Consider the following 54,315-nt stretch of genomic DNA (forward strand, 5'->3'; position numbering starts at 1 on the left):
GAGGTACGGGCGATGACACTGCCGGCGGTCGCGGCCAGGGTCCCCCGCCTGCGGCCCAGCTTGGCCGGCATGCCGGTGAAGGAGATTCCCGCCGCCTCGGCTGGGGTCTTGCTCGGTGCGCACCGGCGTCGGCACGGCTCAGGTCCTCGGCTCTACTGCTCCTGGGAGGACGTCGTCCTCGCGGTGATGGCACCCCGCGCCGGAAAGACAACCGCTCTGGCCGTGCAGTCGATCCTCAATGCGCCAGGGGCCGCGCTCGCCACCAGCAACAAGCCCGACCTGTGGGCCACCACGGCCACCGCTCGGGCTGAGCGCGGCGCGGTGTGGGTGTTCGACCCGCAGTCCATCGCTCACGTACCGCAGAGCTGGTGGTGGAATCCCCTCGCCGCCGTGGAGGACGTCGAGGACGCCTATCGGCTGGCCAACCACTTCGTCCAGCAGGTCCGCAACTCCCACGGCAGCGACGACTTCTGGATCCAGGGAGCGCTGGACCTGCTCACCTCGCTGATCCTCGCCGCCGCGATCGAGGGCCGCACCCTCACCTCGGTTCAGGCATGGCTGTCGGACTCCACGTCCCGCGAGCCGGCCACGATCCTCAAGAGCCAGGGCTTCGGCGCCTCCGCCCGCGCCATGTCCGGCCGGCAAGCCGGCGCTCCCGAGACCCGAGAAGGGCTCTACGAGACCGCCCGCACCGCTGCGGCCTGCCTGGCCAACCCCACCATCATGGCCTGGGTCACCCCACCCAACCGGCCCCTGCCAGCGCTGGACGTCGAGGCGCTCGTCGAGAGCACCGACACGCTCTACCTGTTGTCCAAGGATGGCGCGGGTGCGGCTGCACCCCTCGTCGCTGGGCTGACAGACCAGGTGCTGCGCGCCGCGGTCACCGTCGCCGAAGCGCACGGCGGACGGCTCGACCGACCGCTCGTCGCCTGCCTCGACGAGGCCGCGAACATCTGCAAGATCAGAGACCTACCAGAGCTGTACAGCCACTTCGGTAGCCGCGGCATCATCCCGCTCACCATCCTGCAGTCCTACCGCCAAGGCACCCGAGTCTGGGGCGAGCACGGCATGGACGCGCTCTGGTCGGCGGCCACGGTGAAGCTGGTCGGCGCCGGCATCGACGATGCACGGTTCGCCGAAGACCTGTCCCGCCTCGTCGGCGAGCACGACGTCACCGTCGCCTCCCGTAGCCGCGACGGGCAGGGGCGCACGTCGTATCAGACCTCGGTGCGGCGCCAGCGGATTCTCGATGCCGCGCGGATCCGGGCGTTGCCGAAGGGCACGGCTCTGCTGTTCACCACTGGGTTCAAGGTGGCCATGCTCGACCTGCTGCCCTGGTACGACGAACCGAGCGCCGAACGGCTGACCAGCGCCGTCGCCGCATCCACAGCTGAGATGACCCGCCATGCGGAGCGCACGCATGCCGCGCGGCGGATTCGGATGGCGCAACGCTCCTGGCGAGGTTGGGACCGCTGAAGCAAGCTTGGACATCGGAGGTAGTCCATGGGCGCACCTCGACTCACTCTTCCGTCTTCCTCGACACGCGGCCTCGGGCTCGATTCCAAGCGGCTGATCGCGGCCGTCGAAGCCGCGGTTACGTACTACCGCGACCAGCTTGCACACGCCGATGGTCCTCACGCGTACCTCGTCGGTCGCGGTCTCGGTGTTCTCGTTGAACGGGAGTGGCCGTGGCGGGTCGGGTACGCCCCACCTGGCTGGAGCTCGCTAACGCGTCACCTGCGTGGAGTGGGATTCGGCGACGACGAACTGATTGGTGCAGGCCTGTCGACCCGCACTCGAGCGGGAGTGCTCATCGACCTGTTTCGGGACCGGATCGTGTTTCCGGTGCGCGATCTGGCTGGGCACGCAGTGGCGTTTTGGGCCGCGCCAGCCCTGGCGCCGGTGATGGCGTGCCGAAGTACATCAACAGCCCTGAGACTGCGATCTATGACAAGGGGCGGCTGCTGTTCGGGGTGGCGGAGCAGCAGGAGCGTCTTGATGCGCGATGGACGCCTGTCCTGGTTGAAGGGCCCGCGGATGTTCTCGCGGTGTGGCTGTCCTACTCACGGTCGGGCCGACCAGGCGCGGTGGCCCTCGCGCCCGGCGGCACCATGCTGACCGACCACCAAGCCGGGATGTTGCAGGAGCTGCCTGGCGCCTCAGAGGGGATCATCGCTGCGTTCGATGCGGATCCGGCCGGGCGTGAGGCAGCAGATCGGGCTTGGCAGCTGCTTCGGCAGCCTCGGGCGCCTGGGCCGCTGCTAGTGGCTGAGTTCGGTGCGGGCGCTGATCCGGCGGACTTGCTACAGGCGCCGAACGGGAGGGCCCAGCTGCGGACCGCGTTGCAGCGGCGAGCGCGGCCGATGCTCGACGCGGTGGTCGAGCACCGGTTCGCTCGGCTTATCGAGCGGCATCCCCGCTTGCTGGAGGACATAGATGGTAGATGCGCTGCGGTACGCGCACTGGTACCCCTGCTTTACGAAGCGACGGGTCCGGACGAGGCGGTCCGAATCGCCCGACGCATCGTAGCCCTCACCGGAACCGGGGTCGACACCGTCGCAATCGCCGCGCTCACTCACCTTGAATGCGTGCTGCACGGTCCCAAGAACGCACGTCTTCTCACCAGCGGGCGTCAGGCTGCCGGGATGAAGCGCCGGAAGGGCCCTGCGGGCGAGTGAGGCAGTCCGATCAGGTGAGTCCCGGACACCGGCTCGTTTCCGGCGAGGTGACTGCCGAGCAAAGAGGTCAGGCTCGCGGCAACGGCGGCGATGTCGGCGGCCGAGCCGTGGAAGGTGGGGACAGAACAGCCGCGGGTTGGGATGAGTTCGTCTTGAGCGGACACGTCCTTCCAGAAGGTGTGAAAGGACTCCAATGCACCGTCTGCGGCGACGGTTCTGCCGGTCTGCTGGTCAATGCTGTTCGGCCCGGAGGGGTTGGTGGGGTGGCTGACGGTGAGTAGCCCGAGACTGCTAGTCCCTGCATCCGTTGCAACCTGGGCCAGTAGTGGATGGCCTGCGGTTGTGGCAAGTTCATCGAGCAATTGGCCGATGGCGCGGGAGATGGTGGCGTCGACGATCAGGCAGGTCTCACCGAGAAGGGTGGCTAGGTCGTCCGGAATGACACCGGTGTGCGCCTCGACCACGATGTCATCGCGGATGGCGATGAGGCGCTGACGCAGCGCTTCGGCCTTCGCCTCACCGATATTGTCCTCGGTGAAGTCCTGGCGGACGAGCAAACCTCCGGTAACGGTGCCGGGGTCGCAGAGGATGAGGCGTTTCGCGCCCGCGCGGGCGATGAACTCCGCGATCCAGGATCCGAGGCCTCCGCAGCCCCAGATTTGGATGGTCTTGCCTTGGTATGCGTTGGTGGGGCGGTAGGCGTCGCGTCGGGTTGTGACGCTGTCGCGTTCGTCGGACACGGTGCACCACTCCACGGGGGTCTGATTGTCGAGCATTCCGGCGTCAATGTTGAGGATGGGCTCGCGGCGGTCTCGGACGCGTCGGCGGAGCTCGTCGGCTGCCACGGCGGGCACTTGGCCTGCCAGAAGGTGTGGAGGTCCACCGGTTGGGTGCGGGATCGCGAGGATGAACGCTTGCGGTGCGCCGGCGGGGTTCCGACTCGCGGTAGCCGCGAGCGCCGTGAGGAAGGCCGCTGCCTGAGGCAGCGGCGGCGACGCGGCAAAGGCACCGGGCGTGATCGTGGTGTCGAGCAGCGTCAGCAGGTCATGCAGCCGGGTACCCGCTCCGAGAGGCAGCGGGTCCGCTACCTGGAAGACCATGGTCCGGCGGTGGTTTGGGTGACCGCCGCCGTAGTGGAGGTCTTCGCGCCGCGCAGACCGCACGGCGAGGAAGGCGGGCTGTACCCTCACAGGCTTGCCGGACGTGCGAACGACGATGGTGGGCGTGCCGGGCGTGTGATGAAGGATGCCGCCAACGGCATGGAACAGGGCCGCGTCGGGGTCGAACCGGGCCGCCGCGGCGTCTGCCAGCCAGTCGTACAACCGGTCAATCGCACTGGCGAAGCCACGCTGGGGGTTCCACTCTCGCGCGGCATCGAGGTAGATGCACAGCCGCCGTCCCTGGAGCACGTGCGGATAGCCGACGAAGCGGTAGTGATCGACTTCGACAAGCGGTGGCGATAGTCGGTTAGGGCCGATTCGCAGCAGAAACTTCTCCTGCTCCTGTAGCGGGAGACCACGGGGTGCGCGGGCCAGGTCGCTGGTCCGCAGGCGGATGCGCGCTTGAACGAGCCCGAGACCAATGAGCCGGGGTCGGTCGAGGAGCTGAAAGTCGTCCGGAAAGGCGGCTGCGACAGCGCGCAGTTCACGGACGGCAGTATCCTGCCAGTCCGTGAACCGGTTGCGCGCCCGCCTAGTCACCAACGGTGCAACTCGTTACCCGGCTCGACCGGAGCGGCCGGACGAGGAGATGCCGGGCGGTTCATCCCCGGTGGTGACCCCGCCCGCTGCTCCGGCGTCCCCGAACTTGGTGCTGGACGAGGAGGTCTCCGGCGCCTGGAACTTGTCGCCGAAGAGCCCTTGCCACTTCTTGACGCTCTTCTCCTCGTCGGTCTCGTGGTAGGCGTCGTCGATCTCGGCAGCATGGGCGTGAATGCGGTCGCGGAAGTAGGAGTAGGTCTCCTGACTCCAACGGTGGTCAAAAGTGACCGACGGGTTAGAGGGGTCGGCGATGGACGGCTTGATCCAATTCTGCTGGAGCCACTGGTCGAGGTCATAGACCATATGCAGCAGAGCGGTGGGCAGGTCGCTGTAGTAGCCGGGATCGCTAATCCTCTTCCACTCGGAGACCTGCTCGCCGAGGAGGGTGGTGATGAGGATCGACTTGGTCCCGGTGAACGAGTTCTTGTGGTCGCGCAGGAACTTCAGCAGGCGGATCACTCTGCGGAGATTGCCGTTGGCGATCTTGTCCTTATCCTTCATCCACTGGGTGAATCCGGAGGGATTGGTTGTCTCGAACTGCTCGTTGTCCCGGTTGATGATCACCTGGCGGCCGTCGTCGAGGATGACGTACGGGACGATGTCGACGTGCATCTGGTTGTTCGCGTACTCGACGTAGACGCAGCGGCACTTGCGGTTGTGCGGCATGTTGCCGTACTTCGAGTGGTGGTGGATGACGTGATAGACGGCGTTGATGTACTCCTGCACGTCCTCTGACCAGTCGGTCTCCTCCTTCATCTGGAGGAGGAAGTCCGCGTCGAACGGCTTGCCGTTCTGCGGGCTGATGATCGTCTCCTGCGCCCAGGAGCCCTGCGGGATCTTCTTGACGATCCGCGGGCCGAGGTCCGGATCCGCGTTGAGGGCCGCGTAGATTGCGTCGACCCGGTCGGCGAGGAGATCCAGGTTGAACTGGCTGAGGTTGACCGTGTTCTTCAGGAAGTTGCTGAAGTAATCAGTGTGCTTCATCGGGCGTCCCCCATGGCAATCGGTGGTGAGGCGGCAACCGGCATGTCCGCGCTGGCCGTGCATGCGTGTGCGAGGTCGAGTCGGTGATTGGTCACGTGTTGACCTGGATCACGGGCGTGTAGGTGTCGTTCTGCCGCTCGTACACCTCGGTGGCAGGCTGGGCGCCGCGCATAAAGGCGCGTCCCATCTCGATCGCCGGGGTCAGCGGTGCGGCAGCGAGGAGGTGCCACCTAGTTGCTCGGGGGCAGGTTTTCTCGACGTCTGCGAGCAGAATCCGCCAGCGGTCGGCGAAGTTACGCAGCGTATTGGGGTGCGAAAACAGGCTCGGTCCGAAGCGATCTGCCTCGGGCCGGATCTCGAAGTACGGCATCCCCTGAAGCGCGTCCGGAAAGTTGGCCTTCTGAACCTCGGCGGTGAGTGAGGCGGCGAGCACAACCTCCCTGGCGGTGGAGCCGATGGTGGCCCTGGTGGAGAAATCGTGGATCGGCGCGCTGGCGTCCCAACGCCAGCCCTGGTCGCCGTCGCGGTGTTTCTGGTAAAGCCGGGTGTCGGTCTTGTCGTCCAGGCGAGAGCCCAGGTAGACCAGCAGCGGAATCGGGGCGATCGCGAAGATGGACAGGTGCTCGACCTCGCCGCTCGCGACCGCCTGCTCGACGAGCCCGAGCGTGGCGTCGATCTCTTCCTGGGCCGCACGCCAGTAGGTTGGGCGGTTCGGGTCACCGGCGATCGTGCACAGGAAGTCGCCCCGCCAGCGGCTGTCGACAAGGCCGAGGTACCCATCGGCGAGTAGCGCATCGGCGGTCTGCCGCTGCGAGGCCAGGGCCGTGACTCCGCGGACCAGGCCGCCGACGCGCAGCGCGGCGGTGCGCCGCATCCCGCCGCTCGTTGCGGCTACCCGAACTCGGTCTTCGTGCTTCTTCTTCAATTCCCGAAGCCGCTCGGTCGTGAAGTACGGCGCGTGGTCCTCGTTGTCGATCAGTCGGTGGCAGGCGTGGCAGAGCAGCAGGAGGTTCTCTTCGGCTTCCCGGTCCGCGATGTCCTCGGCGAGGCCACGCGGCGAGCCCTCGGTGGCGGTGGCACCGACGTTGTGGGCTAGTTCGCCAACCAGCATGGTATGCAGGTAAGACCGGCTGCCGAGCAGCGTCGCGGAGCACATGACACAGCAACCGGCGGCCCTCGCCCACACGGCGAGCCGGACCGTGTCCTTGATGTCTCCCCGCTTGACCGAGGTGTTCCGGACCTGCTTCGACACGAGTCGGATGGTACGGAGGCGGTACGACAGAACTGGTTGCTCGCTAAGCCAGCACGATCGGGCCAGTTCGCCTCCATGCACGGATTGTCATATAAGCAGCCGATTGGTTAGCCGGGTCACGACGTAGCCATAAACCGATGTCACGCTCCCTGTACGGCTGCCGATGAACTACCCCACACGGGCGCTTGTCTCTAAACGGCAGAGCTCCCGGGCTGCGGCAGCCCTGCCGGACTTATGCCAAAGCTCGGGAGACTGCAAGCGATCTCGCCAAAGAAGTGCGCCGATGGACGCCTGACACCGTTCGCATCAGTCGAAGAGCTCTTCGTACTTGACCTTGATGCGCCCGTGGTAGCTGTCGACCACCAGGTACCAGTCGTCGTCGTACGGCACCTCGAGGACTACCGGGCTGACGTCGAAGAAGCCGCCGTGATACTCGTACTCGTCGCCGTCGAGGTATGCCTGGTACTCGTCGGCGTCCATCACGCTCACCCGCGCGGACGAGCCGCGCAGATGCACTGCGAGTTGCGTGCCACCAGCGCGGCCGCCGAGATCGAACCATAGGTGCTCCATAGGCGACTACTAATAACCGACGGCGTGGCGTACGTAAAGGTACCCGTCCATTTTCGAACATGATCCCTGCTCCCGGTTTCGATCGGAGCAAGGAGGTGTAGTCGACGAGACAGCGAGCAGCGCGGCCGCTGGGGCCACCTGTTACTGCCCTGACCAGGGAGGATGCGACGGTGCGCCACGAACATCACGTCTTCCGCAACCCGCCGTCGTCCACACCGGCTGAGGTACACGCCGCCCTCGACCGCGGCGACTTGTCCGCCGCGCTGGACGCCATGGTCGGCACCGCCCTGTACAGCGACGGTGACTGGAGAGACATGCAGGAGCTGCATCTTCAGTTGCTGGGAAACGAGGACCACCAGGTCAGCGCTCTCGCCGCGACGTGCCTTGGGCATGTCACGAGGGTTACCGTCAACTGAACGAACGCCGAGTAGTCGTCGCCCTTCGCCGAGCCCGGTCATTGCCCCACATCAGGGGCACTGCCGACAACGCGCTGGACGACATCCGTCTGTTCCTTCACCGCGTTGAGCGCGGTGGCGCCGGCGCGTCTGGACGGCCGTCCGCCCCTGGACGTGGATCTGACTCGCACGTCCCAGCGCGTGCGTGCACCGTGCGTGTGAGCGATGCGCGGTGGAGCGCCCCGGTGGTCAGCTCTGCTGGTAGTTCACCGCGGCGAACCCGCACGGCTGGTGCAGGTGCAGGTAGTAGGCACCCTCGCCGTACTCGTCAAGGTCTGCGCCGCCGATCAGACCGACGTAGTCCATCGGTTGGCCGCACCCGGGGCAGTCGGCGTGCTCGGCGTCCTGGATCCAGTCGGGCCAGCCGCCCAGCGTCGAGCCGCCCTGCTCCCACGCGCTGGCCTGATAGCGGCTCTGCCGGGCCTCACCGAGGGCTGGCGTCAGTGCCGGCGGATCCTCCGCCGCAGCGGAGCCCAGGTAGCCTGGGCGGGTGTTGCCGGGCCACCAGACAGTGTCGCCGGCCGGCGTGACCTCGCTGTACAGCGTCGTGTAGCAGGCACAGAAGTGGCACGTCTCGATCACCAGCCGGCCAGACCAGCCCGTGTGCCTCAGCGCCGCGGCGACGGACGGGTCCGCGGTGTCCAGCTCTGCAGCCGTCCACAGCGGCGACGCGCACCACGGACAGGTGGGACGGTCCGCGCGGCGCGGAGCCTCGCGCATGCCCCACCGATACGCGCTGCTGCCGCACAGGTTCCGCCGACGGCCGTCCGGGCCGACCGTCCAGCCACCCTCGCGCGCGTAGGTCAGCGCACCGGCGTACAACTTGTCCGCGCCAGCCGGCGGCTGCGTCGACCAGCGGCGCAAGGCGTTCTCGGCCAGCGGGTGACCTGAGTGCGCCAGAATGAGCAGTAGGTGGTTGAGCCGGTCCGGCGTCCGGCCGCCGTCGATGCGCTCGACGACGTGGTGAACCACGTCACCGTCCGCCGCCCGGTACAACTTCGCTGGCCACAACACGTCCCGGTCGAGCAGGGAACCAAGGTACGGCGTCAGCCTTACCGGATCGGTGTCCGCGATGACGGACAGCTCCTCGACCGCGTCGTCGTCCCCGACGGAAGCCTTGCTGATCAACTCCTCGATCACGAGGAAATGCTAGCCACGCCGACCAAGAGGCTCACGCGACGGACCAGGCAGGGACGTCACCCCATACACGGGCTTGCACGTCGCCACCTGCGACGGGTGTCAGTCCCACCAACTCCACCACTCCGCTGGCGCAGGCTCGGCCGGCATCTCCGGAGACGAGTGGTGCCGCGCCGCCCCGAGGTCGCCGATCACGGCGCAGTTGCGGAACGGCCCGTCGTCGCCGTACAGGATGGGCAACTGGTGGTCGAGTTCTCTGAGCCAGGGCAGCATGCCGGTCATCTGCAGGCGGGCTTGTTCCCAGCCATACCAGAGGGCGGTCAACCGGGTGACCGCTTCGTCGTGGCGCCACCATTGCTCGCACCAGTGCCAGCGGGACATGCCGACCTCGCTTACCGGCCGCGGGAAGGTCGGCAGCAGGTACGTGTTCACCCACTCCTCGACCGTGGAGTACAGCGGCGGCTGATCGCCCCCGTCATCAGCGTGGCCACGCTCGGCATGGGTCTGCTGGAGGTCGGTAACCTGCTTCGTCAGTCTCGCCACGTCAGCGGCAAGCTCATCGAGTTGGGTTGCCGCGTCGTTGGGGGTCTGCTGGGACGAGCTGGCGGTCATCGAGCTCTGCCGCGCATCTGGACTGCGGTGGTCGCCGCCGCGGGCTGCTTGGCGGCGACTGCCGCGTCGACTTGGGCAACGCGAAGCTTGGGAAAGGCCAGCGTCCACGCGGGGGTCGCGAGCAGGTCAGCGTGGTGGACTGAGGCGGTGGCGGCGGTGTGGTCAGCGTTGTCGTCGTGCACCACGCCCGCCGTCTGCCCGGTCGCATGCTCGTCGACCGAGGTACGGGGATCGTCCAGCGTCCCACCGTCTCGGACTCCCTCACCCCGCTCAGCGGCAGCTCTGCCATGCAGGTCGCGGGCTAGAGCTTCCTCTACGTGACTGTGCGCGAGGCGGATGCCTTCGACGGGCCGCCCGTCGGCATCGCCGGTCCTGATGGCCCGGCTCAAGTCTACCGCGAGGTCGCGGAGGAGCTGCACGGGTTCGCCGGCAGGGAGTTTGCCGGCGGCGCGCCACTGGCGCTGTAGCTCGTCGAGGGCTTCGGGCCGTACGTATTCCGCCAGCGTCATGGCCTCCTTCCGGACAGCGGCGTCGAAGCCGTCGACCTGTCCACGGCCACCGGGCGGCAGAGCGGCGGGCCCGTCAGGGGTGATCCCCTGCCGGTCGGGCATTCCGCCGTGGGCGCGAGCACCGTGCTGGCGGTAGCCCGCACGGGCGTCGTTCTCCCACACTTCCCGGGCGGCGGCGCGCATAGCCTCGGGGATTGCGCTGCCCGCGTGCCGGTGACGTTCGTAGGCGGCCATCAGGTCCGGGCGGAACTGGCGTAGTCGTTGCTCGGCAAACTCTGCTGCCCGCCGGGCGACCGGGTCGGCGCTGGCGTGGATCGTCGCGGTGCGCCAGACGGCGGCTGCCTCGGAAAAGGTGGCCTTGTTGACCAGCCACTCGCCGTCGAGCGCCGCTGCCATCCGACCGCGGTCCGCGCGTACCTTAGCTGCCAGTCGGTCGGCTTCGCGGCGGGCTGCCACGGCGGCTTGGTCGCGGTGGGCCTGGCGTTCGCGGTCGGCGGCCTTGTTCTGGATGCCGACGGCGGCCCACCGGGCGCCGGCCTCGCCGACGGTTGCCATCGTGGCCAGCCCCTGCAGGAACTGGTGGCGGGTCTCGGCCATCGGGTCCTCGTATTGCTGCGGGTGCGGCACGTGCACCTCTCTTGCCTGCTCAGCGGCCACGTCCAGCGCGTCGGCCGCCTCCCACTGTCGGTTCGGAGGTGGGCGTGGCAGTGAGCGGCAGCGTTACCGCCGGTTGCCGGCCACCCGCTACCAGCCGCAGCGCATCTGCCGCGGTCCGGGCTGCCTCAACCTGGTGGAGGCGCTGCTGTGCCGTGCGCAGCTGCTCGAGGGTGTCTGCGAGGCGGGCCAGGTCCATCACCAGCGCGAGCGCGGCGATGCCGTCGTCGTCGCCGGAGATACGGCCCATCAGCGCTACCAGTCGCGACATGGCACGCATCTCCTGGCCGCGGCCGGTGGGCCGACGGACCCGCCCGTACAGGTCGCGGGCCGCCCGGTCGAAGACCTCGGCGGCCCGGTGCAGCGGCCCGCGCCGGTCACCCTCCATCGCGTACGCCAGGCTGGTGAGCAGATCTGCCGCGGCGACCGCGGTGGCCTGCACCCGGCCCGGTTCGGTACGGGCGGCGTCGCGGATGTCGTCGGCGGCCGCGGTGGCGACCTTGGCGGCCTGGCGCATTGCCTCGACACGTTCGCTGCGGCCGACCGATGGTGCCGTCGGCTGCGGCGCCGGGGTGCCCCAGCGCAGCCGCAGCTTGGGCAGGGTCATGTCGGGCGCGAGCCGGCCGCCGCCGAAGTAGACCGGTTGTCCGCCGGCGGTCCGGGCGCCGGGAAGCGCGACCGCGTACCCGGTGACCTGCTGGGCGTCGGTGCTGCTGCGTCGGAGTCGGACCAGCACCCCTGCCTCGCGGAGCCGGGTGAAGAACTCCTCCTCCGAGCCGGCTGCGGCCACCGCCCTGCGTACCCGCCGGCGCAGTTCGTCGCGGGGCGTCTGGGCGCGGCCGGTGCGGCGGGCCTTGCTGACCTCGACCGGGTGGGGACGGCGGTGGGCGGTCCGGTCCGCCGGCGGGATCCGGCGGTGCAGGTTGTAGCGGCGGGCGACGTGGTAGGTCGCCTTGACGCAGCGCGGGTAGTCGTTGCGCATCCAGTTGGTTCGCCCGTCCTCGCGCACCAGCGTGGCGACGATGTGCACGTGGTCGTCGGCATGGCGCATAGCGATCCACCGCAGGCCCGGATCAGTCGCGGTAGTGGCGATCCCGACCTCGGTGAGCATCTGCACCGCCATGCCCGCCCAGGTCGAGTCGCTGATGGTGCGGTGCCGGTCCTCGGGTGCCAGTCGCATGCTGGTGTGCCAGACGAACTTGTTCGGTGGCCGGTAGCCCGCGCGGACCGGTTGCTCGAGTAGCGCCGTCAGCGTCCGGAAGTCACGCCTGCCGGCGGCCGTAACGTTCGGCTCCAGTTCCGTCAGCGGACCTGCCCCGTCCCAGGCGGCCACCAGGTGGGGGTTGATGTGCTCCTCCGCCTTGCCCGGGCCCCACAGGTAGCGCAGTAGCCCACCGACCCGCGAGCCGCGCCGGTGCACCCGCGTGATCACCGCAGTCTCCGGTGGATTAGGAAGATCACCTCGTCGAGCCGGGCTACCGCTGCGGCGCACAGTCGGACGGCGTCGGTGGTCCAGTCCGGAAGCTGGCCGGTGGCATTGAGGGCTGCAGCGGCCTGGTTCACGTTGTTGCCGAACATCACCACGGCGCGACGTGCGGCGAACAGTTCGTGCTGTAGGTCTCGCAGGTCACCGATCGCGTCGCTGGGAGCTTGGCCGGCGGTCGCGGCGGCGACGGCCGCCTTGGCCGCGTATCCCGTGGGGGTCAGGTCCGCGGCTGCGGCTGCCGCGTCGATCGCAGCCTTTTCCTCGTCCGATAGTCGGAGCAGCATCGCGTGTGGGCGGGCCGGTCGATGGTGGGCACGGTGCCGGGCCTTCCGGGGCGGGGCGGGCTGATCGTTCTCCATCACCCGCCACTGTGTGCCCCGGGCGCTGCCGGCAAGTGAGCGTCCGGGGCTACCAGCGCCGCTGGGCTGTCGGCGTACGAGGTCTCGGCCACGTATGCCTGAGTGGGGTTCGTCCGCGTACCCACCGACGGCGCTCAAGTAGAGACCAGCTCGGGCGCGGTCTGCCGTCCTGGTCCGGGGGAGGCCAAGCTGGCGCCTGCCCGACCTGCTGGCGTCGTTGCGGTCGCCGGCGGGCGCTGCGGTAGTCATTCGAGAGCAAGCCGACCCGCACCGCAGCCGCGCAGCGGCGAGGAGCGGAAGCGGCGCGGTAGCAGCTGTGGTCCTGGGACTCCACGCGGGCGCCGTTCGTCGCGCTGCGCCTGGGCGTGGGCCGGAGACTGGGGCCGTTCGTCCGCACCTACCTGGCCGCACTCAACCGAAAGCCCATACGGGCCCGGCTCAGCGGGCGCGGACTTGCCTCCATTGCCGATCTGCGACCGCGCCCGGTCGCAGATCGATAAGCAATGACCATATCTTGCTCGCAGCAGCACCGCCTCCGAACATGTGCCGTCCGCTGAATGGCGGGGATCCTCGAACGCGACGGACTCGACGACCAAGCCGCCGGCTGGTGGCGCTGCGCCGTCCGCCTCGGCGACCCCGACGCCCAGGAGTGCCTGGACTCGCACCACTCCAGTACGCGAGGCTGCCAACTTTCTTGGGCCCGGCGGCGGGCCGAGGTTCAGGCCAGGACCGCGGCCTGGGCGGTGACGGTGCTCAAAAGAGCAGCCCGCTCCATCCCTGCAAGAGTGACAGGTCGCGGTCACCCGCGACCTGGCCTCCTTCTGGCAACAGGATTACCCACAGGTCCGAGCGGAGCTGCGCGGGTTGTCACTCTGCCGCCAATGGCCGGAGAACCCGACGACGGCCGAGCCACCCGACGCACGAACCCCCGCTCGCGCTGATGTTTCGCCTACTCCTTGTCGTCGATGAGATTGTTGAGCTTGTCGAAGACCCAGATCGCGATCACGGCGGACGCCGCGTGACCGGCCGCGCCAGCCTCGTGGTGGAACTGTGTGGCAACAGCCTCCGCGACGCTGCCCATTGCCGAGGCGACCGAGAGCGAAGCGGTGGTGATGAACGCGAGGCGGGTGGTGACGGGTCTGCGCCGCATGGCTCCTCCTGAATCTGGATGACGGCTCTCTGCCGCCCGGAGTCCACCGTCCGGCCCGTTTCCGCGCCGGGGACATCCTCCGTCGATCGGGGACTATCGAAACCGGGAAGAGACATGATTCGATGAGGTCCGGTCATGGACGGACAGATACGGACGGGCGGGCTGCGGTCATGACGCTGAGGAAGCCAGATCTGCCAGCCGGCGCGCACCGCGACCTCTCGCTGGCCCTGCACGAGTTGCATCGCAAGGCCGGCTGGCCATCCGTGCGCGATCTCGAGCGAGCCATCAATGTCGACCTCGTCCGGCGCACTCGCATCTACGACGCCTTCACCTCGCCACGGCTCCCGGCGTGGGGCGTGCTCAGCGTCCTGGTGCCGGAACTCGCCAGCCGGGTGCCCCGGATGGACGCCGACGAGCAGGTCGATCGCTTCCATCGGCTTTGGGACACCGCCGCGCAGGCCGAGGACGCCCGCACGCGAGCTTGGTCGGTAGTGCTCACCGACTCCGGCAGCCGGAGGATCCCGCTGGTCGAACTGATCCGCTCGGTCACCGGCGCCGGTCTGGCCGAGGTGACCGAGATGCTCGTCCACTGCCCCGCGACGCTGGCCGCCGGCCTCACTCAGGAAGGCGCCGAGCGCCTCGTCTCCCGGATCGAGGCGCTCGGCGCGCTCGCCGAGGCCAGGGAGGAAGAGCGGTGACCGACTTCGACAAGCAGGTGAGCCAGGCGTTGCGGGCGAGCGGCTGGACGGTTGAGCACACCGGGACCGACGGCGAGCTGCTGGCCACCGAACGCCGGCTCGACGACGACCGGCGGATGGCGGTCATCTGCCGTGACGGCCCCGAGCCGGTGACGGCGGCCGGCCTCTGGTCGACCCTGGCGACCCCGCTCGACCTGCTTGAACGCCGCGAGATCGACTCGGTGTACGTGATCACGGCTGTAGACGCTGCCGACGACCTCAAGGAGTATGCGGCTGGCATCCGTCACCTCAAGGTGCTTCGGCTCGATGAGCTGCTCGCCGCGGCCCTCGACTTCGGCGAATACCTCCAGGACCTGCTCGACACGTTCGCCACCTCGCCCGACGGCCTGCCGGACTACTACATCCCGCCGCGCACCCGCGCCGATGAGGATCTCGAGACGGTGGTGCGGCGGTGGATCCGCGGAACACGGGAGCCGGACGGCCCGGAACCGGATCAGCCCATCGCGGTGCTCGGCGCGTACGGAATGGGCAAGAGCTCCTTCTCCAGCCACCTCGCCGCCGTTCTCGCACAGGCCGCCAAGGACGATCCGCACGCCCGCATCCCCATCCTGATCCGCCTCGGCGATCTGGCCGGAGAGCAGACTCTCGAAGGCCTGCTGGGCAAGCAATTCACCGCCACCTACCAGGTGCCGGGCTACTCGTTCGCGGCCTTTCAGAGGCTCAACCAGGCTGGGCGCTTCGTCGTCATCCTCGACGGCTTCGACGAGATGAAGCAGCTGCTGTCCTGGAACGACTTCGAGTACAACCTGGGCCAGCTCTACCGGCTGCACGACGGGGACTCGCGGCTGATCGTGCTCGGCCGGCCCACGGCGTTCGAGACCGACGAGGAACAGGAGATGGCGTTGCATGCCGGCGGCGGGCGCGCCGACGCGGGCTGGCCCAACTGCTTCGAGGTCGAGCTCTCGCCGTTCAACAACGACGAGATCCGGTTGTTCCTCGGCCGCTATGTCCGGTACCGCCGCCCGGACTTGACCGACCCGGATGCCGAGGTGGCGGCCCTGTGGGACAAGGTCGGCTCGCGGCACCTGCGGGACGTGGCCCGGCGCCCGGTCCAGCTGCGGATGCTGGCCGAGATCCTCCCCGAGTACGCCGGCGAGATCAGCGAGCTCGACCTAGCCCGCATCTACGACATCTTCATCGGGCACCTCATCGACACCATAATCCAGCGAGAGGATGACAAGAACAGCCGAGCCGCATTCAACTCGACCGAACGGCGCGCCTTCCTCACTTCGCTTGCGTTCTGGCTGTGGAAGGAGCAGAAGGCAACCTTCGTCGCGAGCGAGACCGTCCCGCTGGAACTGGTCGAGCCGTACGCGAAGGGTCGTGATCTGCTCGCAGTCCGCCGGGACCTGTTCGCTGGGTCACCGCTCGACCGCCGCATCGGCGAGCGATTCGGGTTCCCGCACCGGTCGTTCCAGGAGTTCCTGGTGGCTGAGACGATCTGGAACCGGCTGCGTAGCGGCACCCTGACCCTGGCCGAGGCCGACCCGCTGGTCAGCCAGGAGGTTTCGTCCTTCATGAGCTTGCAGCGCGGGCGGCAGGAAACGGCGGCGGCCGCCCGTCTGGTGAAGGCACTGAAGCCGGGCACGACGCTCTGCTGGCGCCTGGTAACCGCGGTGTTCATGGCCGAGGAGGTCATGCTCACGATCCGGGAGCGATTAGACGCACACCTCTCCGTCCGTACCCGCCGGGCCAGTCGCCGCAACCAGGGAAAGATCACCTCGTGGGAGCTGCTCTTGCTTTCCACCTGGACGAGGAAGCATCCGCAGAGCGACGCCGGCGTCACCATCCAGGAGGTCCTCAAGCTGGCCCAGGCCGAAGACTTCACGCTCACTGCGCTCTTCTGCGTCCTGCGGCTGGGCGGCACCCCGCGAAGGGTCGAGGAGGCATTCCAGAAGCTGGTGGCGATGCTGGTCGACGGGGGCACTCCGCAGGCCGTAAGGTCGGCGCTCGTCAACGGCGGGCAGGTCCGGCCCAGCGGCGACTACGTGTACCTCAGCCGATTGAACGGCTCGTGGAGCTTCGGCCGCCGCACGGGTGAGGCTCGCGTGGAGACCGGGCGAAATGGTCAGCCGATCCTGGTTGGCGGCAACGAGCTGCGTGTGCGCTGGCTGGCGATAGCCGGGATCCATCTCGCGCTGCGACTCGACATCGGCCGTGGCCGGACGGCGAACGCCCGGGCCATACTGCGCTCGCTCCGGCCGGTGTTCGGCATGGGGCTCCCGACGGCCGGGTTCATCTCCGACTGGCTGGCACCCAGCGGTGACCTCGCCGCCGACGTGCAGCTGAACGAGGACTTCGAGATAACTCCGGCGGTCCGCGACCAGATCCTGGACGTTCTCGAGCCGGTCAGGACGGCGTGCGCGGCGCTCGGTCTCGACGTCGCGTTCATGGAACGCGGTACGGATTCACCTGAGCTGCTGGAATAAGCCGGGCCGGGCTGGGCCGGGATAACCGACTGCATGCAGACCTGACGAGCCTTATAGCAGCGATGGGCGCCGGTAGAGAGTCAACGGCATGCGAGTTGTTGCGCGAGGCCCGCGCTCTGGTTGCCCGACTCCCACGAGACTCGTGTGAGGCGGAGCGCCACAGGATCAAGGCGGCTGCCCTCGTCCTCCGTTCCCCCGCATGGCGCAAGAAGGCCGCTGCCGTAAGGCACGGTAAGAGGTAGCCAGCTACATGGCCGGGAGCCATCTCCGATATCTACGGCGTCTTCAGCTGGACAACAGAGACTGACTGCCGCCGAACCAGGTCGGTTCGATTGAAGGTAGCGACCCGGTCTCCTCGGGCAGACCGACTATTCGACGGCAAGGAGATTGAGGATCGCCTGTACGGGGACCACGTACCGCCGGCCGACGCGTAGGAGAAGCACCGGGAACTCGCCGGTTCGGGCGAGGGCGTAGGCCTTCGTACGCCCGACGCCGAGGATCGCTGCGGCGGTCTCCACATCAGTCGTGAGCCCGAGCTCACGCACCGCTTCAATCGTCCATACCTGGCCAGCTTTGCGCTCACCAGTCGTGGTGGTTGACATCGTCCGCGCCCCTCCCCGCAATCGTGAGTACGCCGGTACCGGCGTCACCCCCAAGGTGCAGGCAGCCGCTTACCTGCTGCGTTGCCGAATGTGAGAACCATCAGCACGGGTGGCGTTACCAATCGAGTTCACGCCGCAGGTGACCAGGTCGCAGCGTCTCCGAGCACCGCCTCCATCAGCTCTGCTGCCCGACGCTCGCTCTCCGGCAACACGTGGGTGTAGACCTCCCGCGTGGTCCGACTGTCGGCGTGACCGAGCCGCCGCTGCATCACGTGCTCGGGAACGCCAGCGTCAGCACCGGTGGTAGCGGAGGTGTGCCGCGCATCGTGCAAGGCGATCACCGGAACGCCGACGTCAACGCACGCCTTCGCCCACTGGTCGGTGAAGTACTTCGGGTAGTACGGCTCCCCATCCTCTCGGCAGAACAGGTAACCGCCGTCGTGGTAGAGGACGCCGGCGTCGGCCTTTTCCACCGCCTGGCGCGTCTGGTGGGCGAGCAGCTCCGCTACCAGGGCCGGTCCGAGCGCTACCGCCCGCTTGCTCTTGCCCTTGGGCGCCTTCTCCACCACCCCGTTGCTGGTAGTGGTGCGTTGCCAGTGCAGCAGCAGGACACCCCGGTCGAGGTCGACCCGCGGCCACTTGAGACCGGCCAACTCTCCTCGCCGGGCACCGACCACGATTGCCAGCACCCACGCGGCACGCAGCCGGTGGTCGGCGTGGTGCTTGAGGAACTTCGCCGACTGCGCCGGCGTCCAGACGCCCTTACGCCCCATCGTCTCCCGCTCGGCCTGCCGGGGCTGCCGTACACCGTCGACGTTGACTCCGAGGTCGCCCAACGCCTTCATCAGGATCCGGTGGACGATGCGGACGGTGGTCGGGGATAGCGGACTGCCGTTCTTGCCGCCGCTCTTCAGGAGCTTCTTGTAGAGGTCGTGGATGACCCGCTTGTCGAGGGCGTAGAGCTGCCGGCCGCCAATGTGCGGCACCACGTAGCAACGAATGACGTCCCGGTAGTTGCTGAGCGTCGTCTCCTGGACGTCCAACTCGCGCTCGTTGAGCCAGCACTCCAACTCCGCGGCGACACTGCCGTCGGCGCCGAGATCCGCTCCGCCGTACGCGGCGCGCGCATCGTCCTCCGCCTTCAAAGCGGCGGCCTGGTTGGGAAACCCCTGCCGCTTGTGCTGACGGCGGCGCCCGTTCACGTCGGGCGGAAGGTCGATGATGAAGAACCAGCGGGCTTGGCCGTTGGCGAGGCGGTAGCTGTAGACAGCCATGCGGCTGCACCTCCGCAGTAACGGGATCGAGGGATGCAGCCCACGTTAAGCGATCTCCGTTACCGCCAGCGTTACCGCAAGATCACACATGATCTTCTATATCCGCTGGTGAATACCAGTCGGGACGGCCGGATTCGAACCGACGACCCCTTGACCCCCAGTCAAGTGCGCTACCAAGCTGCGCCACGTCCCGATGCCCCCGCCAGGTCTCCCCCGCGGCAGCCGGTACAGCTTAGCGCAGGATCTTCGCACCGTGCGCAGAGGCCCCTCCGCGCCGCACGCCACACCCCCTAGAGCATCCTAGGAGGGTGGGCGCGACAGCAACAACGCGTGCAAGCAGCGGGTCAGCCGTGGGCCTTGCCCCGGCCGCCGGGGCCCAGCTTCTTGCGCGGGCGTACCGAGATCTCGATCGGGCTGCCCTCGAAGCCGAACTCCTCGCGGAGCTTGCGCTCGACGAAGCGCTGGTAGCCGGCGTCCAGCGGACCGGTGGTGAACAGCACGAAGCGCGGCGGGGCCGCCCCGGCCTGCGTGGCGAACAGGATGCGTGGTGCGCGTCCGCCGCGTACCGGGTGCGGGGTGGCCTGGACCAGCGCGGTGAGCCACTGGTTGAGCTGCGCGGTGGGGATGCGCGTCTCCCAGCTGGCGAGCGCCTTGCGCAGCGCGGGTGCGAGCTTGTCGACGGCGCGGCCGGTCTTCGCGGACAGGTTCAGCCGGATCGCCCAGGGGATGCGGCGCAGTTCCCGGTCGATTTCCTTGTCCAGGTAGTAGCGGCGGTCGCCGTCGACCAGGTCCCACTTGTTGAACGCGATGACCAGCGCCCGGCCCGACTCGACGACCATGGTGAGGATCCGCTGGTCCTGCTCGCTGATCACCTCGCTGGAGTCGAGCAGCACCACGGCGACCTCGGCCGCCTCGATCGCCGAGGCGGTACGCAGGCTGGCGTAGTACTCGGTGCCGCTGGCCTTGCCGACCCGCTTGCGCAGACCGGCCGTGTCGACCAGCTGCCAGGTCTCGCCGCCGATCTCGACCAGGCTGTCGACCGGGTCGACAGTGGTGCCGGCGACCGAGTCGACCACCGCCCGCTCCTCGCCGGAGAACCGATTGAGCAGGCTGGACTTGCCCACGTTGGGGCGGCCGACCAGTGCGACCCGGCGCGGGCCGCGCGGCCGGTTCTCCACGATCTTCGGCGCCTCGGGCAGCGCGTCCAGGATGGCGTCGAGCAGGTCGCCGGAGCCGCGGCCGTGCAGCGCCGAGACCGGGAACGGCTCACCGAGGCCGAGCGACCACAGCGAGGTGGCCTCCATCTCGATGGTGGTGTTGTCGGCCTTGTTCGCGATGAGGATGACCGGCTTGGCGCTGCGGCGCAGCATCTTCACCGCTGCCTCGTCCACGTCGGTGGCGCCGACCATGGCGTCCACCACGAACAGCACCACGTCGGCGGTGCCCACCGCGATCTCGGCCTGGGCGGCGATGGCCGCTGCCCGGTCCTTGGCGTCGGGCTCCCAGCCGCCGGTGTCCACCACGGTGAACGACCGGCCGTTCCACTGCGCGTCGTAGGGCACGCGGTCCCGGGTCACGCCGGGGATGTCCTCCACGACCGCCTGGCGGCGGCCGATGATGCGGTTGACCAGCGTGGACTTGCCGACGTTGGGCCGCCCGACCACTGCCACCACGGGCTGCGGACCGGCCGGCTCACCGGAGTCGACCTCCGGCTCGCGCAGCTCTACCCAGCCACCGAAATCGTCGTCACTCATGCCGAGCCGCCCTTCGTTCGCGTCTGCGGCACCTGCGAAAACCCGCTCACGCGACACCCCGCTCCGTGAGCATCTCCCGCAGTCGGGCCACGACCTCGTCGATGCCCAGCTCGGTGGTGTCCAGCACCACCGCGTCGGGGGCCTGCTGCAGCGGGTTGACCTTGCGGGTCGAGTCGAGGCGGTCCCGGCGGGCCAGGTCGGCGGCGGTCGCCGCGACGTCGGCGGCGTCCTCGGCGCTGCGCCGCTTCGCGCGCGCCGCCTCGGAGGCGGTCAGGTACACCTTCAGGTCCGCGTCCGGCGCGACCACCGTGCCGATGTCCCGGCCTTCGACCACGATCCGGCCCGCGTCGGCGATCACCCGCCGCTGCCGGTCCACCAGCAGCTCGCGTACGGCGGCGACGGCGGCCACCGCGGAGACGGCTGCGGTCACCTCGGAGCCGCGGATGGCGGTGGACACGTCGGTGCCGTCGACGGTCACGGCGTACCCCTGGGGGTCGGTGCCGATGCGGAGGTCGGCCTCGGCGGCGACCTTCGCGACCGACTCGGCGTCGGTGAGTTCCACGCCGGAGCGCAGGACCGCCCAGGTCAGCGCCCGGTACATGGCGCCGGTGTCGAGATAACGGGCGCCGAGGCCCGTCGCCAGTCGCCGCGACACGGTGGACTTCCCCGAACCGGACGGCCCGTCCACAGCGACCACGCATCGCCCGGCCGGTACGTTTTCCTCCACCGTTGTCCTCCTCAGCCCGTACCTCGCAGGTCGCCCGGTGTGTCCGGCGCCGTTGAGCGGATGGTTCTGTCGTCAATCATGCCCGCGCCGCGCGGGCGTCCCGCCGGGCCGGCGTGTGCCGGGCCCGCGGACCGCGTCGAAGCCTACCGGGAGCCGTACCCCGATCGTCGGGGTCAGTCACCCACCGTCTTGAACAGGGCGGCGACCTCCGCGTTGGTGAGCCGCCGCATCCGCCCGGTGCGCAGGTCGCCGAGCTTGATCGGACCGATCGAGGTACGGATCAGACGGCTCACCGGGTGTCCCACCTCGGCCATCAGGCGCCGGACGATGTGCTTGCGCCCCTCGTGCAGGGTCAGCTCCACCTGGGCGGTTTTGCCGAGCGTGTCGACCAGCTTGAACCCGTCGACCTTCACCGGCCCGTCCTCCAGCTCGACGCCGGCGGTCAGCCGCTTGCCCAGGTTGCGCGGGATCGGCCCGGCCACCTCGGCGAGGTAGGTCTTGAGCACCTCGTACGACGGGTGCATGAGCTTGTGGGCGAGGGTGCCGTCGTTGGTGAGCAGGAGCAGGCCCTCGCTGTCGGCGTCGAGCCGCCCGACGTGGTAGACCCGCTGCTCCAGCCGCGCGCCGATGAAGTCGGCGAGCTCGGTGCGGCCCTTCTCGTCGGCCATGGTGGTGACCACCCCGCGCGGCTTGTTCATCGCCACGTAGACCAGGCGGACATCGGCCTGCAGCCGCTCCCCGTCGACGACGATCACGTCGCGGGCCGGGTCGGCCTTGTCGCCGAGCTGCGCCACCCGCCCGTTCACGGTGACCCGGCGCCGGAAGATCAGGTCTTCGCAGGCGCGCCGGGAACCCACCCCCGCGGCGGCGAGCACCTTCTGGAGGCGCTCGGCGCCCTCGTACACGGGGGCGTCGGGCTTCGGGGCACGGTCATCGCGTCGCATCGGCAAGCTCTTCTACGTCGTCGGGAAGGAACGGGGCGAGCGGCGGCAGGTCGTCCACCGAGTTCAGCCCCAGCTTCTCCAGGAACATGGTGGTGGTCCGGTAGAGGTAGGCCCCGCTGTCCGCTTCGGTGCCGCACTCCTCGACCAGGCCGCGACCCACCAGGGTACGGAGCACCCCGTCGCAGTTGACACCCCGGATGGCCGAGATGCGCGAACGGGTCACCGGCTGCCGGTAGGCGACCACCGCGAGGGTCTCCAGCGCGGCCTGGGTCAGCCGCACGGACTGCCCGTCCAGTACGAACCGCTCCACGTACGTCGCGTATTCCGGCCGGGTGTAGAGACGCCAGCCACCCGCCGCCCGGCGCAGGTCGAACCCGTGCCCGGCCGCGGTGTATCCGGCGGCGATCTCGTCGAGCATCGCGCCGACCCGCTCCGGGGCCTGTTCGAGGACCTCGGCCAGGACCATCTCGCTGACCGGCTGGTCCACCACGAGCAGGATGGCCTCCAGGGCGCCGCGCAGCTCCGCGTCGTCCAGGACCGGCGCGGGCGGCGGTTCCGGCGCGGCTCGCCGCCGTCCCCGCTTCGGGGGTACGCCGTCAGCCCCCGCTCCCCCGCTCACCCGGTCCCCCGGTTCCTGCGCAACCGCGTCGCCGTCCCGCCGGCCGTCGCCGCCGGCCCCGCTCTCCCCCGAGATCTTGGTACGGTCCCGCCCTCCGGAGGGCGCTCCCGTACCAAGATCCGCCCCGGCCGCTGCGATCTTGGGAGGAACGGGCCCCTCCGAGGGCCCTTCGCTTCCAAGATCCGCCGAGGAATCCGGTGTCGCGTCGAGATCCGCTTCCCGGGAGTCGGCGGTGTCCGGGGTCTCGGGTTCGGGCTGCTCGGCGGCCGTGTCGGAGTCGTCCGGGGCGGGCCTGGGTGGGGCGGGGCGCTCCCACGGGGGCACCCATGCGGCGGCCTGGTCGGCCAGGGAGTCGCGGCGTTCCTCGTCGCTCATCCGTTCACTCCTGCGTCGGTGCGGGTTCGTCCGCCGCCTCGGCGGGCACGGCGGCGTCGGATGCGTCGGCATCGCTCGGCGCGGCGGCGTCCGCGACGGGGGTGGACGTGGTCGTCGGTTCGGGGCTGCCGGCGTACTCGTCGACTGTCAGCTCGGCCTCGCCGTCGACCGGGCCGGTCCAGCGGACGGTCAGTTCCTCGAGCGCCTGCTCCTGCACGAAGGCGACGAGGCCCTGCCGGTACAGCTCCAGCAGCGCCAGGAACCGGGCCACCACCTCGAGCGTCATCTCGCAGTCGGCGCAGAGCAGCGAGAACGTGGCGACCCCGGCGCGGCGCAGCCGGTCGGCGATGATGCCGGCGTGTTCCCGGACGCTGACCCGGACCATGTGCACGTGCGCGATGGACACCTCGGGCACCGGCTTCGGGCTCATCGCCTTGACCGCGAGCGCGCGCAGCCGCTCCGGGCCGATGCCGAGCACCAGGTCGGGCAGCGCCTCGGCGTACCGCGGTTCGAGGGTGACCGCCCGCGGGTAGCGCCGGCCGCCGACCGCCTCCAGCTCGGCGATGTGCGCGGCGGCCTCCTTGTACGCCTTGTACTGCAGCAGCCGCGCGAACAGCAGATCCCGCGCCTCCAGTAGCGCCAGATCCTCCTCGTCCTCGACCTCGGCCGAGGGCAGCAGCCGGGCCGCCTTCAGGTCGAGCAGGGTGGCGGCGACGAGCAGGAACTCGCTGGTCTCGTCCAGGTCCCACTGGTCGCCCATGGCGCGCAGGTACGCGATGAACTCGTCGGTGACCTTGTGCAGCGCGACCTCGGTGACGTCCAGCTTGTGCTTGCTGATCAGCTGGAGCAGCAGGTCGAACGGGCCGGTGAAGTTGTCCAGCCGGACCGTGAAGCCACTCGTCTGTTCGCCGGTGCCCGGGTCGGCGGGCACCACACCGTCGACCTCGGCGGCCAGCTCCGCGGCGACGGCGGGGTCGCCGGGGCCGTGCGGCGGGTCGAGGGGCGGTGCGGTCACCGGGAAACCGTAGACGACGCGGCGGGCGGCCGGCGTGCGCCCTACCGGTCCGCCTGGGCGGCGATGACCTCCCGCGCGAGCTGCCGGTAGTTGCGCGCGCCGGAGGAGGCCGGGTCGAGGGTGGTGATCGGGGCACCGGCCACCGTGGACTCGGGGAACTTCACCGTCTTGGTGATGACGGTCTGGTAGACCTTGTCGCCGAACGCCTCGACCACGCGTTGCAGCACCTGGCGGCAGTGGGTGGTGCGGCTGTCGTACATGGTGGCGAGGATGCCTTCGAGTTCCAGGTCGAAGTTGAGCCGTTCCCGCACCTTGTCGATGGTGTCCAGCAGCAGCGCGACACCGCGCAGGCTGAAGAACTCGCACTCCAGCGGGATGAGTACGCCGTGCGCGACGGTCAGCGCGTTGATCGCCAGCAGGCCCAGCGAGGGCTGGCAATCGATCAGGATGAAGTCGTACTCCTTGCGGATGGTGCGCAGCACCCGCGCCAGGGCCATCTCCCGGGCGACCTCGTTGACGAGCTGGATCTCGGCGGCGGAGAGGTCGATGTTGGCGGGCAGCAGGTGCAGCCCGGCCACGTCGGTCTTGATGAGGACGTCCTCGGCGGTGACGTCGTCCTGCATCAGCAGGTTGTAGACCGACAGGTCCAGGTTGTGCGGGTTGACGCCCAGGCCGACGGAGAGGGCACCCTGCGGGTCGAAGTCGACGAGCAGCACCTTGCGGCCGTACTCGGCCAGCGCCGCACCCAGGTTGATGGTCGTCGTGGTCTTGCCGACGCCACCCTTCTGGTTGGCCATCGCGATGATCCGCGCGGGGCCGTGCCGGTCGGTCGGCATGGGTTCCGGGATCGGCTTGCGCATGGTGTACGCGGCCGGGTCGGCGGGGCCCAGATCGGCGCCGAGCGTCGCCTGCTGCTCACGGAGCTCCGACGTCCAGGTCTCGGCACGGTCACCGTTTCCTGCCATGTCCTCGTTGCCCCCTCCCGACGACCACCCGGCGTCGGAGCCGTCCGACGTCCCTCGCGGCGCCGCTGCGCACCTCCGGTCCGTCGCACCTGGAGGCCCGCGCCGATGCCGACTGTACGCCACCGGCCAGCAGCGCGTTCGGTAGCGGGTCGGCGTGTCGGCCGCCCGTCAGCCGGGCCTCACGACGCCGGCGCTCAGCGAGCCCGGGGGTGGGCGGTCGCGTACACCTCGCGCAGCCGCTCCACCGTCACCAGTGTGTAGACCTGGGTCGTGGTCACCGAGGCGTGGCCCAGGAGTTCCTGCACCACGCGCACGTCCGCGCCGCCGTCGAGCAGGTGGGTGGCATACGAGTGGCGCAGCGTGTGCGGGGAGACCGCGTCGGGTCCGTCGACCGGCAGGCCGGCCCGGGCGGCGGCGGTGCGCAGCACGACCCAGGCGCCCTGCCGGGTGAGCGGGCCGCCGCGCGCGTTGACGAACACCGCGTGGGTGCCGCGTCCGGCGGCGAGCAGCGCCGGGCGGCCCCGGACCAGCCAGGCGCGCAGCGCGTCGGCCGCGTACCCGCCGACCGGGACCAGCCGGGTGCGGCCGCCCTTGCCGCGCAGCAGCACGGTGCCGGCGTCCAGGTCGAGGTCGTCGACCGCCGCGCCGACCGCCTCGGAGATGCGCGCGCCGGTGCCGTACAGGAATTCCAGCAGCGCCCGGTCGCGCAGCGCGCGGGCGGCGGCGTCGCCGGTGGCGCCGGGCAGGCCGGCGGCGGCCAGCAGCCGCAGGACCGCGTCGACGGGCAGCGCCCGGGGCAACCGGCGCGGCGGCGCGGGCGGGCGGACGTCACGGCTGGGGTCGGCGCCCGTGAGTCCCTCGCGCAGCGCGAAACGGTGCAGGCCGCGTACCGCGCTGGCCGCGCGGGCGGCGGAGGAGACGGCGAGCGGCGGGTGGTCGTCGTCGCCCGCGCGCAGCCGGGCCAGGTGGGCCTCGACCTGCGCGGGCCCGGCCGCGGCCAGGTCGTCCACCCCGGCCGCGGCCAGGGTGGCGAGATAGCGGTCCAGGTCGCGGCGGTACGAGGCGAGCGTGTTCGCGGACAGGCCGCGTTCGACGGTGAGGTGGTCCAGGTAGGTCCGGACCGCACGGCGCAGGGCCGGCGCGGGTTCCGCGCCGGCCGCGCGCACGGCGGCGTCGGTCAGCTCAGCACCTCGTCCAGCGGCAGCACGTCCATGCCGTGCGCCTCGGCGACCGGGCCGTAGACGACCTTGCCGGCGTGGGTGTTCAGGCCCAGCGCCAGCGCCGGGTCGTTGCGCAGCGCCTGCTGCCAGCCCTGGTTGGCGAGTTCGAGGGCGTACGGCAGGGTGACGTTCGTCAGCGCGTAGGTGCTGGTGTTCGGCACCGCGCCGGGCATGTTCGCCACGCAGTAGAAGATCGAGTCGTGCACCTTGTAGGTCGGGTCGGCGTGCGTGGTCGGGCGCGAGTCCTCGAAGCAGCCGCCCTGGTCGATGGCGATGTCGACGAGCACGCTGCCCGGCTTCATCCGGGAGACCAGTTCGTTGGAGATGAGCTTCGGGGCCTTCGCGCCGGGCACCAGCACCGCGCCGATGACCAGGTCCGCGTCGAGGACGGCCCGCTCGATCTCGTACGCGTTCGAGGCGACGGTCTGCAGGTGACCGCGGTAGATGGCGTCGGCCTGGCGCAGCCGGGCCACGTTCTTGTCCAGCAGCAGCACCTCGGACTGCAGGCCCAGCGCGATGGCGGCGGCGTTGAGGCCGGACACGCCCGCGCCGATGACCACGGTCTTCGCGGCGTAGACGCCGGAGACGCCGCCGGGCAGCACGCCGCGCCCGCCGCCGGTGCGCATCATGTAGAAGGCGCCCACCTGCGGGGCGAGCCGGCCAGCCACCTCGGACATCGGGGCGAGCAGCGGCAGCGACCGGTCGGGCAGCTCGACGGTCTCGTACGCGATGCCGGTGACCTTGCGGTCGACGAGCGCGTCGGTGCACTCGCGGGAGGCGGCCAGGTGCAGGTAGGTGAAGAGCACCTGCCCCTCGCGCATCCGGTGGTACTCCTCGGCGATCGGCTCCTTGACCTTGAGGACCAGCTCGGCGGTGTCCCACACCTCGTCGGCGGTGGCCAGGATCTTCGCGCCGGCGGCGGCGAACTCGTCGTCGGTGATGCTGGAACCGACTCCGGCGCCGGCCTCCACGAAGACCTCGTGGCCGTGGCGGGTGAACTCGTTGACGCCCGCGGGCGTGATCGCCACCCGGTACTCGTGGTTCTTGACCTCGCGGGGGATTCCGACCTTCACGATGCAGACACCTTCCTCCGGGGCTGCTCACCCCCGACTGCGCGGCGCCGCGCCGGCTCCGTTGCCGGCGCGGTACACCGGTCCCGCCGGCGGCAGTCTAGAACCGTGGGAAGCCCACGGACGGCGACACTGTGACATCCGGTGCCCGCTGGTGCTGACGGTGTGTCAGGCATGCCGCAGGCTGGCCGGTGGAGACGCCATCAGCCGACAGGACAGAGTTCGGTAAATATCCTTCCACGACCGGGGTGCCGGGGCCGACAGGACGCGAGTGGATCACTATTGTGTCCGCTCATGACCACTCCTTACCAGCAGTACCCGCAGGGCGTCTCGGACAAGAGCAAGGTCGTCGCGGGTGTGCTCCAGATCCTCCTCGGCGGCTTCGGCATCGGCCGGTTCTACATGGGCGACACCAAGACCGGTGTCATCCAGCTCATCGTCACGCTCGTGACGTGCGGTATCGGCGCGATCTGGGGCCTCGTCGACGGCATCCTGATCCTCGTCAACGGTGGCGTCGACGGGCAGGGCCGCCCGCTGCGCGACTGAGCGCAGACACACGAAAGGGGCCGCGCGGTGCGTCGCACCGCGCGGCCCCTTCGTCGTCCGTCCCGGATCAGCGCGGCAGCGGCGCCTCGGGGCGGCGCAGCTCGCTGAAGCCGGTGTCCCGGGCGCGGGCGGCGGCGAGCAGCCCGGCCACGCAGGACGCGTTGGTGATCTCACCGGCCAGCACCATCCGCACCGCCTCGTCGAGGTCGACGCGGACCACCTGGAGGTCGGCCTCCTCGTCGTGCCGGTCGTGCCGCTGCTCGGCCGGCACGTCGGCCAGGTCGCGGGCCAGGAAGACCCGCACCACCTCGTCGGTGAACCCGGGCGAGCTGTGCAGGTCGACGAGCACGTCGACGCGCCCGGCGGTCAGGTCTGCCTCCTCGGCCAGCTCCCGCAGCGCGGCGGCGGCCAGGTCCTCGCCGCCGACGTCCATCAACCCGGCGGGCAGCTCCCACAGGTGCCGGCCGACCGGGTGCCGGTACTGGCGGATCAGCACCACCTGACCGGCCTCGTCCAGCGCCACCACGGCGACCGCGCCGACGTGCCGCACGTAGTCCCGGGTCGCGCTGCCGCCGCCGGGCATGGTGACGTCGTCGCTGACCACGGAGAAGATCCGGCCGGACCAGATCGCCCGGTGGCCGGTCACCTCGTACCGGTGCTCGACGCCGCTCACTTGGCCGGCGCCTTCGCGCCACCGCCGCGGCCGGGCTTCTTCGACGCGCCGTCCAGGTCCACCGGCAGCTGGTCGGCCTGCGAGTACGCCACGGCGGCGCCGACGAACGCGGCGAACAGCGGGTGCGGCCGGGTGGGACGGCTCTTGAGCTCCGGGTGCGCCTGGGTCGCCACGAAGAACGGGTGCAGGTTGCGGTCCAGCTCGACGAACTCGACCAGCCGCCCGTCCGGCGAGGTGCCGGAGATGGTCAGCCCGGCCTTGGTGAGCTGGTCCCGGTAGGCGTTGTTCACCTCGTACCGGTGCCGGTGCCGCTCGCTGACCTCGGTGCTGCCGTACGCCTCGGCGACGATCGAGCCCTCCGCCAGCTTCGCCGGGTACGCCCCGAGCCGCATGGTGCCGCCCAGGTCGCCGCGCCCGGCGACGATGTCCTCCTGGTCGGCCATGGTGGCGATGACCGGGTGCACGGCCTCCTCGTCGAACTCCAGCGAGTTCGCCCCGTCGAGGTTGGCCAGGTGGCGGGCCACCTCGATGGTCATGCACTGCAGGCCGAGGCAGAGGCCCAGCAGCGGGATGCCGTTCTCCCGCGCGTACCGGGCGGTGCCGACCTTGCCCTCGATGCCGCGGACGCCGAAACCGCCGGGGATCACGATGCCGTCGACGCCGGCCAGCGCGGCGGCGGCGCCCGCCGGGGTCACGCAGTCGTCGCTGGGCACCCACTTGAGCTGTACCCGGGCGCGGTGGCCGAACCCGGCCGCCCGGATCGCCTCGCTCACGGACAGGTACGCGTCGGGCAGGTCGACGTACTTGCCGACCAGCGCGACGGTGATCGTGTGCCGGGGCTGGTGCACCCGCTCCAGCAGGTCGTCCCAGCGGGTCCAGTCCACGTCGCGGAACGACAGGCCGAGCCGGCGCACCACGTACGCGTCGAGGCCCTCCCGGTGCAGCACCTTCGGGATGTCGTAGATGCTCGGCGCGTCCGGGGCGGCGGTGACCGCCTCCCGGTCGACGTCGCAGTACAGCGACAGCTTCTCCTTGACCTTGTCCGGGATCTCCCGGTCGCAGCGCAGGACCAGCGCGTCGGGCTGGATGCCGATGCTGCGCAGCTGCGCCACCGAGTGCTGGGTCGGCTTGGTCTTCAGCTCGCCCGACGGCGCCAGGTACGGCACCAGCGACACGTGCAGGTAGAAGCAGTTGTCCCGGCCCAGGTCGTGGCGGATCTGCCGGATCGACTCCAGGAACGGCAGCGACTCGATGTCGCCGACGGTGCCGCCGACCTCGGTGATCACCACGTCGGGTACCTGGCCGTCGGCGTCCGGGTCGGCCATGCCGCGGATGCGGGCCTTGATCTCGTTGGTGATGTGCGGGATGACCTGAACCGTGTCGCCGAGGTACTCCCCGCGCCGCTCCTTGGCGATCACCGCCGAGTAGATCTGGCCGGTGGTGACGTTGGCCTTGCCGGAGAGGTCCCGGTCGAGGAACCGCTCGTAGTGGCCGACGTCGAGGTCGGTCTCGGCGCCGTCCTCGGTGACGAAGACCTCGCCGTGCTGGAACGGGTTCATCGTGCCGGGGTCGACGTTCAGGTACGGGTCGAGCTTCTGCATCACCACGCGCAGTCCGCGCGCGGTGAGCAGACTGCCGAGGCTGGAGGCGGTGAGGCCCTTACCCAGCGAGGAGGCGACGCCCCCGGTGACGAAAATGTGCCTGGTCGTCCGTGCTGTAGGGGCCAAGGCCTGCTCCCGTGTCGTCCGTAGCGGTCGTGCGAACCGCCGTGCCGATCAGCAGAGTGATCACGCGATCCACGGGATTCCACGGTAACACCATCCGGACCGTGAGCCGGCGTCGCACTCGCTGTCGGCGCATGTGGGGCCGGTGCCGGCCCTTGATCGACCCCACCTCGCCGATGTGGTGCCTTCCGCCGGGCCTCGACCCCGCCACCTCCCCGAGCCGGCGGGGCGGCAGACCTGGCGGGCCGCGCGGGCGGGGTCAGCCGGCGGGGATCTCCGAGGACGCCGGGGTCGGCTGCGCGGGCACCCGCGCCCCGCGGGCCGTGCCGGCGGCGCGCGGCCCGTCCGGCGCCTCCGTGCCGGCGGAGTCCGCGCCGTCCGGTCCGACCGGCTCCCCGGCCTCCCCCGGGTCGCCGGCAGCCGGCCGACCACCACCCGCACCGTCGCCGGCCGGGGCGTCGCCGGCCGCGCCGCCCCTGGAGGACTTGTCCGGGCCGCCCGGTGGGACCGCGCCCGTCTCGCCGCCGCCACGCCCGCTGTCGGGCACCGTACGGTCGGTGGAGTGGTCGAGCACCCGCAGCGCCGCCAAGGCCGCCATCGGCACCACGAGCGCCGCCGCCGCGCCCGCCACGTCCAGCGCCGACCCGCCGAGGACACCGCCCAGCCCGACCGCCACGCCGGTGCCGGCCATCGCCGCCCGGATCGCCGGGTAGATGCCGAACAGCCGCAGCAGCCCGCCCCACGGCTGGAGCAGCGCGAGCCAGACCAGCGCGGCCCCGGCCAGGGCCAGCACTGTCAGCGGGCTGTTCACCAGCGTCTGGATGTTGGCGCTGCTGGACCGGTGCACGGTGAGCCCGCCGGTCCCGTCGCCCACAGCGGCCAGGAACCGGCCCAGGCTGCCCCGCTCGTCGGCCGGACGGCCGAGGTCGACCAGGGCGAAGCCGACGGTGACCGCCAGCGCGGCCATGGTGGCCCAGGCCAGCCGGCTCACGGTGAGCCAGCCGCCGCTGCAGATCGCGGCCGCGACGCTCACCCCGGCGGTGAGCGCGATCGCGCCGATCGAGTCGGCGCCCAGGTACGGGCTGCCCACGACCACCACGGCCAGCCCGCCGACAGTCACCATCACCATCGGCCGCCAGCCCTTGCGGAACCGCTGGGCGAGCCAGCCGCCGCACAGCAGCGCCCCGGCGATGAACACGCCCAGCCCGACGGTGCCGAGCCCGGCGTACCGGCCGCCCTCCAGCGCCGAGTAGCCGACCACGCCGTTGAGCTGCAACCGGGAGCCGGTGAGCACGTCCACGCCGACGACGAGCGTGGCCAGCCCGGCGACCGCGCCGAGCGGGCCGAGCGTGCGCTCGTGCCCCGGGCTGAACCGGACCAGGGCGGTGCCGCCGACGATCAGCAGCGCGGTCACCGAGGCGTACCAGAGCCCGGCGTGGTCCCCGCGCCACCAGGGCACGGCGTCGGCGAGCAGCGCCGCGGGCACGGCGAGCGCGGCGGCGATCAGCATCAGCTCCACCACGGCGACGATGCGCGGGGACACCGGTTCCGGCCCGTGCGGGCCGGCGAGGCGGCGGGCGCGGCGCAGCAGCGGCAGCACCGCCACCGCGAGGGCCAGCTGCGCGGCGGCCAGCAGCGTGAAGAACCAGCCGGCGACGCGGCGCTGGGCGGCGGCCTCCCGGTCCGCGTCGGCGGGCGCCTCGATCGCGGCCCGCAGGTCGTCCGGCCGGTCGTCGACGGTCACCGCGGGCCGCCCGAGGAACGCCCGTTCCGGCATCGGCTTGTCGAGCACGGCGAGCACCGTCGGGGCCAGGTCGATCAGTTGCAGGTAGCCGGACCGGGCGGTGCTGGGCGAGGTCAGCCAGCCGCCCTCCCAGCCCGGTCCGTCGGCGATCGCGACGTGCAGCCGCGCCGGGGATTCGGTGTCGGACACGCCCGCGACGAGCACCAGCGACCGCGGTGGCCGGGCGGCGAGCACCCGGGCCAGCCGGGCGTCGGCCTGCCGTGCCTGCGCGGCCCGTGCGGCCGGGTCGTCGTCGTCGACGGTGCCGACGTCGACGATGCTCAGCACGCAGGAGCCGAGCAGTTCCGCCGGGTTCTCGGGGAGCGTGGGCGCGTACCTGTCGACCCGGCCGAACGGGCGGGCGGCGGCCACGGCGGCGCCCGGCCCGACCGCCACCGAGCAGCGCACCGACTCGGCCAGCGCGCCGGGTGTGGCACCCCAGGACAGCTGCTCCTGGTTGTGCACGACCGCGCTGGGCTGGTCGGGCAGGTTCGCGCCGATGCCGTCGGGCCGTTCGACAGTGACAGCGGTGGCCGGGCAGCCGCCGCCCGGGCGGGTGCCGGGCCAGGCGGCGAAGTTCCCCGCGCCGAGCGTGAGCCAGCCGTCGACCGGGCAGGTGGGGCGGTGCGCGGAACGTACCGAGAGGGACCCGATCGCGCCCTGCTCGGCCATTCGCCACAGTGTCGGCGTGTTCTCCGGGTCGACGTCGTCCCACCGCAGGCCCGCCGCGCCGACGAGCACCACGTAGTCGGCGTTCGGCCGGGACGCGCCGTCGTCCGGGCGGGCGGACAGCGCGGTGATGCCCAGCGCCACCACGACCAGGGTCAGCAGCACCGGGGTCAGTCTGCGCAGCATCAGCGGTTCCCGGTGGAGAGCTGGGGTGTCAGCTCGGCGTAGAGGCTGGCGAGCGCGGCCACGGTGTCCGCCTCGGTGGGCCAGGTCGCGGCCCGCGCCGTGCCGCGACGGGCCAGGTCGTCCCGGCGTACGGGGTCGTCGAGCAGGTCGCGCACCGCCGCGTCGATCGCGTCCACGTCGCCGGGCGGCACCAGCACGGCCGCGTCTCCGACCAGGTCCGGCAGCCCGCCGACGGCGGTCGCGACGAGCGGTACGCCGGCCCGCAGCGCCTCCTGCGCGAACAGCTGGCGGGCCTCCCAGTCGCTCGTCACCACCGCCAGGTCGGCGCCGCCCAGCAGGTCCGCCACGTCGGTACGATGCCCGAGCAGCGTCACCGGCGCGCGGGCGGCCGAGATCCGGGCGGCCAGCGGCAGGTACGCCGGACCGCTGCCGGCGATCACGACCAGCGGGGCGGGGGTGCGGGTCCGCCAGCGGGCGGCGGCGTCGATCAGCACGTCGTACCGCTTCTGCGGGTGCAGCCGGCCCACCGAGAGGATCAGCGGACGGTCGGCGGCCACGTCGAACTCGGCGCGTACCGCCGCGCGGCGGCGGCGCGGCGCGGGCAGCGCCGGCGCGGCGACCGGGGCCAGGCGGGCGTCGGCGGCGCCGAGCGCGGCGGCGCGGTCGACCAGGTCGGCGGAGGCGCCCAGGGCGACCCGCACGGACCGGGCGACGACCCGCTCGACCAGCCGGGACACCGCGCCGCGCAGGCCACCGGCGAGGACCGCGTTGTGCCAGGTGACCACGAGCGGCGCGGCGGGCCGGGCGAGCGCGGCGACCAGGCCGGCGCGCAGCCCGTGCGCGTGCACCACGTCGACCGGTGCGTCCGCGAGCGCCCGGCGCAGCGCGGTGACCGCGCGCGCGTCGCCCGGCGTGGGGCTGGCCGGGATCTCCACCGGCGTGAACCGCGCTCCGGCCCCGGTGAAGTCGAACTGTTCCTCGGTGGCGGCCGGGCCGCAGACCAGCACGGACGCGCCGGCCTCGGTCAGCCCCCGGCTGATCGAGCGGACGTGCTGCCCGACCCCGCCGGTGCTGGAGGCGAGAACCAGGGCCACCGACCCGGGCCAGCGCGGTGCCGGCGAGGCGTCCGTCATGAGGAAACGGTCTCCCTTCCGTCACCCCGCTCGCCGGGGTGCTGCTGCGCCGGCGGGCCGTCGTCCCCGCCGGCCGGGCGTCGCCGGCGCAGCCGGCGGGTCACGGTCGCGAGCAGCGGCCGCAGGTCGCGAGCGTCGGTCAGCCAGGCGACGGCGAGGAACAGGACACCGACCACGACCCCGGACAGCATGCCCTGCGCGAGGGCCCACGGTGTCGTCGGGGTGCCGTCACCGAGCCCGGCGAGTCCCGCCGCGACGGCCGCCCCGCCGGCTGCGGCGACGACGGCGGCGAGCAGCCCGGCGGCGCCGGCCCGGCCGGCCCCGGCCAGCGCCTCGCCGCCGGCGGCCCGCCGGACCGCGGCGAGCAGCAGCGCGCCGAGCAGCAGCATGCCGGCCGAGGTCGCCAGCGTCACCGCGAGCACCCGGTCGGCCAGCGGCGCCACCTGGGCGGCCACCACGGCCAGCGCGGGCACGCTGAGCCAGCCCAGCGCCGTGGCGACGGTGGCCGCGCGGGTCTCGCCCCGGGCGTACAGCGCGCGGGTGAGGACCGCGAACAGGCCGTAGCCGACCAGGCCGGGCGCGAACCCGGCGATCCCGGCCGCCGCGGTGCGCGCGTCCAGGGGGTCGGAGAAGAAGAAGTGCCCGACCGGGATCGCGGTGCCGACGAGCGCGGCGGCGCCGAGCAGGCTGAGCAGCACGACCCCGCGTACCGCCGGGGCCAGGGTCTGCCGGTAGGCGCGCTCGTCGCCGGTGTCCCGCGCCGCCACGAGCGTCGGGTACGCGGCCACCGCGAGCGGCACCGCCAGCACCGCCCAGGGCAGGAAGTAGACGGTCTGCGCGAGGTTGTAGACGCTGACGTCGGCGGTGCGGCCGTAGGTGACCTGGTTGAGCGCGACCACCAGGGCGATCTGCTGGGCGGCCACGGTGACCGCCCCGGCGACCACCAGACCGCCGACCCGGGCGCGGGCGTCGGCCGGGAAGCGGTAGCCCGGACGAATCCGCAGCCGCAGCCGGCGCACCGGGATCAGCAGCGACAGCGAGAGCACCACCACGCCGAGCGTGGTCCCGGCGGACAGCAGCAGCTCGCCGCCGCGACCGGCCTCCCCGATCGTGGCCAGCCGCCCCTCGGCAGCGGTGAACCCGAGGTAGACGGCGATAACCGTGACGCTGGACAGCAGCGGCGCGATCACCGGCCAGGCGAAGCGGCGGTGCGCCTGGAGCACGCCGGTCAGCACGATCCCCACGCCGTACAGCGGCAACTGCGGCGCGAACACCCGCAGCATCCGCGCGCCGGACGCCTGCTGGGCCTCGCTGAGACCGTTTCCGATCAGCCCCGGCAGCGGGTCGGCGAACACCGCCAGCAGCACCGCCAGCGGCACCAGCAGGCTCAGCGTCCAGGTCAGCAACGCGCCGGTGGTGGCGGCCACCGCGCGCCGGTCACCCGCCTCGACGGCGCCGGCCAGCAGCGGTACGACCAGACTGGCGAGCGCCCCGCCGGCGACGATCTCGAAGATGAAGTTCGGGACGTAGTTGGCCACCAGGTAGGCGCCGCCGAGATCGGTGGGGCCCAGCATCCAGGTGAACACGGCGGTACGGCCGAAGCCGGCGAGCCGGCTGAGCACGGTGAGGACGGCGATGAGGGCGGCCGCCCCGGCGACCCGGCCGGCGGCGGCGAGAGGAGCCGGTTTCGTCACGTCAGTCCGGGAGCCGGCCCAGCTCGTCGAGGTGCCGCAGCCCCGGAGTGGACGCGATGACCTGGGTGAAGCTGACCTTCTCGCTGGCCACGGTGAGCGCGGCGAGCACGGCCAGCACACCGGCCCGGCCCAGCGGCCCGGTACGCGCGGCCAGGCTCACGCCGAGCAGCGCGCCGAGCGCGTTGGCGCCGCTGTCGCCGACCATCACCCGCTCACCGAGGTCGTCGCCGACCAGCGCGGCCGACGCTCCCACCGCGCCCGCCGCGACGCCGCCGTACGGGCCGGTGGTCAGCGGCGCGCCGAGCAGCATGCCGGACTTCAGCGCCCGGCCGGGCCGCAGGTCGAGCAGGTTGACCAGGTTGGCGGTGCCGGCCACCACGCCGGCGCCGAGCAGCACGTCGAGCGCTCGGCCGAACGCCCCGGCCCGCCGGCGGCGCGGGTGCGCGGCGACCCGCCGGTCGGCGGCGAGCAGCGCGGCGGCGCCCAGCCCGGCCACGCCCACCCCGGCGACCTTGACCATCCCGGCGGTGACCTGACCCTCGCGCAGCGCGGCGAGGTGCCCGGCGAACCCCTTGGCGGCCTTCTGCTCGGGGCGCGCGCCGACCACGTCGTCGTAGAGGCCGACAGCGCCCGCGCCGAGCCCGGCGACGAGTGCGGCGGCGCCGGCCGGGGCGCTACCGGCGCCGAGCGCGGCTCCGGTGGCCGCGCCGACGGCCAGGGCCGGACCGGCGGCCAGGGTCACGGTGCGGCCCCGGTAGTTGGTGCGCTCCAGCGCCGGCCCGCCCGGCGACGTGCGCGTCTGGCGCAGCACGTAGCGGGCGGCCAGCGCGCCCGCGCCCACGGCGAGCAGCCGACCCAGTCTCACGGGACCTCCTCGATCCGGACTTCGAACGCGACGCGGCACGGACCGGGCGGCCCGCAGGGTCACCGGGGCAGTGTAGGCACCCGGGAGGTGGCGTTGTCGCCCACGCCGTACTGGCCGGTCTTCTTGTCGGTGAGCTGCTGCGCCAGGGCGAGGCTCGTGCCCAGCTGGCCCTGCACGGTGTTGGCGTTGTCGACGGTGGAGATGGTCTGCGACAGCACCGGGTCGCCGCGGACCACGGAGACCAGGTTCCCGCCGGTCGAGCCCATGCCGGCGACCACGAGCGCGCCGGCCCGGTCGAACTGCTCGGCGATCTTCACCACCGACTCGTCCTTCTTCGCGGAGTCCTTGTCCACGTACGGCTGGCCGGTGACCATCACCACCGCCTCGGCGGCGGCGGAGATCTTGTCGGCCGGGGTGAGGTAACCGGCGGTGGCGTACTGCTCCAGCACGGCGCGCCGGTCGGCCTCGCTGACCGGCGGGCTTCCGGCCGGGCGGTCGACCAGGACGTTCGCCAGCAGGGCGCTGGAGGTCTCCACGCCGTGCCCGTTGCCGGGCAGGTTGCCGGTGGGGGCGCTGTTCGGCCGGGCCGCGGTGACCGCCAGTTCCAGCAGGTTGTTGTTGCTGTCCGGGTTGACGAACTTGTCCTGCACGTCGATGCGGCCGGTGACGTCGGCGCCGGCGGTCTGGAGCATCTTCACCACGCCGTCGGCCTGGTCCCGGCCGCTGGGCAGGGTGAGCACCAGCACCCGGCGGCCGGTCAGCTTGCCCGGCAGGACGAGCTGGGCCATCTCGGCGGCGAATTCCTCCTCGGTCTCCAGCTGCTTCTGCATGCTGTTGACCGACTGGCGCATCAACGAGTTGTCCTTGCGCAGGCCGTTGACGTTCTCCCGGAGCGAGTCGGCGACCGGGCCGTTGAGGGCGGCGGTGCCGACCACCAGGCCGATCGCCAGTGCCAGGAACACCGCGGTCAGGGACACCACGTGGTAGCGAAAGTTGATCACGCTTGCAGCCTCTTGATCGTCGGGGAGCTAAAAGAGCTGGCCGAGCTGGAACACGAAATTGTCCCACCATTCGGAAACCACGCCCAGATACGCCTTCCCGACGGTGGAGACCGCCACCGCGGAGGCCATCGCGGCCACCGCCGACAGGACCAGCAGCAGCAGCGACGACCCGGAGATGCTCTGCCGGTAGAGCCGGCTGACGCCCTTGGCGTCGACCAGCTTGCCGCCCACCTTCAACCGGGTCAGGAACGTCGACGCCATGCCGCCGCGCCCCTTGTCGAGGAACTCCACCAGGGTGGCGTGGGTGCCGACGGCCACCAGCAGCGAGGCGCCCTTCTCGTCGGCGAGCAGCATGGCCAGGTCCTCGCTGGTGGCCGCCGCCGGGAAGGTGATCGCCGGTACGCCGAGCCCGTTGACCCGGGCCAGGCCCGGCGCCCGCCCGTCCGGGTAGGCGTGCACGATCACCTCGGCGCCGCAGCGCAGCACGTCGTCGGTGACCGAGTCCATGTCGCCGATGATCATGTCGGGCGTGTAGCCCGCCTCGACCAGCGCGTCGGCCCCGCCGTCGACGCCGATCAGCACCGGCTTGAACTCCCTGATGTACGGGCGCAGCACGTCCAGGTCGGCCTTGTAGTCGTAGCCGCGCACCACGATCAGGCAGTGCCGGCCCTGGATGTGGGTCTGGATCTCCGGTACGCCGACGCCGTCGAGCAGCAGGTCGCGTTCCTGCCGCAGGTAGTCCATCGTGTTGGCGGCGAACGCCTCCAACTGCACCGACAGGCCCTCCCGGGCGTCGGCCATCGACTTGGCCACGGTTTCGGCGTCCTGCAACGTGCCGTGCGCGACCGGCTCCTCGCCGGCGAAGACGGTGTTGCCCTCGATGCGGACCCGGTCGCCCTCGCGGACCTGCTCGAAGACGCTCTCACCGAGATCGTCCAGCAGCGGGATGCCGGCCGAGATCAGCACCTCCGGACCGAGGTTGGGATAGCGGCCGGAGACCGACGGCTTGGCGTTGAGGACCGCCGCCACACCCACCGCGACGAGCGAGTCGGCTGCCACCCGGTCCAGGTCGACGTGGTCGATGACCGCGATGTCGCCCGGCCGCAGCCGCCCGACCAGCCGTTTCGTCCGGCGGTCGAGGCGTGCGGTGCCGACGATGGAGCCCGGCTCCGGGTTCCGGCTCCGGCGCAGTATGGGTAGACGCATCGTGACCATCCTGGCATGTGAGGCAGGTTTTGCTGTCGCGACATGCCTGAGCAGGGCCGCCTACCCAGGGAAGCACACCGGAACGCGTGCCGGTGTGCTTGCGCTCACAATCGGGGTATCACGGACGCCTTTCCTTGGCCGCCACGGCCAGGAGTTCCTCGGCATGGGCGATACCCAGATCCGAGTCCGGCAAACCGGCGAGCATCCGGGCCAGTTCCCGGGCGCGTTCGGTGTCCTCCACCACGCGCACCCCGCTGGTGGTGACCGCTCCCCCGGTGTCCTTGGCCACCACCAGGTGCCGGTCGGCGAACGCGGCGACCTGCGGCAGGTGCGTGACCACCAGCACCTGGTGGCTGCGGGCCAGCCGGGCCAGCCGGCGGCCGATCTCCACCGCGGCCTGGCCGCCGACACCGGCGTCGACCTCGTCGAACACCAGCGTGGGCGGGCCGCCGGAACCGGCGAAGACCACCTCGATGGCGAGCATCACCCGGGACAGCTCGCCACCGGACGCGCCCTTCTGCAACGGCAGCGCCGGCGCGCCCGGGTGCGCCAGCAGCCGCAGCTCCACCTCGTCGGCGCCGTCCGCGCCGACGCCGGTCTCCACGCCGTTGACCGGCAGGCTCGGCTCGGACCGGCCCGCCGGGCGCGGCAGCACCGCCACCTCGATGCGGGCGTGCGGCATGGCCAGCCCGGCCAGCTCGACAGTGACCTCCTCGGCGAAGCGGACCGCGGCCTCCCGGCGGGACGCCGACACCCGGCCGGCGAGGTCGGCCACCTCACCGGCGAGCCGGGTCGCCTCGCGGTCCAGCTCGTCCAGCAGCTCGTCGGAGGTGTCCAGATCGGACAGCCGGGTGCGGGCCCGCTCGGCCCACGCCACCACGCCGTCGACGTCGTCGGCGTACTTGCGGGTGAGCGCGCGCAGCGCGGCCCGCCGCTCGTAGACGGTCTGCAGGCGGGCCGGGTCGGCGTCCAGCGCGGCCAGGTAGGCCGACAGCTCCGCGGCCACGTCGGTGACCAGCGTGGCCGCCTCCTCCAGCCGGGCCGCCAGCTCGCCCAGCGCCGGGTCGGTGCCGGCCTGCGCCTCGAGCGTGCGCCGCGCGGTGCCCAGCAGCGCCGTCGCGTCCGGCGTCTCGTCGGTCACCTCGCCGCCGGCCACGCACTGCTGCGCCACCTGTGCGGCGGTGCGCAGCCCTTCGGCGTGTTCCAGCCGCTGCGCCTCGGCCTTCAGCTCGTCGTCCTCCCCCGGCTGCGGGTCGACCCGGGTGATCTCGTCCAGGCCCAGGCGCAGCAGGTCGGCCTCCTGGTTGCGCTCGCGGGCGTTGCGCCGCCGGTCGGCCAGGTCGTCGACGACGGTGCGCCACCGGGCGTACGTCTCGCGCAGCGCGTCGAGCAGCTTCTCGTGCTCCGGCCCGGCGAACCGGTCGAGCGAGGCGCGCTGCTCGGACGGGCGCAGCAGCCGCAGCTGGTCGGACTGGCCGTGCACGGCGAGCACCTGCTCGCCGACCTCGCCGAGCGTGGACACCGGCATGGACCGCCCGCCCAGGTGCGCGCGGGAGCGCCCCTCGATGGTCACGGTGCGGCTGAGCAGCAGCGAGCCGTCCTCGTCGGGTTCGCCACCGGCGTCGACGATGCGGGCGTGCACCGACTCGGCCACCCGGCCGCCCAGGCGCAGCCGGCCCTCCACCACGGCGCGGCCCGGCTGGGCGCGCACCCGGCCGGCGTCGGCGCGGCCGCCGAAGAGCAGGCCGAGGCCGGTCACCACCATGGTCTTGCCGGCGCCGGTCTCGCCGGTGATGACGTTCATCCCCGCGGCCAGCGGCAGCGTGGTGTCCTCGATGACGCCCAGTCCGGTGATGCGCAGCTCTTCCAGCACAGCACCCGACAGTAGCCCCGCCGTGTGACAGTTGACCAGCCGGCAGGTCGCGGCGCGGGCACCCGTACAGTTCAGCCCCGTGCTGGAGGAGATCGGCCTGACCTCGGACGAGGAGGAGCTCTACCGCAGCCTGGTGCGGGCGAACACGGCCCGGATCGGTGAACTCGCGCAGCGGCTGGGCCGGCCGCGCGCGGAGGTCGCCGCCCGGCTGGACACGTTGCGGGACAAGGGTCTCGTGCTGCCGACCGGGCCGGAGCCGGACGCCCCGCTGCGGCCGCTCGCGCCGGACGTGCCGCTCGGCGAGGCGCTGCTGCGCCGCCAGTCCGCGCTGGAGTCGGCCCGCGCCGCGGTCAGCCGGCTCGCCGAGGACTACCGGGCCGGGATGCGCCGCCACGACGCCGCGCACCTGGTCGAGGTGGTCACCGGCGCGCGGGCGCTGCGCGAACGGCTGCGCGAGCTGCAGAACGGCGCGCGCGAGGAGGTGCTCTGGTTCTGCCGGGCGAACCCGCTGGCGATGCCGGGACCGGAGAACGTCGAGGAGTTCGACGCGCTCGCCCGGGGCGTGCGCTACCGGGCCATCTACGAACGCGCGATGCTGCTGGAGCCGGGCGCGCTGGCCGACGTCGAGCGGGGCGTACGCGCCGGGGAGCAGGCCCGGGTGCTGGACCGGCTGCCGGTGCGACTGGCCGTCGTGGACGGTCGTACCGCGGTCTGCCCGCTGGTGCCCGACCGTGACGGCGGGGAGCCGACCGCCGCGGTGATCGGCCGCAGCCAACTGCTGGACGCGCTGGTCGCGCTCTTCGAGAGCCACTGGCTGATGGCGACGCCGCTCGGCCCCTCCGGCGACCGGGCCGCGACCGGCTACCAGCCCGACGGCGACGAGGTGCGGCTGCTGTCGCTGTTCGTGGCCGGAGTACCGGACAAGTCGATCGCGTCACAGCTCGGGGTGAGCCGGCGTACCGTGCAGCGGCGGCTGGCCGACCTGATGGCCGCCGCCGGTGTGGACACCCGGCCCGGGCTGGCGTTCCAGGCCGCCCGGCGCGGCTGGATCTGACCGGGGCCGGGGCGGGACGGCCCCAGGACCGCCCCGCCCCGGGATCTCACCGCAGCCCGTACGCGTCGATCACGGTCTGCGTGACGGTGCTGCCGGCCCGGTCCCGTGCCGAGACGCGCAGCGACACCGTGCCGCGCCCGGCCGGCACCTCGGCGGTGAACCGGGTGCCGGAGCCGCGTACCGGCGCGTTGCGCCAGGTGCGTCCGCCGTCGAACGACACCTCCGCGCGTACCGTCGTGCCGGCCGGCGCGGGCAGGCCGGCGGGGTGGCGCAGCGTCAGCCCGACGGTGTGCTTCCGTCTGCCGGGCACCTCGCCGCGCAGGTCGGCCGGTACCCGGTAGTCGACCTGGAGCAGCGGCAGCGGCCGGGCCGCGTCGCCGGCCGGGCGGGCCGAGGTGAACTCCCACGCGGTCTCGGTACGGGTGGCCCACCGCCACTGGGCCGACGACCGGGCCGTGGTCACGTCGAGGCGGTAGCGGGCCGGACCCGCGGTGGCAGGCACCGGCGCCCAGCCGGCGGAGAGGTCGGCGATCGGCCGGCCGTCCCGGCTGACCCGGCGGGTCACCGTGTCCTGCTCCTCCGACCGGTTGTCCACGCCGGCGTGACCGTCGGCGTCGACGAACTCGGCCACCCGCAGGTCGAGCGTGTCGCCGGTCCGGCTCGGCCCGGCCGCGCCGGCCGGCACGGCGGGACGCACCAGCGGCGCGTGCCACGACTCGGTGGTCCGGTCGGTGGCCGCGTAGCGCCGGGGCCGGTCGGACAGGCCGCCGGTCAGCGTCCCCATGTTCGAGAACATCAGCCGGTGCAGCACCCGGTGCTGCCACCACGAGTCGCCGGAACTGACGTACTCCCGGCGGGTCGTCCCGGTACGCACCATCCGCTGGTCGTCGTTCCAGGAGAACTCCTGCCAGGGCCGCCACCCGAAGCGCTGCTCGGTGGCCCAGTCCAGCCCGCCGGTGTGGCCGTATCGCGCGGTCACCTCGGCCGTGTTGGCGGCGGTGACCCGGTGGGTGATCCGCTCCGGCACCCGGCCCTTCGACACCTGGAACACGTCGTAGAGGTACGGGCTGTCCACGGTGAGCGTGAGATCCATCCGGGCCCGGCCGGTACGCGCCGCCGCGAGCAGCCGCTGCCCGTCGTCGTACGCCACCGCCAGCGCGGGCGCGGGCAGCCGGTCCCCGGTCGGACGCCACACCGTCCACGCGCTCTGGTCCGCCGGCCGGACGATCAGCACCGCCTTCGCGCCGGCTGCCGCCGCGGCGGTCACCTGCTCCTCCTCGGACCGGTCGGCGGACGCGGTGAGCAGCGCCGCCGCGCCCCGCACCCCGGCCAGCTCGCCCGGCGCGCCGGTGCCGGCGGCGACCAGGCGCAGCCGCTGCCGCCCGGCCGGGGCCGGTGACTGGCCCATCAGGTTGACGTCCAGCGCGCCGGACACGCCGCTGACGTCGATGTCGACCATCGGCGCGACGAGCTGCCAACGCGAGGAGAACTCGAACTCGCCGCGGCGCACCGGCCGGGTCGGCGTGACGTTGAGCTGCTGCACCGTGCTGAACGTCATCACGCCGTGGTCGACCTGCCGGCCGTTGCCGAACACCCGGTGCTGGTAGAAGCTGAGGATCGCCCGCTGCTCGGACGGTTTCGGCGTCTCGATCCGTACCGGCGTGCCGCGCCGCGGGTCGAGCACCACGGTGAGGTCCCGGTCCACGATCAGCTCCGGGTCGGTCACCAGGGTGAGCTGCTCGTCCAGCGGCGCGCCGTGCTCGATCAGCGCGTGCAGCAGGTACGGGCCCTCCTCCACCTGGACCTGCCACTCGTCGCCGCCGCCGAGCCAGCCCAGCGCGTCCGACTCCGGGTGCTCGCCGAACAGCGTCACCACCGGCGCCGGTCCGGGCCGCCCGGCCAGATCCAGCGCGCGCAGCGTCACGGTGTGCTGCGGGCCGCTGAGCGTGAGCCCGACCGCGGTACGCACCGTCACGCCGTCCGCGCCGGTGGCCACCAGCCACCCGCCGTGCGGGCCCCGGTCCAGCCGGGCCGGGTCGGCGCGCAGCGGCACGTCCACGCCGCCGCCGGCCGGCACCGTCACCGTGGCGGCGTCGAGCGTCAGGCCGTCGGTCTCGGCCGCGCCGCTGTCCAGGTTGCGCAGCTCCAGCGCCAGCCGCAGCGTCTGCGCGCCGGCCGTGCCGTTGACGTAGCGCACCGTCCGGGTCGCGGACGGGCCGCCGGTGGTCAGCCGGCCGAAGTCGGCGGTGGCCGTGCCGTACACCCGCTGGCGCAGCGCGCGGGCCACGTCGACCCGACCGGCGCCCTGCTCGAACACCGTCGCGCCGGTGCTCGGCCGGGTGGTGCTCACCAGCGCGTCCTTCAGTTGCGCGGCGGTCCACCCGGGGTGCTCCTGGACCAGGACGGCGGCGGCACCCGCGACGTGCGGCGTGGCCATCGAGGTGCCCGAGGCGCGGGTGTAGGCGTCGTCGACGGGCGTACCCATCGAGGTGCCGGCGGCGCGGGCCGCGACGATGCCGACGCCGGGCGCGGTGATCTCCGGCTTCAGGCCGTTGTCGCCCAGGCGCGGGCCGCGGCTGGAGAAGTCGGCGAGCACGTCGTCGCGGTCGACGGCGCCGACGGTGAGCGCGGCGGTGGCCGCGCCGGGCGCACCGACGCTGCGCGGCTCACCGTCGTTGCCGGCGGCGATGACGAACAGCGCGCCGGTTTCGGCGGTGAGGTCGTTCACTGCCTGGCTCATCGGGTCGGTGCCGTCGGTGGGCGCGCCGCCGAGGCTCATGCTGACCACCTTCGCGCCGGAGCGCGCGGCCCACTCCATGCCGGCGATGATGCCGGAGTCGTAGCCGGAGCCGGAGTCGTCGAGCACCTTGCCGACCAGCAGCCGCGCGCCCGGTGCGACGCCCTTGCGCAGCCCCGCGGAGCCCGCGCCGCTGCCGGCGACGGTGGCCGCCACATGGGTGCCGTGGCCGTGGCCGTCGCGGGCGCTGCCGCCGCCGGTGAAGTCGCGCGCCTCGGCGATGCGGCCGGCCAGGTCGGGGTGGCCGGCGTCCACACCGGTGTCGAGCACCGCGACCCGCACCCCGGCGCCGTCGCGGCCGGCCGACCACGCTGCCGGTGCGCCGATCTGCGGGACGCTGTGCTCCAGCGCCACCCGGGCCCGCCCGTCGAGCCAGACGCGCTCCACGCCCGCGCCGAGCCGGACCGGTCCGGCGCCCTCGGCGCGCGCCTGCGGCGCCTCCCGCAGCGACGTCCACAGCGCGCCCAGGTCGTCCTTGCCGACGCGCAGCGCGGCGCCGTTGATGCTGGACAACGGACGGGACTCGGCGGCGACGGCGAGCGGGCGCACCCGCCCGGCGGCCGGTTCCCGGTAGCGCACGATCAGCGGCAGCTCCTCGAGGGCCGCGTCGCCGTAGCCCTGCTCGGCCAGTTCCTGCACGTCGAACAGGTCCGGGTCGAGCACGCCCGCCGACACGTACGGCACGACGTCGGCGGGCAGCACCCGCAGCCCGCCGTCGACCTGCGTGGTCTGGAAGACGATCCGGTCACGGCCCGGTCCGGGGTGGACCGTGGCGGCGATCCGGCCCGGCGCGGCCCGGACCAGCTCGACCCGGTCGCCGGTGATCAGTGTGATGCGGGCGGGCGGCGCGCCCGGGGCTGATGTGCCCGGGGGCGGGCCGGCAGGCGGGGCGGGCGGGACGGCGGACGCCGGTACGGCGAGCCCGACCACAAGCGCCCCGGCCGCGCCGGCGGCGAGCCAGCGGGGGAACCGGTGCATGTGACGCTCCTCTACTCCGAGGCCGGCCTCGTGGGGCCGGCGATCGGAGTCTGCGACGGCGTCCGCCACCCGGTCACCGGGTACGGGCCGCCGCACCGGCGACATGTCGCCAGGTGGACACGAGCACGACGCAGTGGAGGCCGGGACGCCGGAGACCGCATCGCCCAGCTCGCGTGCCGCCGCTTCCTCCGGCGGCGGCCCTGCGACCTGTCGGCCCGGCCGGGGTCGACACCCGACCGGACGCGGCGTGCCGGTCCGCCCGCCGCGGCCGGCTTCGACGCTCCGGCGTCCCGACCGTCGCGGCCCCGACCACCCCCTGGCCGAGCCCGCGACAGGTGGGCCGCATCCGGGAAGCGGCGGGCCTCACCGCCGCGCCCGGACTCACCTCATCGCGGCCCGTAGCCAACCGTAACGCGCGCCGGCGCCGGGACCGGTGGGCCGAACGGAGATTTTCGCTGAGCCGCTGGTCAGCGACGGTTGCCCCGCCAGCCCTGGACGGGTAGGTCGAACTTGGCCACCAGCCGGTCGGTGAACGGACGGGCCCGCAGCCGCACGATGCGCACCGGCAGCGTGCCCCGGCGCACCGTGACCCTGGCGCCGGGCGGCAGGTCGTAGACGCGCCGCCCGTCGCAGCAGAGCACGGCCAGGGTGGTGAACGGGTCGACGGTGATGACGAACGTCGACGTGGGCGCGGTCACCAACGGGCGGCTGAACAACGCGTGCGCGCTGATCGGCACCAGCAGCAGCGCCTCCACCTCGGGCCAGACCACCGGCCCGCCGCCGGAGAACGCGTACGCCGTCGAACCGGTCGGGGTCGCGCAGATCACGCCGTCGCAGCCGTACCGGGACAGCGGCCGGCCGTCCACGTCGACGAGCAGCTCCAGCATCTGGGCGCGTTCGCCCTTCTCCACGCTGATCTCGTTGAGCGCCCACGACTCGATGGTCGGCCCGCCCTCGAACTCGGCGGTGACGTCGAGGGTGAGCCGTTCGTCCACCGTGTAGTTGCGGTCGACGACGTCACGCACGGCGGTGTCCAGGTCGTCGATCTCCGCTTCGGCGAGGAAGCCGACCTTGCCCAGGTTGATGCCGAGCAGCGGCACCTTGGTCGGGCGGGCCAGCTCGGCGGCGCGCAGGAACGTGCCGTCCCCGCCGAGCGCGAACACGATCTCGGCGCCCTCGGCGGCCTGCGGGCCGGTCACCGGCACCACGCCCGGCAGGTCCAGGTCGTCGGCCTCCTCGGCCACCACCCGTACTTCGAACCCGGCGGCGATCAGGTCGGCGGCCACCGCGCGGGCGTGCTCGGTGCTGCGTCGACGGCCGGTGTGCGTGACCAGCAGCGCGGTACGGCTCACCCGGACACCTCCTCGGTCGTGGCCGCCGTCGCGGCGGCGCCCTGCGGGCCGGCGGCCACCACCGCGCGGACCCGCTCCGGATCCGCGGCGGGCGCGTCCCCGCGCAACCATACGAAGAACTCGACGTTGCCGCTCGGCCCGGGCAGCGGGCTGGCCGCCACGTCGGCGAGGCCGAGGCCGAGCCCGGCAGCGGCCGCGGCCACGTCGAGCACCGCCTCGGCGCGCAGCGCCGGGTCGCGGACCACGCCGCCGGCGCCGACGCGCTCCTTGCCGACCTCGAACTGCGGCTTGACCATCAGCGCCAGGTCACCGCCGGGCCCGGTGCACGCCGCAAGCGCGGGCAGCACCAGCCGCAGCGAGATGAACGACAGGTCGGCCACCGTCAGGTCGACCGGGCCGCCGATCGCCTCCGGCGTGAGGGTACGCACGTTCGTGCGCTCGAACACCCGCACCCGCTCGTCGGTCCGCAGCGACCAGGCGAGCTGCCCGTAGCCGACGTCCACGGCGACCACCTCGGCGGCGCCGCCGCGCAGCAGCACGTCGGTGAACCCACCTGTCGACGCCCCGGCGTCCAGGCAGCGCCGGCCGGTGACGGTCAGCCCGCCGGGGGCGAACGCGGCGAGCGCGCCGGCCAGCTTGTGGCCGCCCCGGGAGACGTACTCGTCGGCCGGGTCCTCGCCGGTGACCAGCAACGGATCGGCCGGGTCGACCATCGCCGCCGGCTTGCGCGCCCGCACTCCGCGCAGCTGGACACGACCGGCCTCCACGAGCGCGGCGGCCTGCTCCCGGGAGCGGGCCAGCCCGCGCCGGACGAGTTCGGCGTCCAGCCGGGTACGACGAGCCATCAGGTGTGTCTCCGCCTCTGCTCAGGCCTGGTCGATGGTGGCGAGGGTCTCGCGCAGCGTCTCGTACGCCGCCTCGTACTGGGCGATCTGGTCGGCCGGGGCGAGCGCCTCGGCGTTGGCCATGCCGAGCACCGCGGCGTCCACCGCCGGGTGGCTCGCCTCGCCGACCTCCTCGACCGGCGCGGGGCGTACCCCAGACGGCGGTCCGGGCCGCGGACCCGGCGGCGGGCCGGGCCGGGGCGCGGTCACGAGCCGGCCGCCCGGCGCCCGGTGGCCTTCTTCGCCGGCGCGGATTCCGGGGTACGGGAGACCGTGGCCGGTGGCTTCTTCGCGATCGCCTTCTTGGCCACCGTCTTCTTCGCCACCGCCTTCGTCGGCGTCGTGGCTGGGGCCTTCGCGGGTGTCGTGGCCGGGGCGTCCGGCAGCGTGGCAGAGGCCGCCTCTGCCGGGGACGGCTCCGGCGTGGACGGCCCAGCCCCGGACGACTCGGGCCCGGACGGCTCAGTGGCGCCCGGTTCGAGAGGACCCCTCGCCTCGCGCAGCTGCCGCTCCAGGTCGTGCACCCGGCGGGTCAGCTCGGCGACCTCGTCGGCGGTGGCCAGGCCGACCGCGCCGAGCGCCCGGTCCACCTCGAAGCGGACCAGCTTGGTCAGCGACTCCCGGTTCGCCAGGCCGGTCGCGACCAGTTCCTCGGCGAGCGTCTGGAGCTGGGCGGCCGTCGCGCCGCCCTGGCCGACGACGCGCATGACCGCGTCCTGTGCCTTCTTCCGGGGCGCCTCCGTCAGGCCCATGGCCAGCTCGAGGTAGGCGCGCCACGCGTCCTGCATGCCTGAGTCCTTCCGCGGGGCGAGGTGTGCAGGTGCCACGCTACCGGGCACCCCGGACGCCCCATTGCGGTACGGTGCCGGGAACGGCGTGGTTCGTGGTGAGGAGACGATGTGGCCAGCGTGGACGAGTGCCGGCAGGCGTTGCACGATCTGGCCGCGCGGCTGGACCGCAACGCCGAGGCGCAGGGCCGCATCGACCTCGACCGCACCCTGGCCTGCCGGATCACCGACCTCGGCACCGCGTTCCACGGGCGCCTGGAGGGCGGCCGGCTGGTCGACCTGGCCGACGGCGACGACCCGAAGGCGAAGATCGCGCTGAGCACCGGCAGCGACGACCTCGTCGCGCTGGTGAACGGCCGGCTCGACGTCATGTCGGCGGTGGCCTCCCGGCGGGTCTCGATCAAGGCGAACCCGTTCGACCTGATGAAGCTCCGCAAGCTGCTCTGAGCGGCCCGGCGCCTCAGTCGTCGAGCCCGAACGCGGCGAGGGCCTCCTGTGCCGCCGGGGACTGCGCCCGTACGCGCGGCTCGGCCGCCGTCGACCAGGCAGCCGCGCAGAGCGCGGCGAGCGCGTCCAGGGGCGGTCCCGCGCCGTCGAGCACCAGGTCCGCGCCGGCCTCCGTCACCGACCAGCCCCCGTCGGTCGCCCGGCCCGGCACCGCCACCACCGCGGCCGGGTCGAACAGCCCCGCCAGGTCGAACGAGACGTACGCGGGGCGGCGCTCCTCGGGTGCGGCCAGCAGCTCGGCGGCGTCACTGACCCCGGTGAGCACCAGCAGGCTGTCCAGCCCGGCCCGGCGGGCCCCCTCGATGTCGGTGTCCAGCCGGTCACCGACCACGAGCGTGCGCCCGGTCCCGGCCCGCCGCGCGGCGGTGGTGAACAGCGCCGGCTCCGGCTTGCCCACCACCACGTCGGGGTCGCGGCCGAGCGCGGTCCGCAGCACCGCGACGAGCGAGCCGTTGCCCGGTAGCGGACCGCGCGGGCTGGGCAGCGTGCGGTCGGTGTTCGTGGCGTACCAGGGTGCGCCCGCGCGGACCGCCAGGGACGCCTCGGCCAGGTCGGACCAGCCGACCTGCGGGCCGTAGCCCTGGGCCACCGCGGCGGGCTCCTCGTCAACCGTGGACACCGGCCGCAGGCCCACCGCCCGCAGCTCGGCGCGCAACGCCTCCGCGCCGACCACGAGCACCGGCGCGCTCTCGGGCAGCCGGTCCCGGAGCAGTTCGGCGGTGGCAGCCGCGGAGGTGAGCACCTCCGCCGGCTGCGCCGGGACGCCCATGCCGGTGAGCAGGTCGGCCACCTCGCTGGAGCGGCGGGAGGCGTTGTTCGTCGCGTACGCGACCGCGCGCCCCTCGGCGTGCAGCCGGCCGACCGCCTCGACCGCGCCGGGGATGGGCCGGTCGATCAGGTAGATGACGCCGTCGAGGTCGAAGACCACGAGCGAGTACGCGTCGACGAGCCGCCCCGCCCCGGCGCGGTCGGGTTCGCCCCGATCCGCGCCGGAGGCGGTGTCACCGGCGTACCCGGTCATCGGCGCTCCGCCGCCTCGCCCTCACCGGCCGCGGCGCCACCCGGCGCGGGCCGGTCGCCGTCGGCCTCGTGCGCGGTGGTGACCTGGTCGGCGGGGGTGGCCGCAGCCGGCGCCCCGGTCTCGGCGGCCGGGGTGTCGGCGGCGATCGAGCCGGCCTCGGTGTCGGTCAGCTCGTCGTCGGCGTCGCCGCTCAGCCGTGCGTCGTCATCCCGGTCGTCGTCATCGTCGTCGTCGTCGTCGTCATCGTCGTCGTCATCGTCGTCGTCATCGTCGTCGTCATCGTCGTCGTCATCGTCGTCGTCATCGCCCTCGGCCGACGCCTCGGACGTGTCCGCGTCGTCCTCCGGCTCGTCGTCGCCCTCGATGACCACGCCGTCCAGTTCCAGCAGGCGTTCGGCGGCGTCGGTCTCCCCCTCGGAGTCGACGTCGGCGGCCCGGGAGAACCACTCCCGCGCCTCCTCGCGCCGGTCCACCGCCAGCAGGGCGTCCGCGTACGCGTAGCGCAGCCGCGCCGCCCACGGCTCGGTCGAGTCGCCGGTCAGCTCGCGCACCTGGAGCATCGCCACCGCGGCGTCCTTCTGCCCGAGGTCACCGCGCGCCCCGGCGGCCACGATCAGCAGCTCGACCGCGACGGCCTGGTCGAGCTTGTCCCGGTCCGCGCCGCGGAACAGGTCGATCGCCCGCTCGGGACGGCCCAGCGCCCGCTCACAGTCGGCCAGTACCGCCAGGTGGCTCTGCAGGCCGCTCATCCGGTGGTACGTCCGCAGCTCGGCGATGGCCGTCTGCCACTCGCCCGCGTGGTACGCGGCCAGCCCGACAGCCTCCCGCACGGCGGCGATCCGCGAGGCGAGCCGGCGCGCCGCCATGGCGTGCGCCAGCGCCAGCGCCGGGTCCTCGTCGATCAGCAGGCCGGTCGCGACCAGGTGCCGGGCGACCGTCTCCGCCACCGGCTTGGCGAGGGAGAGAAGCTCCGCCCGGACGGCCGAGTCGAGGTCGCTCGCGACGACGTCGTCGGGCAGCTCCGGCGCCTCGCCGGTACGCCCCTCGCCGCGCTCGTCCTGGCGCTCCCGCTGCGGGCCGTAGCTGCCGCGGCGGTCGTCACCGCCCGGCCGGTCACCGTAGCCGCGGCGCTCACCGTCCCGCTCGCCCCGGAAGCCACCCGGCCGCCGGTCGTCACGTCGGTCGTCGCGCCGGAAGCCACGGTCGCGGTCGCCGCCACGGTCGCGGTCACCGCCGCGGAACCCGCCGTCGCGGCGCTCACCGCCGGCGTAGCCCTCCCGGCGGTCGCCGCCCTGGTAGCCGCCCTCGCGACGGTCCCCACCACGGAAGCCACCCTCACGGGCGCCGCCTTCACGACGATCCCCGCCGCGGAAACCGCCCTCGCGACGGTCGCCTCCCCGGAAACCACCCTCACGACGATCACCACCGGCGAAACCGCCCTCGCGACGGTCGCCACCGCGGAAACCACCCTCACGACGGTCACCACCACGGAAGCCACCGTCGCGGCGCTCACCACCGGCGTAGCCCTCCCGGCGGTCGCCGCCCTCGCGACGGTCCCCACCACGGAAACCGCCCTCGCGACGATCACCACCGGCGAAGCCGCCTTCACGGCGGTCGCCACCGCGGAAACCACCTTCACGGCGGTCGCCACCACGGAAGCCACTGTCCCGGGTGCCGCCTTCACGACGATCCCCGCCACGGAAACCGCCCTCGCGACGGTCGCCGCCCCGGAAGCCGCCGTCACGGTCACCGCCGCGGAACCCGCCTTCACGACGGTCGCCGCCGCCGAAGCCGCCCTCACGGCGGTCACCACCGCGGTAGCCACCGTCGCGGGTGCCGGCTTCGCGGCGATCGCCGCCGCGGAACCCGCCTTCGCGACGGTCACCGCCCGGACGGCTTCCACTCCGGAAGCCACCCTCACGGTCACCACCGCGGAAGCCACCCTCGCGGGCCCCGCCTTCACGACGATCCCCACCACGGAAACCGCCCTCGCGACGGTCGCCGCCCTGGTAGCCGCCCTCGCGACGGTCCCCACCACGGAAGCCGCCTTCACGACGGTCGCCGCCGCCGAAGCCGCCCTCACGGCGGTCACCACCGCGGTAGCCACCGTCGCGGGTGCCGGCTTCGCGGCGATCGCCGCCGCGGAACCCGCCCTCACGACGCTCGCCGCCCCGGAAGCCGCCGTCACGGTCGCCACCACGGAAGCCGCCTTCACGACGGTCACCGCCGCCGAAGCCACCTTCACGACGGTCACCACCACGGAAGCCACCCTCGCGGCGGTCGCCACCACGGAAACCGCCCTCACGACGGTCGCCTCCGCGGGCGCCGCTGTCGCGGTCGCCACCACGGAAGCCGCCCGGGCGGTCGTCGCGGCCGCCCCGGTACGAGGGACGGTCATCGCGACGGCCGTCGCGGCCGGCGTCACCACGCCCCTGGCCACGGTCGGCGCGATCCTCGTAACGACGGGGGCGGTCCCCGCCCTGGGGTCCTGAGCTCACAGGTACATCCTTCCTGATGGCGTTTCCGCCGAGAACGCTAACGCAGTCGAGGGCCGCCCCTGCTGGGGCGGCCCTCGACTGGAAGTTTGTCCGGCGGTGTCCTACTCTCCCACACCCTCCCGAGTGCAGTACCATCGGCGCTGGAGGGCTTAGCTTCCGGGTTCGGAATGTTACCGGGCGTTTCCCCTCCGCCATGACCGCCGTAACTCTATGAACATGTCAACCAACCCTGGTGGGTGGTGGTTTGTTCAGAGTTGCACAGTGGACGCGTAGCAGCTTGGTAGTCAAGTCCTCGGCCTATTAGTACCGGTCAACTGAACCCGTTACCGGGCTTACATTTCCGGCCTATCAACCCAGTCGTCTAGCTGGGGGCCTTACCCCACAATGTGGGTGGGATACCTCATCTTGAAGCGAGCTTCCCGCTTAGATGCTTTCAGCGGTTATCCCTTCCGAACGTAGCTAACCAGCCGTGCCCCTGGCGGGACAACTGGCACACCAGAGGTTCGTCCGTCCCGGTCCTCTCGTACTAGGGACAGCCCTTCTCAAGTATCCTACGCGCACGGCGGATAGGGACCGAACTGTCTCACGACGTTCTAAACCCAGCTCGCGTACCGCTTTAATGGGCGAACAGCCCAACCCTTGGGACCTGCTACAGCCCCAGGATGCGACGAGCCGACATCGAGGTGCCAAACCATCCCGTCGATATGGACTCTTGGGGAAGATCAGCCTGTTATCCCCGGGGTACCTTTTATCCGTTGAGCGACACCGCTTCCACATGCCAGTGCCGGATCACTAGTCCCGACTTTCGTCCCTGCTCGACCTGTCAGTCTCACAGTCAAGCTCCCTTGTGCACTTGCACTCAACACCTGATTGCCAACCAGGCTGAGGGAACCTTTGGGCGCCTCCGTTACCCTTTAGGAGGCAACCGCCCCAGTTAAACTACCCACCAGACACTGTCCCTGAACCGGATAACGGTCCGAAGTTAGATACCCAAATCAACCAGAGTGGTATTTCAAGATTGCCTCCACCCATACTGGCGTATGGACTTCACCGGCTCCCACCTATCCTACACAAGCTAATTCAGATACCAATGTCAAGCTATAGTAAAGGTCCCGGGGTCTTTCCGTCCTGCCGCGCGTAACGAGCATCTTTACTCGTAATGCAATTTCGCCGGGCCTGTGGTTGAGACAGTGGGGAAGTCGTTACGCCATTCGTGCAGGTCGGAACTTACCCGACAAGGAATTTCGCTACCTTAGGATGGTTATAGTTACCACCGCCGTTTACTGGCGCTTAAGTTCTCCGCTTCGCCCCGAAGAGCTAACAGGTCCCCTTAACGTTCCAGCACCGGGCAGGCGTCAGTCCATATACATCGAATTACTTCTTCGCATGGACCTGTGTTTTTAGTAAACAGTCGCTTCCCCCTGCTCTCTGCGGCCATACAACGCTCCACCCGCGCGGGGCTTCACGTCTCCGGCCCCCCTTCTCCCTAAGTTACGGGGGCAATTTGCCGAGTTCCTTAACCACAGTTCGCCCGATCGCCTCGGTATTCTCTACCTGACCACCTGTGTCGGTTTGGGGTACGGGCCGCTAAGAACTCGCTAGAGGCTTTTCTCGGCAGCATAGGATCACTGACTTCACCTGAATCGGCTCGGCATCACGTCTCAGCCCTGATGGTGTGCGGATTTGCCTACACACCGGCCTACACGCTTACCCCGGCACAACCAC

The 54,315-nt window shown here is 72.0% G+C and carries 45 protein-coding genes, 1 tRNA gene, 2 rRNA genes and 2 pseudogenes (2 of these 50 cut by a window edge); 11 read left to right on the forward strand and 39 right to left on the reverse strand.

Features of this window, described 5'->3' with window-relative positions; genetic code table 11:
- From O7607_RS00880 to O7607_RS00885, 3 genes and pseudogenes are all read left to right on the forward strand, one after another.
- On the forward strand, positions 1-1,476 hold the 3' portion of the coding sequence (locus tag O7607_RS00880; RefSeq protein ID WP_269700339.1) for a type IV secretory system conjugative DNA transfer family protein. Its footprint begins 360 nt before the window's first position; only the last 1,476 of its 1,836 coding nucleotides appear in the window; the start codon falls outside the window, past its left edge; it ends in the stop codon at positions 1,474-1,476.
- A 27-nt stretch (positions 1,477-1,503) separates the two neighbouring features.
- Positions 1,504-1,866, forward strand: a pseudogene (locus O7607_RS30530) (hypothetical protein); the annotation flags it as partial.
- A 44-nt stretch (positions 1,867-1,910) separates the two neighbouring features.
- Complete coding sequence (locus O7607_RS00885) at positions 1,911-2,678, forward strand: toprim domain-containing protein (protein WP_332367292.1); 768 nt, start codon at positions 1,911-1,913, stop codon at positions 2,676-2,678.
- On the opposite strand, the gene O7607_RS00890 is transcribed toward O7607_RS00885, so the two are convergent.
- The 4 genes from O7607_RS00890 to O7607_RS00905 all read right to left on the reverse strand — a co-directional run bounded on the left by O7607_RS00890 (position 2,633) and on the right by O7607_RS00905 (position 7,244).
- A complete protein-coding gene (locus tag O7607_RS00890) occupies positions 2,633-4,378 on the reverse strand; it encodes a ThiF family adenylyltransferase (RefSeq protein ID WP_269700343.1) in 1,746 nt (581 codons plus the stop codon). The genes O7607_RS00885 and O7607_RS00890 overlap by 46 nt on opposite strands.
- Positions 4,379-4,393: 15 nt before the next feature.
- Positions 4,394-5,422 carry an SMODS domain-containing nucleotidyltransferase gene (locus O7607_RS00895; RefSeq protein ID WP_269700344.1) on the reverse strand — a complete coding sequence of 343 codons (1,029 nt, stop codon included), beginning with the start codon at positions 5,420-5,422 and terminating at the stop codon, positions 4,394-4,396.
- 91 nt (positions 5,423-5,513) lie between these two features.
- Positions 5,514-6,674 (reverse strand): SAVED domain-containing protein, encoded by a 1,161-nt coding sequence (locus tag O7607_RS00900; RefSeq protein WP_269700345.1) that lies wholly within the window; start codon positions 6,672-6,674, stop codon positions 5,514-5,516.
- A 306-nt stretch (positions 6,675-6,980) separates the two neighbouring features.
- Positions 6,981-7,244: a DUF1883 domain-containing protein gene (locus O7607_RS00905; RefSeq protein WP_269700347.1), complete on the reverse strand. Its 264-nt coding sequence runs from the start codon at positions 7,242-7,244 to the stop codon at positions 6,981-6,983.
- A gap of 170 nt (positions 7,245-7,414) precedes the next feature.
- On the opposite strand from O7607_RS00905, the gene O7607_RS00910 reads away from it, so the two are divergent.
- Entirely contained in the window at positions 7,415-7,660 is a 246-nt protein-coding gene (locus tag O7607_RS00910; RefSeq protein ID WP_269700348.1) for a hypothetical protein, read from the forward strand.
- 228 nt (positions 7,661-7,888) lie between these two features.
- Here O7607_RS00910 and O7607_RS00915 read toward each other — a convergent pair whose 3' ends face one another.
- The 5 genes from O7607_RS00915 to O7607_RS00935 form a co-directional block, all read right to left on the reverse strand.
- Complete coding sequence (locus tag O7607_RS00915) at positions 7,889-8,839, reverse strand: hypothetical protein (protein WP_269700350.1); 951 nt, start codon at positions 8,837-8,839, stop codon at positions 7,889-7,891.
- Positions 8,840-8,938: 99 nt separating this feature from the next.
- Positions 8,939-9,448, reverse strand: a complete 510-nt coding sequence (locus tag O7607_RS00920) for a DUF4913 domain-containing protein (protein ID WP_269700352.1) — start codon at positions 9,446-9,448, stop codon at positions 8,939-8,941.
- Positions 9,445-10,554: a hypothetical protein gene (locus O7607_RS00925; RefSeq protein WP_269700353.1), complete on the reverse strand. Its 1,110-nt coding sequence runs from the start codon at positions 10,552-10,554 to the stop codon at positions 9,445-9,447. Before O7607_RS00925 ends, O7607_RS00920 begins: the two co-directional genes overlap by 4 nt.
- A gap of 49 nt (positions 10,555-10,603) precedes the next feature.
- On the reverse strand, positions 10,604-12,043 hold the full coding sequence (locus tag O7607_RS00930) for a relaxase (RefSeq protein ID WP_269700355.1): 1,440 nt from the start codon (positions 12,041-12,043) through the stop codon (positions 10,604-10,606).
- Entirely contained in the window at positions 12,040-12,456 is a 417-nt protein-coding gene (locus O7607_RS00935) for a hypothetical protein (RefSeq protein ID WP_269700356.1), read from the reverse strand. Before O7607_RS00935 ends, O7607_RS00930 begins: the two co-directional genes overlap by 4 nt.
- Before the next feature lie 792 nt (positions 12,457-13,248).
- Between O7607_RS00935 and O7607_RS00940 the strand changes: the two are divergent.
- Positions 13,249-13,397, forward strand: a pseudogene (locus tag O7607_RS00940) (ATP-dependent helicase C-terminal domain-containing protein); the annotation flags it as partial.
- Between the two features lie 8 nt (positions 13,398-13,405).
- Here O7607_RS00940 and O7607_RS00945 read toward each other — a convergent pair.
- Positions 13,406-13,606 (reverse strand): hypothetical protein, encoded by a 201-nt coding sequence (locus O7607_RS00945; protein WP_113974853.1) that lies wholly within the window; start codon positions 13,604-13,606, stop codon positions 13,406-13,408.
- A 170-nt stretch (positions 13,607-13,776) separates the two neighbouring features.
- Here O7607_RS00945 and O7607_RS00950 point away from each other — a divergent pair, with 170 nt between their 5' ends.
- Positions 13,777-14,304: a ribosomal protein L7/L12 gene (locus O7607_RS00950; RefSeq protein ID WP_269700358.1), complete on the forward strand. Its 528-nt coding sequence runs from the start codon at positions 13,777-13,779 to the stop codon at positions 14,302-14,304.
- A complete protein-coding gene (locus O7607_RS00955) occupies positions 14,301-16,793 on the forward strand; it encodes an NACHT domain-containing protein (RefSeq protein WP_269700360.1) in 2,493 nt (830 codons plus the stop codon). The genes O7607_RS00950 and O7607_RS00955 overlap by 4 nt, the downstream gene beginning before the upstream one ends.
- A 368-nt stretch (positions 16,794-17,161) precedes the next feature.
- Here the strand turns inward: O7607_RS00955 and O7607_RS00960 are convergent, their stop codons facing one another.
- The 11 genes from O7607_RS00960 to ald all read right to left on the reverse strand — a co-directional run bounded on the left by O7607_RS00960 (position 17,162) and on the right by ald (position 27,361).
- A complete protein-coding gene (locus O7607_RS00960) occupies positions 17,162-17,395 on the reverse strand; it encodes a helix-turn-helix domain-containing protein (protein ID WP_269700361.1) in 234 nt (77 codons plus the stop codon).
- A 128-nt stretch (positions 17,396-17,523) separates the two neighbouring features.
- Positions 17,524-18,669 carry a tyrosine-type recombinase/integrase gene (locus tag O7607_RS00965; protein WP_269700362.1) on the reverse strand — a complete coding sequence of 382 codons (1,146 nt, stop codon included), beginning with the start codon at positions 18,667-18,669 and terminating at the stop codon, positions 17,524-17,526.
- Positions 18,670-18,788: 119 nt separating this feature from the next.
- Positions 18,789-18,862 (reverse strand) — tRNA-Pro (locus O7607_RS00970).
- Between the two features lie 151 nt (positions 18,863-19,013).
- Positions 19,014-20,423, reverse strand: coding sequence for a ribosome biogenesis GTPase Der (gene der, locus O7607_RS00975; RefSeq protein ID WP_269700364.1), 1,410 nt, complete (start codon positions 20,421-20,423; stop codon positions 19,014-19,016).
- Positions 20,424-20,469: 46 nt separating this feature from the next.
- Positions 20,470-21,150 (reverse strand): (d)CMP kinase, encoded by a 681-nt coding sequence (cmk, locus tag O7607_RS00980; RefSeq protein ID WP_269700365.1) that lies wholly within the window; start codon positions 21,148-21,150, stop codon positions 20,470-20,472.
- A 173-nt stretch (positions 21,151-21,323) separates the two neighbouring features.
- Positions 21,324-22,094 carry a pseudouridine synthase gene (locus O7607_RS00985; RefSeq protein WP_269700366.1) on the reverse strand — a complete coding sequence of 257 codons (771 nt, stop codon included), beginning with the start codon at positions 22,092-22,094 and terminating at the stop codon, positions 21,324-21,326.
- Positions 22,081-23,088 carry an SMC-Scp complex subunit ScpB gene (scpB, locus tag O7607_RS00990; protein ID WP_269700367.1) on the reverse strand — a complete coding sequence of 336 codons (1,008 nt, stop codon included), beginning with the start codon at positions 23,086-23,088 and terminating at the stop codon, positions 22,081-22,083. Before scpB ends, O7607_RS00985 begins: the two co-directional genes overlap by 14 nt.
- Before the next feature lie 4 nt (positions 23,089-23,092).
- Positions 23,093-24,103, reverse strand: coding sequence for a segregation and condensation protein A (locus O7607_RS00995; RefSeq protein WP_269700369.1), 1,011 nt, complete (start codon positions 24,101-24,103; stop codon positions 23,093-23,095).
- 41 nt (positions 24,104-24,144) lie between these two features.
- On the reverse strand, positions 24,145-25,068 hold the full coding sequence (locus O7607_RS01000) for a ParA family protein (protein ID WP_013285595.1): 924 nt from the start codon (positions 25,066-25,068) through the stop codon (positions 24,145-24,147).
- A 194-nt stretch (positions 25,069-25,262) separates the two neighbouring features.
- Positions 25,263-26,234 carry a tyrosine recombinase gene (locus O7607_RS01005; RefSeq protein ID WP_269700371.1) on the reverse strand — a complete coding sequence of 324 codons (972 nt, stop codon included), beginning with the start codon at positions 26,232-26,234 and terminating at the stop codon, positions 25,263-25,265.
- A gap of 11 nt (positions 26,235-26,245) precedes the next feature.
- The gene (gene ald / locus O7607_RS01010) at positions 26,246-27,361 is read right to left on the reverse strand and encodes an alanine dehydrogenase (protein WP_260032712.1); all 1,116 of its coding nucleotides are present in this window, start codon (positions 27,359-27,361) and stop codon (positions 26,246-26,248) included.
- A 171-nt stretch (positions 27,362-27,532) separates the two neighbouring features.
- Between ald and O7607_RS01015 the strand changes: the two genes are divergently transcribed.
- A complete protein-coding gene (locus O7607_RS01015) occupies positions 27,533-27,904 on the forward strand; it encodes a TM2 domain-containing protein (protein ID WP_332367293.1) in 372 nt (123 codons plus the stop codon).
- 67 nt (positions 27,905-27,971) lie between these two features.
- Here the strand turns inward: O7607_RS01015 and O7607_RS01020 are convergent, their stop codons facing one another.
- The 9 genes from O7607_RS01020 to recN form a co-directional block, all read right to left on the reverse strand.
- The gene (locus O7607_RS01020) at positions 27,972-28,577 is read right to left on the reverse strand and encodes an NUDIX domain-containing protein (RefSeq protein ID WP_269700373.1); all 606 of its coding nucleotides are present in this window, start codon (positions 28,575-28,577) and stop codon (positions 27,972-27,974) included.
- Positions 28,574-30,304 (reverse strand): CTP synthase, encoded by a 1,731-nt coding sequence (locus tag O7607_RS01025; RefSeq protein WP_269700375.1) that lies wholly within the window; start codon positions 30,302-30,304, stop codon positions 28,574-28,576. The genes O7607_RS01020 and O7607_RS01025 overlap by 4 nt, the downstream gene beginning before the upstream one ends.
- 256 nt (positions 30,305-30,560) lie before the next feature.
- Entirely contained in the window at positions 30,561-32,939 is a 2,379-nt protein-coding gene (locus O7607_RS01030; RefSeq protein WP_269700377.1) for a hypothetical protein, read from the reverse strand.
- Positions 32,939-34,072, reverse strand: a complete 1,134-nt coding sequence (locus O7607_RS01035; RefSeq protein ID WP_269700378.1) for a glycosyltransferase family 4 protein — start codon at positions 34,070-34,072, stop codon at positions 32,939-32,941. Before O7607_RS01035 ends, O7607_RS01030 begins: the two co-directional genes overlap by 1 nt.
- Positions 34,069-35,766, reverse strand: coding sequence for a murein biosynthesis integral membrane protein MurJ (murJ, locus tag O7607_RS01040; RefSeq protein WP_269700379.1), 1,698 nt, complete (start codon positions 35,764-35,766; stop codon positions 34,069-34,071). Before murJ ends, O7607_RS01035 begins: the two co-directional genes overlap by 4 nt.
- Position 35,767: 1 nt before the next feature.
- Positions 35,768-36,631: a hypothetical protein gene (locus O7607_RS01045; protein ID WP_269700381.1), complete on the reverse strand. Its 864-nt coding sequence runs from the start codon at positions 36,629-36,631 to the stop codon at positions 35,768-35,770.
- Positions 36,632-36,690: 59 nt separating this feature from the next.
- Positions 36,691-37,632, reverse strand: coding sequence for a copper transporter (locus O7607_RS01050; protein ID WP_269700383.1), 942 nt, complete (start codon positions 37,630-37,632; stop codon positions 36,691-36,693).
- A gap of 27 nt (positions 37,633-37,659) precedes the next feature.
- Entirely contained in the window at positions 37,660-38,838 is a 1,179-nt protein-coding gene (steA, locus tag O7607_RS01055) for a putative cytokinetic ring protein SteA (RefSeq protein ID WP_269700385.1), read from the reverse strand.
- 118 nt (positions 38,839-38,956) lie between these two features.
- Positions 38,957-40,711, reverse strand: a complete 1,755-nt coding sequence (gene recN, locus O7607_RS01060) for a DNA repair protein RecN (protein ID WP_269700387.1) — start codon at positions 40,709-40,711, stop codon at positions 38,957-38,959.
- A gap of 79 nt (positions 40,712-40,790) precedes the next feature.
- Here recN and O7607_RS01065 point away from each other — a divergent pair, with 79 nt between their 5' ends.
- Entirely contained in the window at positions 40,791-41,765 is a 975-nt protein-coding gene (locus O7607_RS01065) for a helix-turn-helix domain-containing protein (RefSeq protein WP_269700389.1), read from the forward strand.
- 46 nt (positions 41,766-41,811) lie between these two features.
- On the opposite strand, the gene O7607_RS01070 is transcribed toward O7607_RS01065, so the two are convergent.
- The 5 genes from O7607_RS01070 to O7607_RS01090 all read right to left on the reverse strand — a co-directional run bounded on the left by O7607_RS01070 (position 41,812) and on the right by O7607_RS01090 (position 48,564).
- Positions 41,812-45,540: a S8 family serine peptidase gene (locus O7607_RS01070; protein WP_269700391.1), complete on the reverse strand. Its 3,729-nt coding sequence runs from the start codon at positions 45,538-45,540 to the stop codon at positions 41,812-41,814.
- Between the two features lie 467 nt (positions 45,541-46,007).
- Positions 46,008-46,892, reverse strand: a complete 885-nt coding sequence (locus O7607_RS01075) for an NAD kinase (RefSeq protein ID WP_269700393.1) — start codon at positions 46,890-46,892, stop codon at positions 46,008-46,010.
- Positions 46,889-47,737, reverse strand: coding sequence for a TlyA family RNA methyltransferase (locus O7607_RS01080; RefSeq protein WP_269700394.1), 849 nt, complete (start codon positions 47,735-47,737; stop codon positions 46,889-46,891). Before O7607_RS01080 ends, O7607_RS01075 begins: the two co-directional genes overlap by 4 nt.
- A 21-nt stretch (positions 47,738-47,758) precedes the next feature.
- Positions 47,759-47,986 (reverse strand): hypothetical protein, encoded by a 228-nt coding sequence (locus tag O7607_RS01085; protein ID WP_269700395.1) that lies wholly within the window; start codon positions 47,984-47,986, stop codon positions 47,759-47,761.
- Positions 47,983-48,564: a phasin family protein gene (locus O7607_RS01090; protein ID WP_269700397.1), complete on the reverse strand. Its 582-nt coding sequence runs from the start codon at positions 48,562-48,564 to the stop codon at positions 47,983-47,985. Before O7607_RS01090 ends, O7607_RS01085 begins: the two co-directional genes overlap by 4 nt.
- A 111-nt stretch (positions 48,565-48,675) precedes the next feature.
- Here O7607_RS01090 and O7607_RS01095 point away from each other — a divergent pair, with 111 nt between their 5' ends.
- Positions 48,676-49,011 (forward strand): SCP2 sterol-binding domain-containing protein, encoded by a 336-nt coding sequence (locus O7607_RS01095; protein WP_269700399.1) that lies wholly within the window; start codon positions 48,676-48,678, stop codon positions 49,009-49,011.
- A 13-nt stretch (positions 49,012-49,024) separates the two neighbouring features.
- Here the strand turns inward: O7607_RS01095 and O7607_RS01100 are convergent, their stop codons facing one another.
- Both O7607_RS01100 and O7607_RS01105 read right to left on the reverse strand, forming a co-directional pair.
- The gene (locus O7607_RS01100) at positions 49,025-50,092 is read right to left on the reverse strand and encodes an HAD-IIA family hydrolase (protein WP_269700401.1); all 1,068 of its coding nucleotides are present in this window, start codon (positions 50,090-50,092) and stop codon (positions 49,025-49,027) included.
- A complete protein-coding gene (locus O7607_RS01105; RefSeq protein WP_269700402.1) occupies positions 50,089-51,039 on the reverse strand; it encodes a Replicase polyprotein 1ab in 951 nt (316 codons plus the stop codon). Before O7607_RS01105 ends, O7607_RS01100 begins: the two co-directional genes overlap by 4 nt.
- On the opposite strand from O7607_RS01105, the gene O7607_RS01110 reads away from it, so the two are divergent.
- Positions 51,016-52,584, forward strand: a complete 1,569-nt coding sequence (locus tag O7607_RS01110; RefSeq protein WP_269700403.1) for a hypothetical protein — start codon at positions 51,016-51,018, stop codon at positions 52,582-52,584. The genes O7607_RS01105 and O7607_RS01110 overlap by 24 nt on opposite strands.
- 94 nt (positions 52,585-52,678) lie before the next feature.
- Here O7607_RS01110 and rrf read toward each other — a convergent pair.
- Both rrf and O7607_RS01120 read right to left on the reverse strand, forming a co-directional pair.
- Positions 52,679-52,795, reverse strand: a 5S ribosomal RNA gene (rrf, locus tag O7607_RS01115).
- Between the two features lie 75 nt (positions 52,796-52,870).
- Positions 52,871-54,315 (reverse strand): 23S ribosomal RNA (locus O7607_RS01120); it runs 1,665 nt beyond the window's last position.

Source organism: Micromonospora sp. WMMA1949, from assembly GCF_027460145.1.
Lineage (GTDB): Bacteria > Actinomycetota > Actinomycetes > Mycobacteriales > Micromonosporaceae > Micromonospora.

Coding starts and splice junctions, on each gene's coding strand:
- O7607_RS00895 (WP_269700344.1), bottom strand. CDS start 5,422: ATGAAGCACACTGATTACTTCAGCAACTTCCTGAAGAACACGGTCAAC.
- O7607_RS00905 (WP_269700347.1), bottom strand. CDS start 7,244: ATGGAGCACCTATGGTTCGATCTCGGCGGCCGCGCTGGTGGCACGCAA.
- O7607_RS00920 (WP_269700352.1), bottom strand. CDS start 9,448: ATGACCGCCAGCTCGTCCCAGCAGACCCCCAACGACGCGGCAACCCAA.
- O7607_RS00925 (WP_269700353.1), bottom strand. CDS start 10,554: ATGGCCGAGACCCGCCACCAGTTCCTGCAGGGGCTGGCCACGATGGCA.
- O7607_RS00935 (WP_269700356.1), bottom strand. CDS start 12,456: ATGGAGAACGATCAGCCCGCCCCGCCCCGGAAGGCCCGGCACCGTGCC.
- O7607_RS00945 (WP_113974853.1), bottom strand. CDS start 13,606: ATGCGGCGCAGACCCGTCACCACCCGCCTCGCGTTCATCACCACCGCT.
- O7607_RS00950 (WP_269700358.1), top strand. CDS start 13,777: ATGACGCTGAGGAAGCCAGATCTGCCAGCCGGCGCGCACCGCGACCTC.
- O7607_RS00960 (WP_269700361.1), bottom strand. CDS start 17,395: ATGTCAACCACCACGACTGGTGAGCGCAAAGCTGGCCAGGTATGGACG.
- O7607_RS00965 (WP_269700362.1), bottom strand. CDS start 18,669: ATGGCTGTCTACAGCTACCGCCTCGCCAACGGCCAAGCCCGCTGGTTC.
- der (WP_269700364.1), bottom strand. CDS start 20,423: ATGAGTGACGACGATTTCGGTGGCTGGGTAGAGCTGCGCGAGCCGGAG.
- O7607_RS00985 (WP_269700366.1), bottom strand. CDS start 22,094: ATGCGACGCGATGACCGTGCCCCGAAGCCCGACGCCCCCGTGTACGAG.
- scpB (WP_269700367.1), bottom strand. CDS start 23,088: ATGAGCGACGAGGAACGCCGCGACTCCCTGGCCGACCAGGCCGCCGCA.
- O7607_RS01000 (WP_013285595.1), bottom strand. CDS start 25,068: ATGGCAGGAAACGGTGACCGTGCCGAGACCTGGACGTCGGAGCTCCGT.
- O7607_RS01015 (WP_332367293.1), top strand. CDS start 27,533: ATGCCGCAGGCTGGCCGGTGGAGACGCCATCAGCCGACAGGACAGAGT.
- O7607_RS01030 (WP_269700377.1), bottom strand. CDS start 32,939: ATGCTGCGCAGACTGACCCCGGTGCTGCTGACCCTGGTCGTGGTGGCG.
- O7607_RS01035 (WP_269700378.1), bottom strand. CDS start 34,072: ATGACGGACGCCTCGCCGGCACCGCGCTGGCCCGGGTCGGTGGCCCTG.
- steA (WP_269700385.1), bottom strand. CDS start 38,838: ATGCGTCTACCCATACTGCGCCGGAGCCGGAACCCGGAGCCGGGCTCC.
- O7607_RS01070 (WP_269700391.1), bottom strand. CDS start 45,540: ATGCACCGGTTCCCCCGCTGGCTCGCCGCCGGCGCGGCCGGGGCGCTT.
- O7607_RS01080 (WP_269700394.1), bottom strand. CDS start 47,737: ATGGCTCGTCGTACCCGGCTGGACGCCGAACTCGTCCGGCGCGGGCTG.
- O7607_RS01090 (WP_269700397.1), bottom strand. CDS start 48,564: ATGCAGGACGCGTGGCGCGCCTACCTCGAGCTGGCCATGGGCCTGACG.
- O7607_RS01100 (WP_269700401.1), bottom strand. CDS start 50,092: ATGACCGGGTACGCCGGTGACACCGCCTCCGGCGCGGATCGGGGCGAA.